Genomic DNA, 55,997 nt, shown 5'->3' with positions numbered 1-55,997 from the left:
ACATGGATGATTTCGGCACCGGCTATTCCTCGCTGGGCTACCTGCGGACCTACCCGTTCGACAGCATCAAGATCGACAAGCGTTTCATCGCCGGCCTGGCCAACAACACGGGAAGCGACCGCGCCGTGGTACAGGCGATCATCAACCTGGGTGAGGCGATGGGGCTGACAGTGACGGCCGAGGGCGTGGAGACCGAGCAACAATTGCTGGCACTGCAGAACGACCGCTGCCATGAAGTGCAGGGCTATTACCTGAGCCGGCCTCTGGACAAGGCCGGCTTCGAGCGATTGTTGCAACAGGAGCCTGGCTGGGCCGCAAACGCCTCTTGAACCGCGGCTCAGCGCAGCGAGCGCTCAGCCACGATTTCCGGAAGGTCACTGCGCCGAAGGTAGATGCGCAACGGCTCGCCAATGTTCAGCCGGTCGTCCACATGCTGCTCCAGCAACAGTGCCAGACGCTCCCGGCACAGCGCCATGCGCGCGTCCTGTTGCGGCCGCCAGACGAACTCGCTGCAGGGGGTGATGCTGTCATCCGCCACGTCCATGCCGAACGCGTCCTCGGAAAACCGCACGATATGGACGCCGCGCTTGCGATGAAAACCGACAAAGCCATTGAGCTGGTCGGCAGCGCTGCAGATGTCTTGGGAAGTGATGGCCATGACGTAACCTCGCAAATGAACGGAAGTGACGCACGCCAGGCAGGTAACGGTCGCCTCTGATGGGCGACGCGCAGTCGGCAGCCTAGCTCATGTGCTCATCGTTGTGCCAAGGTTTTCGTTGCCCGGCAGCGGGTCGACCTGCGACGCCAGCAACCCGCCCAGCCAGCTCATGAAAGCCTGGACACGGCGTGGTACATGGCGTTGCCGGGCATACAACAAGGACACCGGCATGGCCTGGGCCTGCCAGCCGTGCATGACTTCTACCAACTCGCCGCTTGCCAGGTGATGCGCGACACCCACTGCCGGCACCTGGATCAAACCAAGGCCCGCCAGGCATGCCGCCGAATAGGCCTCGGCGTTATTGACCGTGACCGCGCCGCCCATGGGCTGAAAGCACACCTGGCCACCCTGCACGTATTCAAAACCGGCACTGCGCGCCCCCAGGTTGCGCACATAGTGAACCAGGCAGTGCCCGGCCAGGTCTTCCAGGCGCTGCGGCACCCCGCAACGGGCAAGGTAGGCGGGGCTGGCGCAATTACGCATGCTCAACTGGCCGACAGGCCGCGCCACGACATCCAGGTCGCTCAGCGCACCGATGCGCATCACACAGTCGAACCCTTCGCGCAGCAGGTCAACGTGTCGATCGGTGCAACTGATCTCCACCTCCAGCCTGGGAAACCGTGACAGGAACTGCGGCAAGGCTGGAATGATCACCCGGCGGGCCATCATGGTCGGCATGTCGATCCGCAGGCAGCCGGCCAGTTCGGCATCATCGGCACGGAACAGGCTCTCGATCTCGTCCATGCCCGACAGCAGATCCTTGCTGCGCTCATACAGCAGAACACCGTCCTGGGTCGCCTGGACGCGCCGCGTGGTGCGGTTGAACAGGCGCGTGCCGAGTAATTGCTCAAGCGCCCTGACCTGCTCCGATACCGTCGAGCGTGGCAGGCCCAGGCTGTCTGCCGCCAGGGTGAAGCTGGTCAATTCGCTGACCCGAACAAACGTGCGCAGCAGTTCCAGCTTGTTCATCTTCACCCCGACTGTTCGAAACACACGAACAGTATTTCCGATTCTGCTGGATTTAACAGCCGTAACGCGATCAATAACCTGTCCCTCATCCACCACCCAAGAGGGATACGACATGACTCGCAAGATCGCGCTGATCACTGGCGCCAGCCGTGGCCTGGGCCGCAATGCCGCCGAGCATCTGGCTGCCCGCGATATCGACATCATCGGCACCTATCACAGCAAGGCTGACGAGGCCCAGCAGGTGGCCAAGGTCCTCGAAGCGGCTGGCGCCAAGGCTGTCATGCTGCAACTGGACGTCGGCGACTGCAGCAGCTTCGCCAGCTTTGCCGAACGCCTGGGCACGACCTTGCAGCAACGCTTCGGCCGTGAGCGCTTCGATTTCCTGGTCAACAACGCCGGTATCGGCCTGAATGTGCCGTTCAGCGAAACCACCGAGGCACAATTCGACCAGTTGCTGAACATTCAGCTCAAAGGGCCATTCTTCCTCACCCAACGGCTGCTGCCGTTGCTGGTCGATGGCGGGCGGATCGTCAACGTGTCGTCCGGGCTCGCGCGTTTTGCACTGCCCGGGTATGCCGCCTATGCGGCCATGAAGGGCGCGATGGAGGTATTGACCCGGTATCAGGCCAAGGAACTGGGGGCACGCGGCATTCGGGCCAATATCCTCGCGCCGGGGGCGATCGAGACTGACTTTGGTGGCGGTGTTGTGCGCGACAACCAGCAGGTCAATGATTTCATTGCCGGGAATACTGCGCTGGGGCGGGTCGGGTTACCGGACGATATCGGCGCTGCCATTGCGCTGCTGCTGGATGAAGGCAATGGCTGGATTACCGGGCAGCGGCTGGAAGTGTCGGGCGGGATGTTCCTTTAAGGCCGCAAAGACGGGGCCGCTTTGCGGCCCCCATGGCCTCATCGTTCCGCCTGATGCTCATGCACCTGCACGCTGGCGGTCATTCCCGCGCTCAGGTGCACGTCCTCAGGAATCTGGTCCAGCCTGATCCGTACCGGTATGCGCTGCGCCAGCCGCACCCAGTTGAAGGTCGGTTCCACCACCGGCAGCAGTTGGCTGTCCGGGTTGCTGTTGCTGTCGGTGATACCACGGCTGATGCTTTCCACATGGCCCTGCATGGCATTGCCTGCGCCCATCAGCCAGACCTTGACCTCGTCGCCAACCCGAATGCGCGGCAGCTTGGTCTCCTCGAAATAGGCCTGGATGTAGAACGTCGAATCATCCACCAGGGCCATCACCGATTGGCCGGTATTGACATAGTTGCCCTCGGCCAGGCGCAGGTTGGTGATATGCCCGCTACGCGGCGCCCGCACTTCGCTGCGCGCCAGGTTGATCTTCGCCACCTGCAACTGGGCTTCGGCCTCGTGCAGTTCACCACGGGCTATGGCGGCGTTGATCTGGGCGTTTTCGCGCAGCTCGGCACTGATCGCCTCCGGGCCCAAGGCCGTGCGCCGCGCCGCTTCACGTTCACGCAGGTGCAACTGCTGGGCGCGGGTTTCAGCCACCGCGCTGGCCTGGTCGAAGGCGGCCTGGAAGCGCTCGCGATCAATGCTCATCAACAGGTCGCCCGCCTTGACCTGCTGGTTGTCCTGCACCTTGAGCTCACGCACCCATCCAGACACATCCGGGGCGATCACCACCACATCGGCGCGCACCCTGGCATCACGCGTCCACGGCGTGAGCATGTAGTACTGCCAGAGCTTGAAACCGGCCAGAACGGCAATGGCGACCACGCACAGGGTCACCAGGACACGAACGACAGCACGCATCGAATCACTCCTTACAAAGGCCCCAGCAGGCGAACCACCAGGAACAGCACACAAACGAACAACGCCGTGTCGAACAGCGCTTCATGCCAGATCCAGCGCCCCAACGGTGTGGCCTGCACCAGCAGGCGCAGCACGCCGGTCAGCGCCAGCGCCATCAGCACGTAAATCAGGAACGGGCTGAGCAGCACACCGCCCAGCTCCCACTCACGCAAGCCCATGTTCATCCCCCTGCGAACGGCACCATTTTCCCCAGCTCTTCTGCAACTGCAGCACCGCACCTTGGGCAAGGCGCAACGGGTCACTGGCCGGCGCTCGTTGCAAAGCCGCGATGAACCGCTCGCTGGCCGCATCCAGGCGCTGCTCGCGGCCTACCGCCGGGCCTTTGGCCAGTACCGCTTCGACCTGCTGCAGGTACTCGCGCTCCGCAGCCCCCAACGGCACCTGGGCCACCGCCAGGCACATGCGCAGATGCACCAGTTCGTCACCGATATCCAGCCCATGCAATCCGTCATCCCAACGCTTGCGCTCGGTGGCCGGCAATTCGCTGGCATGCCGGGCCAATTGCATCAGGCGGTCGGCCATGCGCCCGCCAAACCAACTGTCGGCACCGCGCAGATCGCGCCGTGTCAGGCGCACCAGGTCACTCTGGGTCGCGGCGCGCAGGCGCCGGCCAAGCCAGGCCGGGTGGCGGAACACCAGCAGGCGGAACGCCAACACGGCGGCGCCCACGCCCACCAACATGGCCAGGGCGCTGTTGAGCATGGTCGCCACCCCGAAGGTCATGGCATTGAGCGGTGACACCAGGACGATGAAGTGCAGGCAGTAAGAGGTCGCGGTGGCACCGGTACGCGGATGGGCCATGCCCAGCGCACCAAAGAACAGCGGCACGCCCATGCCCAGGCAGAGCATGGCGAAGCTACTCCACTGCGGCAGGATGATCTGCCCGACCAGAAAGGCCGTCGGGATCGCCAGGAAGATGCCGCGCAAGAAGCTCAGACCGATCTGTGCGCCATTCTCGCGGCTGGCGAACAGGCTACAGACCACGCAGGTCAGCACCAGGCCGCCCGGCGCCGACGGCCAGGCAGTGGCCAGCCAGAAGCTGCTCATGACCAGGAAGGCCAGGGCGCTGCGTGAACCGAACAACAAAGCCAGCGACCAGTCGCGGTGCGCCGCCAGGCCCTGGGCGACATCCTTCGGTGCCCTGCCCGCCTCGACATCGTCCAAGGCCTGGGTAGCAGCCATGGCGAAGTCCAGCAACAAGGCCATGCGTGCCAGGCAGAAGTGCTCGGCAGAGCTGATCTGCTCGTCATGCGCGGCGTCCCAGATGCGCTGGCGCAACACCAGCAGGCTCGGCTGATCAGGTTTGACCAGCAGGGCTCGCAGCTCTTCGAGCCAAGGACCGAGGTGCGCGGCTTCGCGCTCGTCCAGCTGCCGCCACTGCCGACGGACCGAGCGTGAAATGCGCAGCAACACCATGAGCTTCTGGCTCAACCCGCGAATGGCCTTGGCCCGCAGCCGGCCGCGTCGTCCCTCGAACCAGGCGTGCTCACGCTGGGTATCGATGGCGACTATACGGCCGAGGCTGTCCAGCAACCCTTTGCGTGCTTCATCTTCGCCGCCGAGCATGGCGCTTGCCGCCTGCAGGCCATTCTGCCAGGCCTGACGAGCCTGCCCGGCGAGCTGCTGCTCGACCCGCATGGGCCAGATCAGCGCACTGCTGGCCGTGGCGCAGAAGATACCCAGGCAGATTTCGGTGCAACGTGCCACCGCCTGGTCGAACACCTGCAAGGGATGACTGATGGCAGGCAAGGCGATGATGGCGGCGGTATAGCCGGCCAGCACGAACGAATAGGCCCAGGCACTGCGCAGCTGTGTGGAGGCCGCCGTGCACAGGGCCAGCCACAATGCCAGGGTGATCAGGAACAACCAGGGGGCCTGGGCGAACAGGCCGATGAACACCACCGACATCAGCGTGCCGACCAAGGTACCCGCCAGCCGCGCCAGGCCCTTCTGCACCACCATCCCGGACAACGGTTGGGCGACGATGAATGCGGTCATCAATGCCCAGGACGGTTGCTCCAGCCCCCAGCGCATGGCCAGCCACAGTGCCAGGCCCGCACCTAGCAGGGTCTTGATGGCGAACTTGATGGCAAGGCTGCTGGGTGCGAAAAGGGCCTGGAAGGTGATGGGCACGTAACGGACCTTGTGGGGGTGTATTGATAAACGATAGACAACCTAGCGAAGGATACTCACGCGACGATTAATTAGCTAGCTAATCATCTTTGACGACAAAAACGCAGGCAAAAAAAAAGGCGACCGAAGTCGCCCTAAATGCCTTGCGTGCTCGTGGATCCGGAAGGTCAGCGTGGCTTGCGCTTCTGTGCGTCCTTCCAGATGAAAATGCCCAGACCGGCAAAGAATGCAAACATCAACCCGACCGTTACCACGCCCGCGATAACCACATTGTCGAAGAACATGCTGGCCTCCCGATTCGTTTGCCGTTGTCCGATGGATGCAAGGTAACGAATACGGCGGCGGGGAAAATTGATCAGAGTCAATGCTGCCCGGGACCGGGCACGCGAGGCGGGTGCAGGTTTGACCTGCGTCAAGTTTCAGCGCTTCTTGGGCTTGCCCTTGGGCTTCTTTTTCTTCGCGGTGGCAAGCGGCATGGCCTGCTCGAACGCCTGGCGCACTTCGTTCAGGCGTTTTTCCTTGAGGTCATGGATGCGCTTGGCGCGCTCGGCATCGAAGTCGATGAGGTTGTCTTGGCTCATGGGTGGGCTCGACGATCTACAGAGACTTGCATGATGAAGCCAGGCGCTGGCCGTGACCAGCCCCGCGTCAGACTTCGATATCGACCAGCAGGCCCTGGCGCGGATGATCACCGATCAATGGCGCCACCGGCACGGTGTTGTCGGCGTTGACTTCATCGCCAGGCACGGCGCTGTAACGCTCCTCATCACCCTTGTTGTTGCGCCGCTGCTGGCGGCGCTGCTCTTCACGCAGCAGCAAGGCTTGCTCCTGGGGATCGCGCTGCTGCTTGAGGTCGATGGCGCTTTCGTTGGACGAAGGCTGCACAGGCACCACCGGCTTGATGTCGGGGGTCTGTTTGACCGGGTCATGTTGCGAGGTCACGGGGGCAGCACTGAGCGGGATGATCGGCGGCAGCATGGAAATTCTCCTGTGCCCACTGTATCGGCCATCCGTTAGCCAGCTTGAGCGTCAAAGGTGAGGACGTGCGGCCACCACAGCCGCACCTTGCAAGTATCGACCGCCGTTACTCGGCTTCATCCTCGGGGTCATCGTCTGCTGGCGGGCTGGCTTCGCTCCAGGGCCGCTTGTAGACCTGTTGCCAGACCGCATCCATGTGCTCACGCAGCACCTGGGGCGCGTTCTTCAACGAAGCGCTGTCTTCACGTTCGCCACCAACCGGCTCTTCACCTGCCGGGGTGATCAGCGACTGGCCAGTGATGGTGTAGGCATTCTGCCCTTCGCGCATCTCGATGGCGATGTCATGCGGGTCGATGCCACCACCACAGAAGGCGTGGCTGGCCACGGTCACTTCGGCGACGCCGTCCTTGTTCAAGTCACTGACATCACTGACATCGGTATAGAAGTCGACATCCAGGTCCAGCCCTGGGCAGGTGGTTTCCTGCTCGATCTGCCAACGCGGCTTGAACGCATCACCCTCGGCGGTGCGACCATACAGGGTGGCCTTCAGCACCACCTTGTCGACCTCCTGCTCGGACTCGGCATCAACTGCCTGGCCATCGCTGCGGCTAAGCACCAGCAGCCCTTCGCCGTCGCGGTCACGGAAATGGACGCTCTTGATCGGCGTCTGCACGCCCAGCACTTCGAGCTGCTCGACGGGGATCGCAGGCAAGGTTTCGAAATTTTTCTGCTCACAGGCGGCCAGCAGCAAGCTACCTATGGCCAGGGAAGTGTGCAACCAGCGGTGCTTGAGCGGCATATCGGTGCGTAGCCCTCGTCAGCAAGACGGTATTCTGCAATGAAACAGCTAGACTCATGGACTTCTGGTCTATGGTCCGCCCGGCCTATCCGTTAACATAGCCGGCTTTTTCATCGCGGGAGTTCAGGCAGTATGGCGCAGCAGTATCAACCGGGGCAACGCTGGATCAGCGACAGTGAAGCGGAGCTTGGCCTGGGGACTATCCTGGCGCAGGATGGCCGCCTGTTGACCGTGCTCTACCCGGCCACTGGCGATACCCGCCAGTATTCCCTGCGCAATGCGCCGCTGACCCGCGTGCGTTTCTCTCCGGGTGACCAGATCACGCACTTCGAAGGCTGGAAGCTGACCGTCCGCGAGGTCGAGGACATCGACGGGCTGATGGTCTACCACGGCCTGGATGGCCAGAACCAGGCGCGCACCCTGCCGGAAACCCAGCTGTCGAACTTCATCCAGTTCCGCCTGGCCAGCGACCGCCTGTTCGCCGGGCAGATCGACCCGCTGTCGTGGTTCAGCCTGCGCTACAACACCCTGCACCACACCAGCAAGCAGATGCAGTCGTCGCTTTGGGGCCTGGGCGGTTGCCGTGCGCAACCGATCGCCCACCAGCTGCACATCGCCCGCGAAGTCGCCGACCGCAGCGCTCCGCGTGTATTGCTGGCCGACGAAGTGGGCCTGGGCAAGACCATCGAAGCCGGCCTGGTGATTCACCGCCAGCTGCTGTCGGGCCGCGCCAGTCGCGTGCTGATCCTGGTCCCGGAAAACCTCCAGCACCAATGGCTGGTGGAAATGCGCCGGCGCTTCAACCTGCAGGTCGCCCTGTTCGACGCCGAGCGCTTCATCGAAAGCGACGCCAGCAACCCGTTCGAGGATGCCCAGTTGGCGCTGGTCGCCCTGGAATGGCTGGTCGATGACGAAAAGGCCCAGGACGCGCTGTTCGCCGCGGGCTGGGACCTGATGGTGGTCGATGAGGCGCATCACCTGGTGTGGCACGAAGATCAGGTCAGCGCTGAGTACGGCCTGGTCGAGCAACTGGCGCAGGTCATCCCAGGCGTGCTGCTGCTGACTGCCACCCCCGAACAGCTCGGCCAGGACAGCCACTTCGCCCGTCTGCGCCTGCTCGACCCTAACCGTTTCCACGACCTCGCGGCGTTCCGCGCCGAGAGTGAAAACTACCGCCCGGTGGCCGAAGCCGTGCAAGAGCTGCTTGAAGAAGGCCGCCTGTCGCCCAAGGCCCATGCCACCATCCAAGGCTTCCTCGGCGCAGAAGGCGAAGCCTTGCTGGCTGCAGTCAACGATGGCGATACCCAGGCCAGTGCCCGCCTGATCCGCGAGCTGCTCGACCGCCACGGCACCGGTCGCGTGCTGTTCCGCAACACCCGTGCGGCGGTCCAGGGCTTCCCCGAGCGCCAGCTGCACCCCTATCCCCTGGCCAACCCCGCGCAATACCAGGACCTGCCCGCCGGCGAACACGCCGAGCTGTACCCGGAGGTGGCCTTCCAGGCCCAGGGTGACGTCAGCGATGACGAACGCTGGTGGCGCTTCGACCCACGGGTCGACTGGCTGATCGACACGCTGAAGATGCTCAAGCGCACCAAGGTCCTGGTGATCTGCGCCCACGCCGAAACCGCCATGGACCTGGAAGACGCCCTGCGCGTGCGCTCCGGTATTCCGGCCACGGTGTTCCACGAAGGCATGAGCATCCTCGAACGCGACCGCGCCGCGGCCTACTTCGCTGACGAAGAGTTCGGCGCCCAGGTGCTGATCTGCTCCGAGATCGGCAGTGAAGGCCGTAACTTCCAGTTCGCCCATCACCTGGTGATGTTCGACCTGCCAGCCCACCCGGACCTGCTCGAACAGCGTATCGGCCGCCTCGACCGGATCGGCCAGAAGCACACCATCGAACTGCACATCCCGTACCTGCAGGACAGCCCGCAGGAGCGCCTGTTCCAGTGGTACCACGAGGGCCTGAACGCCTTCCTCAATACCTGCCCGACCGGCAACGCCCTGCAGCACCAGTTCGGCCCGCGTCTGCTGCCGATGCTCGAAGGCGGCGATGCCAAGGCCTGGACTGCGCTGGTCAGCGAGGCCCGCGCCGAGCGCGAGCGCCTCGAGGCAGAGCTGCACAGCGGCCGTGACCGCCTGCTGGAGCTCAACTCCGGAGGTGCCGGCGAAGGCCAGGCACTGGTCGAGGCGATCCTTGAACAAGACGATCAATTCGCCCTGCCGATCTACATGGAAACCCTGTTCGACGCCTTTGGCATCGACAGCGAAGACCATTCGGAAAACGCCCTCATCCTCAAGCCAAGCGAAAAGATGCTCGACGCCAGCTTCCCGCTGGGCGACGACGAAGGCGTGACCATTACCTACGACCGCGCCCAGGCGCTGTCGCGGGAAGACATGCAGTTCCTGACCTGGGAGCACCCGATGGTGCAGGGCGGCATGGACCTGGTGCTGTCCGGTTCGATGGGCAATACGGCGGTCGCGCTGATCAAGAACAAGGCACTCAAGCCGGGCACCGTGCTGCTCGAACTGCTGTTCGTCAGCGAGGTGGTGGCGCCCCGCAGCCTGCAACTGGGCCGCTACCTGCCGCCAGCAGCACTGCGCTGCCTGCTCGATGCCAACGGCAACGACCTGGCTTCGCGGGTGGCGTTCGAAACCCTCAACGACCAGCTCGAAAGTGTGCCACGGGCCAGCGCCAACAAGTTCGTCCAGGCCCAGCGTGACGTGCTGGCCAAGCGCATCAGCGGCGGTGAAGCCAAGGTCCTGCCAGTGCACGTCGAGCGTGTGGCCGAAGCCCAGCGCCGCCTGGTCGCCGAAGCCGATGAAGAGCTGGCACGCCTGATTGCCCTGCAAGCTGTCAACCCGAGCGTGCGTGACAGCGAGATCGAAGCGCTGCGCAAGCAGCGTGAACAAGGCCTGGCGATGCTCGACAAGGCTGCGCTGCGCCTTGAAGCGATCCGTGTGCTGGTCGCCGGCTGATCGACTTGCCATAGGACTTGGGGGGGCGATTGCGCCCCTCCCGTTCGTTATGCCAACTGGCTATCAACGGCAGAACCAAATCGTTGAAGTCAAAGTGCCACTAGCCAGGAAGGTTCTACGACCTGTTTCTATACTGCCCCAGAACAGTCTCCACAGCGCTTGAACGGAGACGAGTGAAAACTCGAGCAAAGGGCAAGCAATGGAATGGCTGGGGCTGCAACTGTTCACCGAACTGCCGGCAACCGGGCGCATCGTCATTGACTGCCGCCATGAACCGCTGCTGATTCTGATTGCCTTCGCCGTGGCCAGCGCAGCCTGCTTTGCCACCCTCGACATGGCCGAGCGCCAATCCCATAGCGAACAGCGCGCAGCACAGCGGCAGTGGCGCATGCTCGGTGCCTGCTGCCTGGCTGGCGGCATCTGGGCCATGCATTTCATCAGCATGCTGGCCTTCCAGGCCCCACTGGAAAAGCACTACGACGTTTCGCTGACCGGCCTGTCACTGCTGATCGCCCTGATAGCTGCCTGGTTGGCAATGACCAGCCTCGACCGTACCCATATGCGCCTGCACCACTACCTGCAAAGTGCCTTGCTCATCGGCCTGGGTATCATCCTCATGCATTTCGTTGGCATGGCCGCGCTGCAGACCGGTGCTCAGCAGTACTACCAGACCACGCTATTGCTGAGCAGCGCCGCCATCGCCCTGCTCACCAGCCTTGCCGCCTTGCTGCTGGCCCGTTACTTCCGCAATGGCAGCGGCAACCTGCACCAGACCCTGAAATATGGCGCCAGTTTGCTGATGGCCGGCGGCATCGTTGCTACCCACTTCACCGCCATGGCCGCCATGACCCTGGTCATCCCCGCCTCTACCGCCCTGAGCCTGCCAACGAGCGACAACAGCCTGCAGCTGGGGCTGACCGTAGCCTTCATCACCTTGCTGATCAGTGGCAGCAGCATCAGTGCCGCCCTGGCCGACAAGAAGCTGCAGAGCAAGGAAGACGACCTGCGCCGTTATGGTGTCCTGCTCAGCCAGTTGGACCAGGCCCGCGAATCCCTGCAACAGGCCGCCCATTACGACGCCCTGACCAACCTGGTCAACCGCCGTGGTTTCAACCAGATTTTTGCCGAACGCCTGGCAGCACAGAACCCCGGCGAACACCGTCTGGCAGTGATGTTTCTCGACATCGACCACTTCAAGCGCATCAACGACAGTCTCGGCCACGATGCCGGCGACGAATTGCTCAAAGTGATCGCCAACCACATCAAGGCAGCCACCCGCAGCCACGACCTGGTCGCCCGCTTCGGCGGTGACGAATTCTGCGTGGTCACGTCGCTCAACAACCGTGACGAGGCACGCCACCTCGCACAGCGCATCATGCAACGGATGAAAGACCCGATTGACCTGGGCGGCCGGCGCATGGTCATGACCACCAGCATAGGCATCAGCATCTATCCCGATGACGGGCTGAACGCCGAAGAACTGCTCAAGCATGCCGACCTGGCCCTGTATCAATCCAAGGGCAGCGGCCGCAACAGCCTGCATTTTTTCAACAGCAGCTTGAAAAACCGCGCCAGCCTGGCCTTGCAACTGGAAGAGGAACTGCGCATCGCCCTGCTCGAAGAACGAGGGTTGTGCGTGCACTACCAACCCATTTTCGACGTGCGCACCGGCCAGGTGGCCAAGCTTGAAGCGCTGGTACGCTGGCAGCACCCGCTGCACGGGCTGATGGGGCCTGACCGGTTCATCAGCATTGCCGAAGCCAACGGCCTGATGGTCGACCTCGACCTGTGGGTGCTACGTCACGCCTGCCAGGACCTGGCCCGGCTTCAGCAGCACGGTTTTCCCAGCCTCAAGCTCACGGTCAATTGCTCGGCGGTGACCCTGGGCCATGAAACCCTGCCTAATGAAGTGGAAGTGGCGCTGTACCAGGCGGGCCTGGCACCTCGCCATCTTGAGCTGGAGGTCACCGAGCATGCATTGATGGGCGACATCGAGCACACCGTCAGCCTGCTCAAGCGCATTCGCGACCAAGGTGTCGGCCTGTCGATCGATGATTTCGGTACCGGCTATTCGTCGCTGGCCTACCTCAAGCGCCTGCCGCTGGACGTGCTGAAGATCGACCGCTCGTTTCTGCAGGACGTGCCCGACAGCCAGAAGGATCGCGAGATCATCCAGGCGATCATCGCCATGGCCCACACCCTGCACCTGGAGGTGGTCAGTGAAGGCGTGGAAACCGTCGAGCAGCACGAATTCCTGGCCTGCAATGGCTGCGACTATCTGCAGGGTTTTCTGCTCAGCCGCCCGCTACCGCTGAGCGAATTGCGCTCGCTGCTCGATCAGCTCGACCGCCAGGACGCTGTGTTCAGGCCTTGTTGCGATACAGCTCTACCAGGGTCGCCGGATCTTTTTGCAGATATCCCTGGCTACCGTGCAGGCGCATCAACTGCGCGGCAAGGCCACTGAGCGGCGTTGCCGTGCCCTGCTCGCGGGAGAGCTTGACGGCCCCGTCCAGGTCCTTGAGCAAGGTACGCACATGCCACTTGACCGGCTCGAAGCGGCTATCGGCCATCTGCGGTGCCAGGATCTGCAACGGCTTCGAATCGGCAAAGCCACCAGCGAGCGCTTCGGCGATTAGCGTGGCGTCAACGCCTGACTGTTCGGCCAACGCCACCACCTCGGCAATTACCAGCGCGTTGCAGGCCACGATCATCTGATTGCAGGCCTTGGTCACCTGCCCTGCTCCCACCCCCCCCATGTGCGTCACCCGCTGGCCGAGCACCTGCAGAACCGGGCGGGCCCGCTGCAGATCCGTGGCCTCGCCCCCCACCATGATCGCCAACGTACCCGCCTCGGCGCCTGGCGTGCCACCCGACACGGGCGCATCCAGCCAGGCCATGCCACACAACGCAGCCAGTTCGGCAGCCATCTCCCGCGTGGCAGTCGGCTCCAGGCTGGAGAAGTCCACCAGCAACTGCCCGCTGCGCCCGCCCTCGGCGATGCCTTGCTCGCCAAACACCACCTCCCGTACCACCGCCGTGTCGGCCAGGCACAGCAACACCATGTCACTGACACGGCTCAGCTCGGCCGGGCTGGTCGCCAGCCGCGCACCGGCGGCCACCAAGCTGGCGCATTTGTCCGGGCTGCGGTTCCAGACCATCAGCGGATAACCCGCCGCCAACAGGCGCTGGCACATCGGCAGGCCCATCAGGCCAATCCCGGCGAATCCCAACGAAGGCAGTGCAGTACTCATGAACGACTCCAGGCAGAAGATTAAAGAAGCGCGACAAACGGGCGATGCAATGCCAGCTCGACTGAAAGTTTCTTAAAACAAGTAAGGGAAACCCCTATCGCATCCGCAAATGGCGCACTGATAGAGTCGCGGCGTTTTGCGTGATGGCCATATGGCATAACCCTCTGATAATCACTTACACCAGGCAAATGGCGCACTATGACCTCTACGAACACTTCTGCCAATGCGGTCCCCGAGTCTTCGAGTCTCTCCCCCTTACCGACCGCCAATGGTGTTCGTGACACGCTGCCGGCACGCAGCTCACCGGCACAGCAGTACCTGTACTTCACCGAGCAGGACATGCAGCGGATCCTCGACAACCTCGACGGCCTGCGTGACCTGGTGTTTCCCGGTAACCAGCACATCGAAGAAGACGGCCCCCTGCGCCTGGAGCAGCAGTTTCCGTCGGTCTGCCTGATCGGCCTGGGCCGTTGCGGCTCGAACATCGCCCTGGACGTGGCGGAACTGGTCTACAACGCCCGTACCTTCTTCCTCAACGAGTTCAACAATGAAGACCGCATCAAGGGCGAGTCGGGCTACAGCCCGGCACGCTGGATCCGCCAGAACCTGCGCCTGGTGCAGAACAAGGGGGTCAAGCCGGTGTTCCTGGTCGAACCGCTGGTGATGCTGGGCGACCTGGACAAAGACATCGCCGGGCGTATCCGCTTCTCGCGCAAGGGCGAGCGTGGCGAGTTCCTGCGTGACTACAGCAAGATGAAGATCATGGACCTGTCCGAGGTGCATGCCGGGGGGGCCGGCAACGCCCCGATCCTCGGCCAGTACCTGGCCAAAATCATCCTCAACAAGGACACCCAGCGTTTCTCCAGCGCCGACTGGAAGCTGATCCATTCGTACCTGATCGACTCCTGCGGCATCAAGGCCAACCAATCGCGGCTGTACTTCTACATCTTCAGTGCCGGTGGCGGTACCGGTTCAGGCATGGCCTCGGAGTTCGGCCTGGCCCAGCAGTACTCGTACATGAACAAGACCTTCGACACCAAGCCTGCCGACGAGAACGACGGCAAGAGCGGCCACTCGTTCGTCTTCGAACCGATCTTCACCAGCGGCATTTGCGTGCTGCCCAATGCTACGGACCATCGCAGCGAGATGTCCGAGGCCCTGCACATCAACGCCGGCCGGCTGTTGTGCAAATACCTCTCGGAAGAATGGGACTTCTCGTACAACTTCGATAACGAAGACAGCAGCGAGGCCAGCGTGATGGGCCGTATCCGCCCGTGGAACGCGATGATGCTGATCTCCAACGACATCATGCGCTACGCCGAAGAAAGCGATGACGGCACCATTCACAACATCGACGTCAACGCGATGGAGAAGCACGCCAACCAGTACATCTCCCAGCAGATCTTCAACATCCTCACCGCCCAGGCGGTGACCACCGACTACGACCAGAACTACTTCCGCCGCGCCGGCATCGACATTGGCGAAACCATCCGCCTGGATGCCAACGACCTGTTCATGAGCCTGGCCGGCCCGGTGGCGATTGCCTATGCCGAATCGGTGGTGCCGGAAGTGCCCGCGCAAGGCACGGACAAGTTCAAGGTGTTCGAGCGCGAAAGCCCGCGCCTGGATATCGACGACCTGTTCTTGCGCTCCATCGACCTGCCGCACTTCAACAAGCAGACCCAGGCCATCGAAGGCATCAGCCTGCTACCGATCGAGTCGCGCCGTTACCGTGCGGCCCTGGAGCAATACCAGGCCTCCGGTTACGACGCCGCCGCGCTGCATGACCTGCACTTCTTCAAGAACTGCTCGTCGGTGGTGTCGATCGTCTCGCTGCCCAAGGACTACAAGCTGTCGTACATGGACCTGAACCGGCTCAAGACCCACCTCAACAGCCTGTTCCCCAACACCACGCTCAAGCGTTACGCCCTGGTGATCGGCGCCTCGGCCAACCTGTCACTGACCACCCTGATCGCCAAGAGCCCGTGCCTGTCGGATGATTTCCTGACCTTGATCGTGGCCTTCATCAAGCGCTGCTTCGCCCGCCCCCCATACCGCTTCGATGACACGCTGGACAACGCCATCCTCGAGTTCATTACCAGCGAGCACTTCGAGGAGGCGCGGATCGACGACCTGCTCAACGAGTTCGAAAACCCGGCGAAGATCCTCGATACCAACTGGTACGCGATCAAGCCGATGTACGAGAAGAAGTACCGCGAACTGATCAACGACAAGAGCCGCTTCGTGTCGATCAACGATATTCGCCTGTCGCGCGAATGCGTAAAGAAGGCGGTGAAGTACCTGCGTGAGATCTTCCGCCACCGCATCGGCAAGACCCGGGTGATTTCGCTCAACAACCATACCGGCCGGGTCGACTACTGACCCTCATGGGGCCGCCCGGCGGCCCCGATTACGCATGCCGTAAATTGTTACCGCAGCGCCGAAACAACCCACCACTGTTACCAACTTCCACCTTACGTGAGCGTCAACACGCACCGGCATTGGGCGGCTGTGTGATTTTACGCACTAAAAAAGCGCGTCGTTATTCCGCTTGCCTGGCCTGGATCACGATGAACGGCGAAACCACCACCGCCCATATCTCTGGATCGCGGCTTTGCAGGTCGAGTGCCTGCTCGGCGCTGACCGGCCCGACAGTGCCATCACTACGCCACTTGGCGAAGATCTCGCTGCGATTCTCGGCCATTGCCGCAGCAACCTCGATCAGGTCGAGACTGGGGTCGACCCAAATCAGGTCACCCTTGGCCCAGAAACGCTCCAAAGCCTTCCACTCGATTGTCGCCGTCTCGCCGAGCAATTTGGCATAGAGGGTGCTTGTTTGATCAGTCATGGGTTTGTACCCGCAAATTCGGCCAATGAAAAAAGGCCGGCATTTTTGCAGAAAAACCCGGTTTCAAATATGTAATTTGGTCGATTGGCCCCGAAGTTGTGGGGTGGGGCCGTAGATGCAGGCAAAGTGATGGCGCTTTTCTGTATCTTTGTGTCGATCATGCGACAACCCGCGAACCAGGCACTTTTTGCCCGCTTTTCAAGCGCGCGAACAGCGCTCTACACTGTACCGGTACAGTTCCGGGACATGTTCCGGGGGAAGGTGGGCATGCAGTATGGCGTGGCCATGCCGCATATCCCGCCCGGTCTGTAGCCCTGGCCGCCAGGACTATAAGAATTACAACAGAATGAGTGGAGCACTATGATCAAGATTTCCAAGCTGTTCGCCGCAATGGTACTGGCCGGGGTAGCCAGCCATTCGTTTGCCGCCGATACCATCAAGATCGGGATCGCGGGCCCCAAGACCGGCCCTGTGACCCAGTACGGCGACATGCAGTTCATCGGCGCCAAGCAAGCCATCAAGGATATCAACGCCAAGGGCGGCGTCGATGGCAAGCTGCTCGAAGCCAAGGAATACGACGACGCCTGCGACCCTAAACAGGCCGTGGCCGTCGCCAACAAAGTGGTCAACGACGGCGTCAAGTTCGTCATCGGCCACCTGTGCTCCAGCTCCACCCAGCCAGCGTCCGACATCTACGAAGACGAAGGCGTGATCATGATCACCCCGGCCGCCACCTCGCCGGAAATCACCGCTCGTGGCTACAAGCTGATCTTCCGCACCATCGGCCTGGACAGCGCCCAGGGCCCTGCGGCCGGCAACTACATCGCCGACCACGTCAAGCCGAAAGTGGTTGCCGTGCTGCATGACAAGCAGCAGTACGGTGAAGGCATCGCCACTGCGGTCAAGCAGACCCTGGAGAAGAAAGGCACCAAAGTTGCCGTGTTCGAAGGCCTGAACGCCGGTGACAAGGACTTCTCCTCGATCATCCAGAAGCTCAAGCAGAACAACGTCGACTTCGTCTACTACGGCGGCTACCACCCGGAGCTGGGCCTGATCCTGCGCCAAGCCAAGGAAAAAGGCCTGAACGCCAAGTTCATGGGCCCGGAAGGCGTGGGTAACGACTCCATCTCGCAGATCGCCCAAGATGCTTCCGAAGGCCTGCTGGTGACCCTGCCGAAGTCGTTCGACGCCGACCCGGAGAACAAGGCCATCGTCGACGCCATCAAGGCCGACGGCAAGGACCCTAGCGGCCCGTTCGTGTTCCCGGCCTACTCGGCCGTCGAGCTGATCGCCAAAGGCATCGAAGCCGCCAAGTCCGAAGACACCGACAAGGTGGCAGCTGCCATCCACGCCGGCAAGTTCAAGACCCCGACCGGCGAACTGTCCTACGACGAAAAAGGCGACCTGAAAGACTTCAAGTTCGTGGTCTACGAATGGCACTTCGGCAAGCCGAAGACCGAAGTCTCCCCTCAGTAACTGCGTGACTAATAGCTGACCTACGAGCCCACTGTGCGAGCAGTGGGCTTTGTTTTATGAGGTTCATGGGCCTGATCCCCGCGATCCGGGGGCCGACCCACCTGAAAATCTTAAAACCGTCACCCGCGGTTTCCTGGCCTTACCCCCGCCAGCGAAATGCAAATCAGGTTTTTAGGAGCGCTGTAATGCCTGAGATCTACCATTTCTTCCAACAACTGGTTAATGGATTGACCATCGGCAGCACCTATGCCTTGATCGCCATCGGCTACACGATGGTGTACGGCATCATCGGCATGATCAACTTCGCCCACGGCGAGGTATACATGATCGGTTCCTACGTGGCCTTCATCGCCCTGGCGGGCCTGGCCATGATGGGTATCCATTCGCTGCCGATCCTGATGACCGTCGCCTTCGTCGCGACGATCTGCGTCACCAGTGCCTATGGCTACAGCATCGAACGGGTTGCCTACCGCCCCCTGCGCAACAGCAACCGCCTGATCCCGCTGATTTCTGCCATCGGCATGTCGATCTTCCTGCAGAACACGGTCTTGCTGTCGCAAGACTCGAAGGACAAATCCATTCCCAACCTGATCCCGGGGAGCATCTCCTTCGGGCCGGGCGGCGCGGAAGAGGTCCTGGTTTCCTACATGCAGATCCTGGTGTTCGTGGTCACCCTGGTGGCCATGACCTGCCTGACCCTGTTCATCTCCCGTTCCCGCCTGGGCCGCGCCTGCCGCGCCTGTGCCGAGGACATCAAGATGGCCAACCTGCTGGGCATCAACACCAACAACATCATCGCCCTGACCTTCGTCATCGGTGCCGCCCTGGCGGCCGTGGCGGCCGTGCTGCTGAGCATGCAGTACGGGGTGATCAACCCCAACGCCGGTTTCCTGGTGGGCCTCAAGGCCTTCACCGCGGCGGTACTGGGCGGCATCGGCAGCATTCCGGGCGCCATGCTCGGCGGGCTGGTGCTGGGCGTGGCTGAAGCCTTCGGCGCCGACATTTTCGGCGACCAGTACAAGGATGTGGTGGCATTCGGCTTGTTGGTTCTTGTCCTGCTGTTCCGGCCGACCGGCATCCTCGGCCGCCCGGAGGTTGAAAAAGTATGAACAGAAATCTCAAACAGGCGTTCTTCAGCGCCTTGCTGGTGTGGGCCGTGGCCTTCCCGGTGCTGGGCCTGAAACTGAGCATCGACGGCATCAGCCTGGCGGTGCACAGCCAAGGGTCGTTCACCATCAGCATCATCGCCGTGTGTTCGGTGCTGATGTTCCTGCGCGTGCTGTTCGACAAGCAGTGGAATTCGGTGATGGGACGTCGCTCGGACCGCAAACTGATCCCGCCAGCCGTCAGCAACTACCTGACCCTGCCGAAAACCCAGCGCTATGTGATCATGGGCCTGATCGTCGCGGCCCTGGTATGGCCGTTCTTCGGCTCGCGCGGGGCGGTCGACATCGCCACGCTGATCCTGATCTACGTGCTGCTGGGCCTGGGCCTGAACATCGTGGTCGGCCTGGCCGGCCTGCTGGACCTGGGCTACGTCGGCTTCTACGCCGTCGGCGCCTACAGCTACGCGATGCTCTCGCACTACCTGGGCTGGAGCTTCTGGGTCTGCCTGCCGATTGCCGGCCTGATGGCTGCCACCTTCGGCTTCCTGCTCGGCTTCCCGGTGCTGCGCCTGCGCGGCGACTACCTGGCGATCGTGACCCTCGGCTTCGGCGAGATCATCCGCCTGTTCCTGCGTAACCTCACCGACTGGACCGGCGGCCCCAACGGCATCAGCAACATCCCCAAGCCGGAGTTCTTCGGCCTGACCTTCGAGCGCAAGGCTGCCGAGGGGATGCAGACCTTCCACGAGTTCTTCGGCCTGGAATACAACTCGATCAATAAGGTCATCTTCCTCTACCTGGTCGCCCTGCTGCTGGCGCTGCTGGCACTGTTCGTGATCAACCGCCTGCTGCGCATGCCGATCGGCCGCGCCTGGGAAGCCCTGCGCGAAGACGAGATCGCCTGCCGTGCGCTGGGCCTGAACCCCACCGTGATCAAGCTCTCGGCGTTCACCCTGGGTGCCTGCTTCGCCGGTTTCGCCGGCAGCTTCTTCGCGGCGCGCCAGGGCCTGGTGACGCCGGAGTCGTTCACCTTCATCGAGTCGGCGATCATCCTCGCCATCGTCGTGCTCGGCGGCATGGGCTCTCAACTGGGCGTGATTCTCGCGGCCATCGTGATGATCCTGCTGCCGGAGCTGATGCGTGAGTTCAGCGAATACCGGATGCTGATGTTCGGTGCGCTGATGGTGTTGATGATGATCTGGCGTCCGCAAGGCCTGCTGCCTATGCAACGTCCCCACATGGAGCTGCGTCGATGAGCCGCGAAATTCTGCAAGTCAGCGGCCTGAGCATGCGCTTCGGCGGCTTGTTGGCGGTCAACGGCGTGGGCCTGACCGTCAAGGAAAAACAGGTGGTGGCGCTGATCGGCCCGAACGGTGCCGGCAAGACCACGGTGTTCAACTGCCTGACCGGCTTCTACAAGCCCAGCGGCGGCACCATCCTGCTCGACGGCCAGCCGATCCAGGGCCTGGCCGGCCACCAGATCGCCCGCAAGGGGGTGGTGCGGACCTTCCAGAACGTGCGCCTGTTCAAGGAAATGACCGCGCTGGAAAACCTGCTGATCGCCCAGCACCGTCACCTCAACACCAACTTCTTCGCCGGCCTGTTCAAGACCCCGAACTTCCGCCGCAGCGAGAAGGAGGCCATGGAGCGCGCCCAGTACTGGCTGGACAAGGTCAACCTGACCGAGTTCGCCAACCGTACTGCCGGCACCCTCGCCTACGGCCAGCAACGCCGCCTGGAAATCGCCCGCTGCATGATGACCCAGCCACGCATCATCATGCTCGACGAACCCGCCGCGGGCCTGAACCCGAAGGAAACCGAAGACCTCAAGGCACTGATCGCCTACCTGCGTGAGTCGCACAACGTCACCGTGCTGCTGATCGAGCACGACATGAAGCTGGTGATGAGCATTTCCGACCACATTGTCGTGATCAACCAGGGCACGCCCCTGGCCCACGGCACGCCGCAGGAGATCCGCGACAATCCTGATGTGATCAAAGCCTACCTGGGGGAAGCGTAAATGCTGAAGTTCGAGAACGTTTCCACCTTCTACGGCAAGATCCAGGCGCTGCACAGCGTCAACGTGGAGATCAACCAGGGCGAGATCGTCACCCTGATCGGCGCCAACGGTGCCGGCAAGTCGACCTTGCTGATGACCCTGTGCGGCTCGCCGCAGGCGCACAGCGGCAGCATCAAGTACCTGGGTGAAGAGCTGGTCGGCCAGCCGTCTTCGCACATCATGCGCAAGAGCATCGCGGTAGTGCCGGAAGGCCGCCGCGTGTTTGCCCGCCTGACCGTCGAGGAAAACCTGGCCATGGGCGGCTTCTTCACCGACAAGGGCGACTACCAGGAGCAGCTGGATAAGGTCCTGCAGCTGTTCCCGCGCCTGAAGGAGCGCTACATCCAGCGCGGTGGCACCATGTCCGGTGGCGAGCAGCAGATGCTGGCCATCGGCCGGGCGCTGATGAGCAAGCCCAAGCTGTTGCTACTCGACGAGCCATCGCTGGGCCTGGCGCCGATCATCATCCAGCAGATCTTCGACATCATCGAACAGCTGCGCCGCGATGGCGTGACGGTGTTCCTGGTGGAGCAGAACGCCAACCAGGCGCTGAAGATCGCAGACCGGGCGTATGTACTGGAAAACGGCCGGGTGGTGATGCAAGGCACCGGTGAAGCACTGCTGACCGACCCGAAAGTGCGCGACGCCTACTTGGGTGGTTGAATGAAAAAGGGCCTTCGGGCCCTTTTTTCTGCCTGCAGGACGTGTATCGTGGCCAGCTCTTTGGCAAAGATTCCCCGGAGCCCGCCCCATGCGCCTCACCCCTACCCTGTTGCTCACCGCCCTGCTGCCCCTGTTTGCCGGCTGCCAGTTGCTGGCCGAGCAGCCCCGTGACCCGAACATCGGTACCACGCGCATGCAGGGCGAGCTGAGCGCAGGCGGCGGCCGGCTGTTGTTCAAACCCTGCGGTGAAAGCCGCCACTTCGTGATCAACGATGTCGCCGGCACGGGCATCCTCCAGGAATCCGTCAACCTGGCCAAGGACGCCAACACCAAGCTGTTCGCCGACGTGCGCGGGCGCCTCACCGGCAACAAGCAGGCCGACAACGATGGCCAGCTGGAAGTCAGCCGCCTGTACCGCCTGGAACCTTCCACCCGCGCCTGCGACGACCCCAACTTCAAGCAGCTGACCCTGCGCGCCAATGGCCACGAGCCGGACTGGGACATCAAGGCCAGCGGCAAGGGCATGGTGCTCAACCGCGTCGGCAAGGACCCGCTGCCGCTGCCGTTTCTCGAAGAAGAAGTGCCCGGCGGCGGCCTGACCCTGACCAGCGAAGCCAACGGCCAGCACGTTGAACTGTGGGTCGCCCCGCAACGTTGCGTCGACAGCATGAGCGGCGCCGTGCGCCACCTGCGCGCCGAGCTGCGCATCGACGGCCAGACCCTGCGCGGCTGCGGTTACTACGGCGGTGCCCGCGACAACTGATCGCCGGGCGCTTTTATCCTGCCAGTCGGGGCGGCATACAGCTTATACTTGGCGGTTTGTGTAAAGCCGCCGGCCGCCCATGGCCGGGATACTGGACCCTGCCATGCTACGAATCACCGAACTCAAGCTGCCCCTGGACCATCCCGACGAAGCCCTGCGTGATGCCATTGTCCAGCGCCTGGGCATCCGCGACGAGCAACTGCTCAGCTTCAATCTGTTCAAGCGCAGCTACGATGCGCGCAAGAAGAACAGCGAGCTGCTGTTCATCTACACCATCGACCTGGAAGCCAGCAACGAAGCCGAGCTGCTCAGCAAGTTCGCCGACGATCACAATATCAGCGTGGCACCCGACGTCACCTACAAATTCGTCGGCCATGCCCCTGCCGACCTGCAGGAACGCCCGATCGTGGTCGGCTTCGGCCCCTGCGGTATCTTTGCCGGCCTGTTGCTGGCCCAGATGGGCTTCAAGCCGATCATCCTTGAGCGCGGCAAGGAAGTGCGCCAGCGCACCAAGGACACCTGGGGCCTGTGGCGCAAAAGCGTACTCAACCCCGAGTCCAACGTGCAGTTCGGCGAAGGCGGCGCCGGGACCTTCTCCGATGGCAAGCTCTACAGCCAGATCAAGGACCCGAACCACCACGGCCGCAAGGTCCTGGAAGAGTTCGTCAAGGCCGGTGCACCGGACGAGATCCTGTACATCAACAAACCGCACATCGGCACCTTCCGCCTGACCGGCATGGTCGAGCAGATGCGCCAGGACATGATCGCCCTGGGCGCCGAAGTACGCTTCCAGGAAAAGGTCACCGACCTGCTGATCGATGACGGTCAGCTGACCGGCGTGGTGCTGGAAAGCGGCGAGCAGCTGCACTCGCGCCATGTGGTCCTGGCCCTGGGCCACAGCGCCCGTGACACCTTCCGCATGCTGCACGCCAAGGGCGTGTACATGGAAGCCAAGCCGTTCTCGGTGGGCTTCCGTATCGAACACCCGCAAACGCTGATCGACAAGGCGCGCCTGGGCAAATACGCCGGTCACCCGAAACTCGGCGCCGCCGACTACAAGCTGGTGTACCACGCCAAGAATGGCCGTTCGGTGTACAGCTTCTGCATGTGCCCAGGCGGCACCGTGGTAGCCGCCACCAGCGAGCCGGGCCGCGTGGTGACCAACGGTATGAGCCAGTATTCGCGTAACGAGCGCAACGCCAACTCCGGCATCGTCGTCGGCATCGACCCCGAGCGCGACTACCCGGGCGGCCCGCTGGCCGGCATCGAGTTGCAGGAGCGCCTGGAAGCCCATGCCTACGTGATGGGTGGCAGCAACTACCAGGCCCCGGCGCAGCTGGTGGGCGACTTCGTCGCCGGCAGGCCGTCCACCGCGCTGGGCAGCGTCGAGCCTTCGTACAAGCCGGGGGTGACCCTGGGTGACCTGGCGCCGAGCCTGCCGGACTTCGCCATCGAGGCGATCCGCGAGGCGTTGCCGGCCTTCGACCGCCAGATCAAAGGCTACAACCTGCACGATGCGGTGTTGACCGGGATCGAGACACGCACCTCATCGCCACTGCGCATTACCCGCGGCGCGGACTTCCAGAGCCTGAACCTGAAGGGACTGTTCCCGGCAGGTGAAGGTGCGGGGTATGCCGGGGGGATTCTCTCGGCAGGCGTGGACGGTATCCGCATTGCCGAAGCCGTGGCTCGCGACATGCTCGGCCTGTAAAGCTGCAGGCCTCTTCGCGGCTGTTCGACGCCTCGAAGAGGCCGATGCAGGAAAACAAAAAAACCGAACAGGCCTGGCCCGTTCGGTTTTTTATTGACCGCTACGATCAGTGCGAAACGCGGCTGGTACCATCGACGGTCATGATGCGCACGCGGTCGCCAACGCGGAAGATCTCGTTCTGCTGCACGGCTTGCACATAGGCACGCATGCTGCCGTCGTCTTCACGTACGGTGATTTCCACGCCCTGGGTGCGGGTCAGGCCTTCTTCGGCAGCGGAACCTGCCAGGCCACCGGCCACGGCACCGATCACCGCGGTGACGATGCTGCCACGGCCACCGCCAATGGCGCTGCCGGCGACACCACCGACGATAGCGCCAGCACCACCACCGATCGGCGTCTTGGTGCCTTCGATCTTGACCGGGCGCAGGGATTCGATGGTTCCCATGCGCACGGTCTGCACGCGACGGGCCTCATCACGGGAGTAGCTGTCACCGGTCAGGCTCGAGGCACAGCCACCGAGCAGCAGCGACATGGTGGTGAAAGTCGCCACCAGCAAAGCGGATTTACGCATGGGTACAGTCTCCAGAAAACAGGTGTCCATTAGACGCTACGCGTTGACAGCTGTCACGGCGCCCGCACAAAAAATAAATTTTCATTCAGCCCCTGTACAGCCTTGTACGGGCAGTAATGGGGGCGTTACAGATCAGACAGAGGATAGCCACGAATTACTTCATCAACTGTGAAGAAGTGTCGGCTTGAGGGCAACGGGGCTGCCTGACAGCCCCGTGGATGTCAGGGCGCCAGGCGCTCTCGCGTCCACTGCCCGTCTACCAGGCGGTAGTTCAGGCGGTCATGCAGCCGGCTGGCCCGGCCCTGCCAGAACTCGATCCGCTCAGGCAGCAGACGGTAGCCCCCCCAATGTTCCGGGCAATGCGGCTGGGTATCGGAGAAGCGCGCTTCGGTGGCCTTGACCAACCCTTCGAGTTCCTCGCGATTGGCAATCACGCGGCTCTGCGGCGAGGCCCAGGCCCCAAGGCGGCTGCCCAGCGGGCGTACCTGGTAGTAGTCGTCCGACTCCTTGGCCGTGACCTTTTCCACCCGCCCTTCGATCCGTACCTGGCGCTCCAGCGCCGGCCAGAAAAAGGTCATGGCAGCGAACGGGTTGGCCTGCAGTTGCTGGCCCTTGGCGCTGTCATAGTTGGTGAAGAAGGTGAATCCACGGTCATCAAGGCCCTTGAGCAGCAGCACACGACAGTGCGGGCGGCCTTCGCCATCGACGGTGGCGAGTGTCAGGGCATTAGCCTCAACAGGAGGCTGCTCGGTCTTCACCGCATCGGCAAACCACTGGTGGAACAGGGCGAACGGCTCACCCGGGGCCTGGGCTTCGGCCAGGCCATCACGGGTGTAGTCGCGGCGCATATCGGCCAGGGATTGGGTCATGGCTGCGTTTCCTTGACGATCAGTTGGTCTTCGCAGGGCTATTGGCCGCTACCTTCTTGTCAGTGGTAGCGGCTTTCTTGGCGGCCGGCTTGGCTGGCGCGGCTTTTTTCTTGGCGGTGGTCTTCGCTGCAGGTTTGGCAGCGGCTTTCTTCGCTGCTGGCTTGGCAGCCGCTTTCTTGGTTTCAACTGGCTTGGCGGCAGGTGCCTTGGCATCCTGCACGGCAACCATCGAAGCCGGGGTCGCAGCCGGGGCTGGCTGCTGATACTTGGCCAGCAAGGCAACCATGGTGTTCTGCGGCGTCAGCAGCATTTCCACGCGACGGTTCAGGGCGCGGCCTTCGGCGCTGTCGTTGGCGGCACGCGGCATTTCCGCGCCCATGCCCTTGAGCGACAGGCGGTCACGCTGCAGGCCACTCAGGCGGAAGATCGCCGATACCGAGGCGGCACGCTCCAGGCTCAGCTTCTGATTGGCAGCGGCAACACCACTGCTGTCGGCATGGCCAAGCACCAGCACAGCCGTCTTCGAGTCGCCTTCGACAGCCTTGGCCACGCGGGTGATCGGAGCGAGGGTCATCGGCAACAGCATGTTCGGGCGGTCCGGGTTGTACGAGCTGTCGACCGGGATGGTCACCACCAGCACGTTGTCGCGGCGCTCAAGCTCGAGCTTGCTGTCCTTGATCGCGTCACGCAGCTTGGGCTCGTACTGGTCCAACCAGGCCTGGGTGGCCTTTTCGTCGATTTTCGGCACGACCGGCCCTTTGGCCTGCTTGTCGTCACCGCCAAATGGCCACCACCAGTGGCTGGCGCTCTCGGACTTGGCGTCCGCCTTGGCGACTTTATCGGTGACCGCCGCTTTCACTTCCTTGTCAGCGACCTTGTCCGAACCGAACGGCCACCAGTTGCTGCCGCCATCCTTGGCGGCGTCCTGGGAATGGCTGGCGCAACCGGTCATAGCGGCCAGGCACAGGGCGAGAGCTAAGGTTTTATGTGAAGACATCAGCGATACACCATGAAATTGAAAGATATTTTGCCAACGCACTTCAGGCGTTGGCATTGAGGATAGTCAAAGGGGCTGCGTAATACCCGCTTTACCCGATCAAAGGCAAGTGCCAAGCACGCGTACCAGTTGCTGGGCTCTTGGGTCCATGAGCACGTAAGGGCCAAGGGTATTGACCACGAAGCCGAACGCCACGTCGTGCTCCGGGTCGGCAAAACCGACCGAACCGCCAGCACCTGGATGGCCAAACGCACGGGCGCCGAGGCCAAAGGTGGCGTTGGCCACATCGGGCTGGTCGAGCATGCAACCCAGGCCGAAACGGGTCCGGGTCAACAAGGTACGGTCCTCGCCCAGGCTGTGTTCGCGGGTCAGTTCGTCGAGCAGTTCGGATTCGAGCAGGCTGCCATCGAGCAGGCCGGCATAGAAACCTGCCAGGCTGCATGCATTGCCATGGCCGTTGGCCGCCGGCTGCTGCATGCGCCGCCATTCAGGCTTGTTGGTGCTGGTCAGGATGGCCGGCGGGTTGGTGAAGGCGCGAGTCGACAGCGCCGCGGGCTCACGCATGGTCACCTGCAGCAGGCGCTGGGCGGCGGCATCACCCGCGTTGCCCTTGCCACGGGCAATGTGCGCCACGCGGTGGAACTCTTCGTCGGCCAGGCCGACGTGGAAGTCCAGGCCCAGCGGCCGGGCAGTACGAGCGACGATCGAATCACCCGGGCCGCGGCCATCGACGCGGCGGATCAGTTCGCCGATCAGCCAGCCATAGGTGATGGCGGCGTAGCCGTGTTCGGTGCCGGGCGTCCACCACGGCGTTTCGGCGGCCAGGGCATCGACCATGGCCTGCCAGTCGTACAGGGCTTCAGCCGGTAGCAGCTCGCGGATCGCTGGCAGGCCTGCACGGTGGCTGAGCAATTGACGCAGGGTGATGTTGTGCTTGCCGGCCTGGGCGAACTCCGGCCAGTAACGGGCCACCGGGGCATCCAGGGCCAGCTTGCCCTCACCCACCAGCTGCAACGCAGTCACGGCGGTGAATGTCTTGGTGCAGGAAAACAGGTTGGCAATGGTATCGCTGTGCCAGGCCTGCTGGCCGTCCTTGTCGGCGGTGCCTGCCCACAGGTCGACCACGGTCTCGCCACCGACCTGGATGCACAGCGCAGCGCCACGCTCCTGGGGATCCTCGAACAGTGCCGCGAACGCTTCACGCACCGCTTCGAACTTCAGCTCATAGTGACCCTGGATCTGCACCCGCTGTTCTCCGTACGACCATGCTGACAAAGGCGTGCATTGTTTCAGTAGTTGGCGGTTTTGCCTACTGGGCGAAGCCGGACGGACGCTGCCGAAGCGGCAGGATCCAATGGGCCAGGGGCGCTGAGCGCCCCCGGTAGACATTCAGGGGGCTTTTTTCTCCAGTTCGCTGCGCAACTGACCAACGGCCTGCAGGTTGCTCTTGCGTACCGCCTCGACGAAACCCGGGTACGCCACATCGGTGATCGCCACCAGGCCCAGGTGGCCGTTCTCGCCATCGAGCAAGCGCCCGCTGGCCGGTTGGTCAAGGTATTGGAACCAGTGCGCGCCCACGATCATCGGCTGTGCCAGCGCGGCCTTGAGGAAGTTGCCATAGGCCGGCCCGCGGTCTTCTTCCCTGGCCACTTCCACCGGCCCTGGCCAGAACGGCCCGCGGTCGCGGGAACCGAACTGGAACTCGGACACCAGCACCGGCTTGTCAAGTTCGGCCAAGCGGGCAAAGTCATAGCCATCCTCGGGCTTGAGGGTATAGAAGTTGAAACTCAGGACATCGCAGAACTCGGCGCAGGCCTTGACCGCCTCCGGGGTGCTTACGGCATAACGGCCACCCAGCAGCAGGTGGTCGGGTGCATGCCACTTCAGTGCGTCGGCGATGGTCTTGAAGTAGGTCTCGGCGAATACCTGCTGGAAATACTGGTAATCACGCTCGATTTCCGGGTGCTCGGGATTCGGCAGCGGGGCCTCGAAGCCTGGGTCTTCCATCAACTCCCAGGCCTGCAGGTCGATCCCCCAGGCCTTGGACAGCCCCTCCTGGTTGCGGTACTTGTCGCGCAGCTGCTTGAGGAAAGCGCGCTTGGCCGGCACGTCGGTGGTCAGACGCAGTGTCCCGTAGGCCAGGCCATAGCGCGCCTTGGGGTCGTTGCCGGGTGCCGCCCAGGCCAGTTCGTTGTCGGCGAAATAGCCGATCAGCCAGGGGTCGTCACGGTGATCCCGCGCGGCAATGGCCACGGCGCGCTCCGTGGCCATGGCAAAGCGTGGGTCGAACGGGTCAGGCATGCGGCCCCACCAGTCCATACCGGTGCTGATGCTGGCATAGTCACCGACGATCGACAGCGGCAAGGTGTAGGGCATGCGTTTGGCCTGGCCGATGGCAGGGTCGCTCCAGTTGCCCAAGGTATTGAAGCCCCAGGCCTGCAGCCGGTCCAGCGTGTGGGCCTGCCACCGCTCGGCATCCAGCGCTAGCGGTGGGCACTCGGGTGTGGCCTGGCCTTGCACGGCAGGCGGGCAAGGTTTGCCATAGGTGCGCTGGATATTCGCGGCATAGAAATCGAACCAGCGCCCTTGCTTGAAACTGCGCCCTTGCGACGAGGCGTTGCCATCGTCGTTATTGCCTTCACCATAAAAGGCCGTCAGCGCGTCGCCTTCACCTGGCAGGGTCTTGAACATCCCCTCGCGGCCGGCAACGTAGGTACGCCCGCCATCGGCGGCCACGGCATTGACCCCCAGCGAATAGAACGGGTGGCCTTGCGGGGTAACCAGGTACCAGCGGCCATCGCGCTTCTCGGTACGGAAAAAGCCCTTGGCGGCGAACGCCGGACCGGCCAGCAAGCCCCCGTAGCTGTCCAGCTGCTGCTTCTCGCGGTCAGCCAACCAGCTCTTGAGCTGCTGCTGTTCACGCGCGTCAGCCGCCTTGAGCTGCTCGTCACTGGTAATCTTCTCGGGCCAGTTGCCCCGGGTGGACTGGCCGTAGGCATCGATCAACGCGTGGTAGGCCGCCTCGTAGGCCTGGTCGTCGTCCTGGATGCCGACCTTCTCGATCAGCAGGTTCTGCGCCACTTTCGGGTTGGGTATGGTCAGGCTGACGGACACCACCTGCTTGAGATCCAGTTCACCGGCACTGCTGGTCAGCAGCAACCGCTGCCCGTCATAGACCCATGGCATCGGCGGGCCGGCCCGCATGCCCTGGCTCAACGGCGAACTGGCCGTGAGCGGAACCATGACGGTTTGCGCAGGCCCGGCAGGCAGGTCGATACGACTGGTCAGCGTGCGCCCATCACTGCCGAGCAGCGTCACGTCGACGGTCAACGCCCAATCCTGGGCGCTTTGCATGCGCAAGGTGAGGTAACGCCCCGCCGACCAGTCCCACACGCCGCTCTGCGGGCTCAGGCGCAAGGTCGGCCGTTCGACCGGATTGAACACCACCCGCCTGAGCACCTCGCCCTCAGCTGTCTGCTCCGCATTGTACTGCGGCATGCCGGTGCCTTCGGTCGCCACATTGACCACCGAGGCCGGGCGGACGAAGCTGAACAGCGTCTGTTGCCCGGCCAGCAAAGGCGTGCTGAACAACAGCGTGAATACCACGGGCAAGGTGTGGCGGATCATAAGGCTGGGGCTCTCCTTCCAGGCCCTCATGGGCCCGCGACTGAGTCATGGACAACGGGCCGGCGCATCGTGCGCCTGCCCTCAGGAAATATCCCGCCGGAAAGGCGGTAGCGCATTGAGAATAGCCTTGCCATAGCGCTGCGTGACCAGGCGCCGATCAAGCAAGGTGATGACGCCGCGATCCTGCTCGGTCCGCAACAGGCGACCGCAGGCCTGGATCAGACGCAGCGAGGCGTCGGGCACGGCAATCTCCATGAACGGGTTACCGCCACGGGCTTCGATCCATTCGGCCAGTGCTGCTTCGACCGGGTCGTCGGGCACGGCGAAGGGGATCTTGGCGATGACCACATGCTCACAGTAGGCACCTGGCAGGTCGACACCCTCGGCGAAGCTGGCCAGGCCGAACAACACGCTGTGCTGGCCATCGTCGACCCTTGCCTTGTGCTTGTTCAAGGTTTCCTGCTTGGACAGGTTGCCCTGGATCAGCACCAGCTTGCGCCAGTCGCGGTCCAGGCCGTCGAACACTTCCTGCATCTGCTTGCGCGAAGAGAACAGCACCAGCGCGCCGCGGGCATCTTCGACGATGCCTGGCAGTTCGCGAATGATCGCCGCAGTGTGTGCCGCCGCGTCACGCGGATCGGCCTTGAGGTCGGGGACCCGCAGCAGGCCGGCATCGCCATGCACGAACGGGCTGGGCACCACGCAAGTGACGGCATCGCGGGGCAGCCCCGAGCGCATGCGGAAACGGTCGAACTTGCCCAGTGCGGTCAGCGTGGCCGAGGTCACCAGAGCGCCATGGGCAACGCTCCAGAGGCTGCGGCGCAGCATGTCGGCAGCAAGGATCGGGCTGGCATTGACCTCGATGTCGAACAGCGCGCCGCTTTCGGCCAGAGTCAGCCAACGCGCCATGGGCGGGCTGTCCTCCGGGTCCTCGGTGGTGAACGCGGTCCACAGCTCCCAGTTGCCCTGGGCGCGAGTGACCAGGCTGCCGAACAGTGGGTACCACTCCTCGGCCTGGTGGCTGGCGATGCCGATGTTGACCTCGCCATCCATGCCTTCCTTGAGCAGGTCGGCCAGGCGGGTGAACAGGTCATTGAGGCGGGCGAAGCCTTTTTTCAGCTCGATACCGACTTCGCGGATCTGCTCCGGCACCACGCCGCCCTCGAAGCGATAACGCGGGCGCTCTCGGCCTTCGGTATCCTCGCTCGGGCGGAAATCGGCGACCTGCTCGCACAGGGTGAACATGAACTGCTGCTGGGTGCGCACTTCCCGCGCCAGCTCTGGCACCTGTTCGATGTACTTGCCCAGGTCGCCCGGCAAGGGGTGCTGGGCCAGCAACTTGGTGAGGTTCTTGGCAGTCTGCTCCAGCCAGTCGGCGGTGGAGCGCAGGCGCGAATAATGGGCGAAGTGGCCGATGGCCTTGTCGGGCAGGTGGTGGCCTTCATCGAACACGTACACCGTGTCGCGCGGGTCAGGCAGCACTGCGCCTCCGCCCAGGGCCAGGTCGGCCAGGACCATGTCGTGGTTGGTGACGATCACATCGACCTTGCCCATGCCTTCACGGGCCTTGTAGAACACGCACTGCTGGAAGTTCGGGCAGTGGCGGCCGGTGCACTGGCTGTGATCGGTGGTCAGCCGCGCCCAGTCCTGGTCCTCGATGGCCTCCGACCAGCTGTCGCGGTCGCCGTCCCAACGGTTGCCGGCGAGCTTCTCGATCATGCTGTTGAACAGCTTCTGGCTGCGCTCGTCAACCTCGATGTGGAAGCCTTCTTCCTCGAACAGCTGGGCAGTGGCCGACTGCGCGTGGCCCTCCTGCAGCAGGATGTCGAGCTTGGACAGGCACAGGTAACGGCCACGGCCCTTGGCCAGGGCGAAGCTGAAGTTCAGGCCGCTGTTGCGCATCAGGTCCGGCAGGTCCTTGATGACGATCTGCTCCTGCAATGCCACGGTCGCGGTGGCGATCACCAGGCGCTTGCCGGCGGCCTTGGCGGCCGGGATCGCGGCCAGCGCGTAGGCGACCGTCTTGCCGGTACCGGTGCCCGCTTCCACCGCAACCACGGCGGGCTCGCCGGCGCGACGGCCTTCGTCGTCACAGGCGATGTCGCCGAGCACCTTGGCCACTTCGGCGATCATCAGGCGCTGGCCATACCGCGGCTTGAGGCCCTTGGCTTCGAGAAAACGCGTGTAGGCGCCCTGGATGGTGGCTTTGAGTTCGTTGCTGATCATGGTCTGCAGGCGCCCGGAGGGCTGGATATATTTTCAGTGTTTTGCATGGGGCGGCTATCATACCCCGCTATTGCCCTTTGTGCCGCATGGAGATCCCGGATGCTTGCCTTTGCCCTGCCCTACACCTTGCATGTCCTTGCCGCCCTGATATGGGTCGGCGGCATGTTCTTCGCCTGGCTGGTGCTGCGCCCGGCAACGGTTGCAGCCCTTGAAGGGCCTGCCCGCCTGCGCCTGTGGGTGGAAGTTTTCCGACGCTTCTTCGTCTGGGTCTGGCTGGCCGTGGCGATTCTGGCGATCAGTGGTATCGGCATGTTGCACATGCGTTTCAGCGGCTTCGAGACTGCGCCCAAATATGTACACGTGATGATTGGCGGCGGGATTGCCATGTTCGCGCTGTTCATGCGCATCCAGGCATTGCTGCTGCCGGAGCTCAAGGCGGCGGTGCAGGCTGAGGACTGGCCGGCGGGCGCTGCGGTGCTCGGGCGGATTCGACGGATGGTGGGGATCAACCTGCTGCTGGGCCTGGCGGTCGTTGCGGTGGCCAGTTCCCGGTTGTTGATGTGAGGGGTTCTACGCGGCATTTTTAAGGCCTGTGAGATCAAGCGCCGCCCGCGCGGCGCTCGATCTCACAGGCCCTAGAACTCTATAGTCAGGCCCTCAGCCTCAGAGACGCTGCAAAATCAGTTCACCCTCGGCGCCAGCCAACCCAGGTTGCCCTTCCTGCCCTGGGCGGCCATTGGCTCCGGCGTCGGTGCGATACACCAGGCACCCCTTGCTCGCCCCGCCTTTACCGGCCTTGCCCGCCGCCCCGGCCTTGCCCGGCGCACCACCCTCCAGGCGTACCACGATGCGTTCCTGCGGGAACCCTTGCGGCAGGTTCAGGCGAATCCGCCCGCCGGGTGCACCGTCATGCCCGTTGCCACCATCATCACCATTCGCCCCTTTGCTTGCCTGGCCCCAGGCACAACCTCCCGCCTGGCCATTGGCGCCATCAAGGCCCATGTAACCCGGCGCTCCGGCGCCACCACGGGCATCGATGGCCAGGCGTTCGGCGTCGACCTTGGCGAGGGTCAATTCCAGGCTGCGCCCGGAGCGGGCAGCCCGTTCGTAGGTACCGGGCGCACCTGGCGCGCTGATCTCACTGCCCTCGCCCAGCACAGCATCGCGTACCTCGATAAGCAGCGGTGCTTCGGCAGGCGCAATGGCAATCCGCGCATCGCGGCCCAGCTGCAGATGATCGACCTTCAGTTCGGTCAATGTGGACGGCAACAGCAAGGTCGCCGAATCCGCGACATTCAACTGCTCCAGGTGCACGCTGGCCGACTTGTTCGGCAGCCGCAACATCGAATGCGAGGCAACCTCAAGGCTCTGCGCCTGTGCCACGGGCGCGGCCAATACCGCCAGCAACATCAATTTACGCATGGCGAGGCGCCTCCTGCGGACGGGGAATGGACATGACATGAAAAATACCGGTCAGCAGGATCTGCAACCGGTCGAACCAGCGATGGCTGCGGCCACGCAAGCTGCCATTGAAAAACAGCATTTCGAGAACATGCAGGCCCAGCACAAAAATGCCCAAGGCATTGATCAACAGATTCAATGGCAACGGTTGCGGCATCATCAGGTTGAACAGCACCACGCCCCAGAACGCCACGGTGAGGACCTTGCCCAGGCCCAGGATGAACTTCATACCCCGCCCCTACGTGTCTATTTATTGTTATGTCAACGCGGCCCGAGCATGCGCGCCGCGCAGCCAACACTACCTGCATGCCCAGGCACGCGCCAGCAGAGTCAGTTAAGGTGCAGGTCCACCCGTCGGTTGTGCGCACGCCCTTCATCGGTGGCGTTGTCGGCGATCGGCTCATGGGCACCACGGCCCTCGCTGGTCACCTTCTGCGGCGCCAGGCCCTGACTGATCAGGTATTCGGCGACACTGGCGGCGCGGCGTTCGGAAAGCGCCTGGTTGTAGCTGTCTGAGCCGACGTTGTCGGTATGCCCGACCACCTTGACACGCGTGACACCCAACTCGCTGAGGCGCGGCAGCAGGCTTTTCAGGCGTTCTTCGCTACCCGGGGTGAGATCGGCGGAATTGAACGCGAACATCACCTGGCCCTGGTCATCGAGGCTGATCACCTCAGGCTTGGGCTGTGGTGCGGGTTGCGCCGGCGGATACTGCGGCAGCGGGCAGCCCATGTGGTTCACCGCTGTATTGGCCGGGGTGTCGGGGCAGCGGTCGCGACGGTCGAACACACCGTCACCATCCTCGTCACCATCCTGGGCATAACAGATCAGCCCACCGGTGATCGCGCCGAGGGCGCCGAGGCCAGCCGCCCAGCTCGAGTTTTCGATGGCGCCAAGGCCGCCCCCCACCGCGCCACCGAGCAGGCTGCAGACGGGCCACGTCCTTTGATTGAGGGGCGCACTGCCGTCACTGTGGGTGGCGCAGCCTGCAAGCAGGCTGGTAACCAACAGCAACGGCATCGCCGCCTTCGACATAACACTCATGATGAATGCTCCTGTGTCATCGGCCACCGCTGGCGGGATTGAAGATGCGCCCGCGCCACTTCACAAGGCGCGGGCGCCGTGACGTCAACGCTGGATCTTGATTTCGGTACGACGGTTCATGGCACGCCCCTCGGCCGTGGCATTGTCCGCCACTGGCTGGGTTTCGCCTGCGCCTGCCACCGAAACGAAGCTGGCGCGAGGCACACCGCTGTCGATCAGGTAATCGGTTACCGCATGGGCACGGTGCTCGGACAACTTCTGGTTGTACTTGTCGGAGCCCACGCTGTCGGTGTGGCCAGTCACGCTCAGACGGGCGCTCGGGGCCTCTTGCTTGAGGCGCGTGGCGACCGTGTTCAGGCGCTCCTTGTCGGCCGCAGTCAGGCGCGAAGAGTTGAATTCGAAGTGCACATCACGAATGACGATCACTTCTTCCTTCTGCACCACCACTTCCTCGACCACTGGTGGAGGCGGTGGGCAGCCATTGGCATCGACCTTCACGCCGTGCGGCGTACCCGGGCACTTGTCACGGCTGTCCGGCACGCCATCACCGTCTTCGTCGCCATCGCCGTGAGCCCAGCAATAGCCTGCCGCCAGGCCACCGCCGAGCAGCGCGCCCCAGCCAGCCCAGCTGGAACTCTCGATGGCACCCAGGCCGGCACCGGCAACGCCCCCGACGGCAGCGCATTTCGGCCAGTCGGTTTTTTGCAAACCTGCACAACCAGTCAACACACTGGTGAGCAGTACCAGGGGTAACGCTGTGCGTACTATGCTCATTTTCGTAGCTTCTCCTAGGGGAATCGGCATAAGGCCGATCTCTGGGAGTAAAGACCGCGCAATCCATCCCTGCCAGCAACAAGCCACGACGCGGCCTCTTGCCTCTATGCCGGCGGGCAGCAGCCCGCTAGTCTTGGATGACTTGAACGAGGATTGGCAATGACCGACGGTTTTTCCCAGCGCACGCCGCAACAAGCCCTGGCCGCGCTGCTAGAGCGCTTCACCCCGCAGCGCCTGCTGCTGGTGGGCAGCCGCTTCCCGGCCCTGGATGCCTTCGCCCAGGCGCACCCCCAGGTGGCCATCGAAACCTGCGCGCCGGGGCCATTGCCGGCAGCGCTGGCTGCGCAGCGCTTCGACCTGGCAGTGCTGGTGGACTGCCTGGAACACCTGCCCAAACGCACCGGCCTGCAATTGTTGGGCGGCATCCGCAACCTCAACGCAAGCCGGGTTGCAGTGCTGGCCGACCTGCCCGCCTGCGGTTGGCAAGACACCGATTTCTTTTCGCTGGCGCTGTCGGCCAGCGAGAAATTCCGCCGCGACGAGCAGGTGTTGAGCTTGTTCACCTATGATCTACATGACTACAAGCAGGTCCCGGACTGGCTCAACGCCAAGTTCTGGGCCAACCCTGAAAACTTCGGCAAGTATTGGTGGTGATGATGAGTGTCTCGGTTTGCCCTTGTGGCAGCGGCAACCTGCTCGACGCCTGCTGTGGGCATTACCATGCCGGCACTGCGGCTCCAGACGCCCAGACGTTGATGCGTTCGCGCTACAGCGCCTATGTATTGGGGCTGGTCGACTACCTGGTGGCCACTACCCTGCCGGCCCAGCAGGAGGGGCTGGACCGTGCCGCCATGGCAGCTTGGAGCGCCCAGAGCACCTGGCTGGGCCTGGAGGTGGAAAGCGCCGAAGTACTCGGCGGCCAGCCCGAACACGCCTTCGTGACGTTCACCGCACGCTGGCATGACCAGGCGGGCGACCATCAGCACCGCGAGCGCTCTGCTTTCGTGCAGCACGAGCGGCGCTGGTATTTCATCGACCCCACCGTTGCGCTCAAGGCCGGCCGCAACGACCCCTGCCCCTGCGGCAGCGGGCAGAAATTCAAGAAATGCTGTGCCAGCTACGTTGGCAATTGAACATGATTGCCGCCACCCGCCTGCTCGTGCTCGGCGCCCTGCTGGGGCTGCTGGCGGGCTGTGCGAGCTGGGGCGACGATGATACGCGCGAGCCGGAATTGCACCTGGACAAGGTGGAAACGGTAAAGGCGCGGCTGCTGCAGCAGGAATTCGTCCTGCACCTGCGCGTCGACAACCCCAACGACAGCCGCCTGTTCATTCGCAACCTGAGCTATTCGGTGTGGCTCGACGACCTGCTGCTGGCGCAGGACGAAGTGAGCCTCTGGCGCAGCGTCGGCGGGCATGCCCGGCGCACGTTCAAGATCACCGCGCGAACCAACCTGTGGCAGCACCTGAAGCCGTTGGCCAAGCTGCTCAAAAGCGGGCAGCCACTGCATTACCGCCTGCGGGGCGAGCTGGAGACCGGGCTGATCATCCATCAGGACCTGCACTTGTCGCGCAGTGGTGAGATAATCCCCGGCGATCTCATACCGGAGTAACCCTGCAATGACCCAGCAACCCCATGTTCATGGCCCGGACTGCAACCACGGTCACGATCATCAGCATGATCACGACCACGGCCATGTACACGGCCCGCACTGCAACCATGGCCACCAGGAGCCTGTGCGCAACGCCCTGAAGGACGTCGGCCGCAACGACCCGTGCCCGTGCGGCAGCCAGAAAAAGTTCAAGAAGTGCCACGGCGCTTGATGGCTATAAGGCTGTAAGGCTTGAGAAAGCATCTGGGCTGACAAGTGCATGCCTGAAGCCCTCTGGCGCCTGTGAGACCGAGCGCCGCCCGCGCGGCGCTTCGCGGGGCAAGCCCGCTCCCACATCTGTTTCGGGCCAGTTACTTCTGCCTCCTCCGCACTCGTCCCCTTGGCGCATGGCTTGAAATAGATGAAGTAACGGCACTGTTCTCCTCAATATCGAAGGGAACAAACAAGGCGGGCAGCGGTGGCATCACAAGTGTAACTGGCCCGAAACAGACTGTGGGAGCGGGCTTGCCCCGCGAAGCGCCGCGCGGGCGGCGCTCGATCTCACAGGCGCTGAACATCTCAAGGCAGGCACATCTGCGTCCCCTTATCCCGCCTTGCAAGCACACTGAAAACCCTTTCGGCATGCTACCTTTAGCGCCTCTCACAACCCCGCCACGCCCTGCAGGAGCCCTTGTCATGGCCGCCCCCGTCCTTCCTCCCTTCCGCCTGCGGTTCAGTACCACCGCCACGCTGCTCGGCATGCTCGGGCTCGCCGGCTGCCAGATGGGTGGTTACCAGGACAGCGTGCCACCCTCCACTGGCGTTCAGCAACTCAAAGGCCTGGCGCAGAACGTCTCGGTCCGGCGCAACGCCATGGGCGCACCGCTGATCGAAAGCAGCAGTTTCCATGACGCGCTGTTCACCCTGGGCTATGTGCATGCCGGCGATCGCATCGAGCAAATGCTTGCCATGCGCCTGCTCGCCCAAGGCCGCCTGGCGGAGCTGGCCGGCAGCGAAGCGCTGGATATCGACCGGCTGATGCGTGCCGCTAACCTGAAGCAGAACGCCGCCCAGCAGTACGCCGATGCCTCGCCGCGTCTGAAGCGCTTCTTTGAAGTGTATGCCCGTGGGGTCAACGCCTACCTGTTCCGCTACCGCGACAAGCTGCCGGCCAACCTGGCCAGCAGTGGCTATCGCCCGGAGTACTGGAAGCCTGAAGACTCGGCATTGATCTTCAACCTGTACGCCTTCAGCCAATCGGTAAACCTGCAGGAAGAACTCAGCGCCCTGACCCTGGCGCAGAAAGTCGGCAACGACAAACTGCCCTGGTTGTTGCCCGGCGCACCGGACGAGCCGCTGGCAGAAGCCGAGGTGGAAAAACTCAAGGGCCTGAACCTGAGCAGCCAACTGCCAGGTTTGCCCGCGCTGGCAGCAGCCAGCCAGAAACTTGCCGATCTCGACCTGCTCGGCAGCCCCGGTTCGGCCAACCTGGCGCTGGGCCCGCAACGCAGCCGCAGCGGCAAGAGCCTGCTGGCCAGCGACAGCCGTGCAGCCTGGGCGCTGAGCCCGGTGCAGATCCACACCGGCAAGTACCAGGTCGCGGGCCTGTCATTGCCCGGCCTGCCCATCGTGCTGGCCGGCTACAACGGCAAGCTGGCCTGGAGCAGCAGCGCGGTGATGGCCGACAACCAGGACCTGTATCTGGAGCAGCTGCGCCACGCCGGAAGCCAGGTGACCTATCTGGCCGACGGCAAGTGGCTGCCGGCCCGCGCCCGCAGCGAAACCTTCTTCATCCGTGGCCAACGCCCAGTGCGCGAGGTGATGTACGACACCCGGCACGGCACCCTGCTCCCCCAGGCAGGCAGCGCCAGCCTGGGCCTGGCCCTGAGCCTGCCGCAACTCAAGGGCGACCGTAGCCTCGACGCGCTGTTCGACCTGACCCGCGCGCAGAATGTCGAGCGCGCCTTCGACAGCACCCGCGAAGTTGCCACTGCCGCGCTCAACTTCGTCTTCGCCGAGCCCGAGCACATCGGCTGGCAGGTCAGCGGCCGCTACCCGAACCGCCGTGAAGGCCAGGGCCTGCTGCCATCGCCCGGCTGGGAGGGTCGCTATGACTGGGATGGCTATGCCGACCCGATGCTGCATCCCTATGACCAGGACCCTGCGGCCGGCTGGATCGCCCATGCCAACCAACGCAGCCTGCCGCGTGGCTACGGCATGCAGCTGTCGAGTACCTGGTACTACCCTGAACGCGCCGAGCGCCTCGGCCAGCTGGCCGGCAACGGTCGGCACGACAACCGCAGCCTGATGGCCCTGCAGAACGATCAGGTGACGCTGCTGAGCGACAAGCTCAAGCAAATGTTCGACGCCCCCGGCATGGCCCAGCCGCTCAAGCAGGCGATCGACGCCCTGCCTGCATCCCAGCGTGACAAGGCGCGCGACACCCTGGCCCGGCTGAAGGCCTTCGACGGCCGCCTGAGCCCGGTCTCGGCCGATGCAGCGCTGTACCAGCTGTTCCTTCAGGAAGTGGCCCGGCAGACCTTCCTCGACGACCTCGGTCCGGAATCGAGCCCAGCCTGGCAAGCCTTCGTCAGCAACGCCCGCCTGTCGTACTCGGCCCAGGCCGACCACCTGCTGGGCCGCGACGACAGCCCGTTCTGGGATGATCGCACCACGCCGCAGAAAGAGGACAAACCGGCCATCCTCGCCCGCAGCCTGGCGGCCGCCGTGGATACTGGCACCGCGCAACTGGGCAGCGACCGACGCGCCTGGCAGTGGGGCAAGCTGCACCAGTACCGCTGGCCGGCCCCTGCTTACCACGGCCTGGGCGACCCACTGAGCCGCTCACCGATGGCGGCCGGTGGCGATTTCACGACCCTGGCCCTGACCCCTTACGCCTGGGGCAGCGATTTCGACACCCGCCTGCCGGCCTCGGCACGCATGATCGTCGACTTCGGCCAGGCCGAGCCGCTGCAGGTCCTGACCAGCAACGGCCAGTCGGGCAACCCGGCCAGTGCGCACTACAGCGACGGGTTGGACGCCTGGTTCAAGGGGCGGTTCATGAGCCTGCCGCTGCAGCCGCAGAACTTCGGGCGGGCCTATGGCAGCCAGCGGTTGACCCTGGTACCGGGCCGCTAGTGAAAAAAGCCGCCTGGACTGGCGGCTTTTTCTTTCTTGGGGGCGTCAAGCCGTGACGACAGCGAGTTCGATTCGCTGACCGAGTACATGCAATGCATGCTCGACCTGCTCGATCTTCGAACGATGCAAGAGATCCACCAGGCGATCGACCTGAGGGCGATTGATGCCCAGACGCCGCGCCATCTCGGTCTTGCTCACTTTCTGCTCAACCATGGTATTCCACAGGGCTGCCTTCGCCGCCGTCAGGGCCGGCAAGCGTACGACAGGCTGGTCAGCCGATCGCTTGGCAGGTAGCGGTATCGCAATCTTCTGGTCGACATAAAATGAAAGTGCGGACTCCATGGCGTCTACCGCATCGAACAGCGCCTCTTCCTCGGTATCGCCTGCACTGGACATCTCAGGCACATCTGGGCAACTGATCCAGACACTGCCCGCCTCTCGATGAATGATTACTGGATAGTCAAAGGTCATGGTGTTCTCCCCTCATTTCAACATTCGCCCAGGCCCAGATCTTTGAGTATCTTTCTTCTCAGCCCCTCGCCAATCTCTTTGGCGCCGTGGTCGGGGAAAATCGTCTGGCGATTACCGAGGTAAACCTTGAAATGGCTGCCTTTGGCCGGAACGAACGTTACACCTCGGGCGCGTAGCCATCGGCGAAATTCACTGTATTTCATACGGGCCTTCGATTGCTCAATGTGCATTACACGCACACCAAGCGCAACATTTTTGTTGCGCACAATAAATGTGAGCCCGTAGTAAACCGCGAATGGCGGGTCTGCGTTTCTGAACAATGTGTAGTCTTTTTCGCTGCCTCACAACGTTGGAGGAAATGGCCGCCAGCGGTTGACACTGGTGCCGGGCCGCTAGCGGCCAGGGTTCCTCCTGACCGCCCTTGAGCCAGGTGGGAGCCGGCGCTCGTCTTCGTCCGAACTTCCCCCACCCTGTGACGTTCTCAACTGGTAAGCCCTCTACCCAGGCATTGCCATGGACCTCGTCATCGCCCGCCCCGAAGGCCTGTACTGCCCGCCTGGCGACTTCTATATCGACCCTTGGCGTCCGGTCGAGCGCGCCGTGATCACCCACGGTCATGGCGACCATGCCCGCACCGGCAATCAGCACTATCTGACCGCCGCCCCCGGAGCCGGCATCCTGCGCAGCCGCCTGGGCCAAGGCATCGACCTGCAGACCCTGCCCTACGGTGAACGCATCCAGCATCACGGCGTCACCCTCAGCCTGCACCCGGCCGGCCATGTGCTGGGTTCGGCACAGGTGCGTCTCGAGTACCAAGGCGAAGTGTGGGTCGCTTCGGGTGATTACAAAGTCGAACCGGACGGCACCTGCACAGCCTTCGAGCCGGTGCGCTGCCATACCTTCATCACCGAGTCCACGTTCGGCCTGCCGATCTACCGTTGGCCCAGCCAGGCGGATATCTTTGCCGGGATCAATGCCTGGTGGCGGAGCAACTGTGAACAAGGCAAGGCCAGCGTGCTGTTCTGCTATGCCTTCGGCAAGGCTCAGCGAATTCTCCATGGCCTGGACCCGGACATCGGGCCGATCCTCGTGCATGGCGCTGTCGAGCCGCTGAACCGGGTATACCGCGAAGCCGGTGTGCAGCTGCCGACCACCCGCTATGCCGGTGAGGTCCCGCGCAACGACCCGCTGCTGCGCCAGGCATTGATCCTGGCGCCGCCCTCCGCTGCCGGGAGTAGCTGGATGCGCCGTTTCGGCGAATACAGCGATGCCTTTGCCAGCGGCTGGATGCTGTTGCGCGGTACCCGCCGTCGGCGTGGTGTCGACCGTGGCTTCGTGTTGTCCGACCACGCCGACTGGCCGGGGTTGCTGTGGGCCATCGAGCAGACGGGTGCCGAGCGGGTCATGGTCACCCACGGGTCAGTGAATGTGCTGGTGCGCTACCTGAACGAACAAGGCCTGGATGCCCGTGCCTTCGTGACCGAATACGGCGAAGAGGATGACATCACAGCCACGGAGCCCGAGGAATGAAAGCCTTCGCCGAACTGTACCTGCGCCTGGATGCGACCACCTCCAGCAACGCCAAGCTCGAAGCCTTGCGTGACTACTTTGCTGCAGCGCCCGCCGAAGATGCTGCCTGGGCCGTCTACTTCCTGGCGGGCGGGCGTCCGCGCCAGTTGGTGCCGACCCGCGTCTTACGCGAATTGGCCACGGCCTTGGCGGGGTTGCCCGACTGGTTGTTCGAAGAGAGTTACCAGGCAGTCGGCGACCTGGCCGAAACCATCTCGCTGCTGTTGCCGCAAGCCTTCCATGCCAGCGAAGACGGCCTGGCACACTGGGTCGAAGCTCATCTGTTGCCCTTGCGCGGCCTGCCGCCAGAGGAAATCCAGCGACGCCTGCCGCCGCTGTGGGCACAGCTGGACCGCCCCAGCCTGATGCTGTGCCTGAAGCTCATCACCGGCAGCTTTCGCGTCGGTGTGTCCAAGCTGCTGGTCACGCGCGCCCTGGCGCAACTGGCGGGCCTCGATGCCAAGCGCGTGGCCCAGCGCTTGGTCGGCTATACCGATATTGGCCACCGCCCGACAGCCGCCAGCTACCATCGGCTGATCGCCGAAGAATCCAGTGATGAACATAGCCAGCGGGGTGGCCAACCTTATCCCTTCTTCCTCGCTCACGCCCTGCAGGCACCGCCCGAGCAGTTCGAAGCGCTGCTCGGGCCTCCGGCTGGCTGGCTGATCGAATGGAAGTGGGATGGCATACGCGCTCAAGTGGTCAAGCGTGATGGCCAGCTGTGGGTTTGGTCCCGAGGCGAAGAACTGGTCACCGAGCGCTTTCCCGAGCTGCACAGCCTGGCCGAAAGCCTGCCCGATGGTACGGTGCTCGACGGTGAGATATTGGTCTGGAAGCCCGGCGTCGATGCCGGCGTACCGGCAGTGCAGCCGTTCGCCGTGCTGCAACAGCGCATCGGCCGCAAGACCCTGGGCAAGAAATTGCTGGCGGACGCCCCGGTGGTACTGCAAGCCTATGACTTGCTGGAGTGGCAAGGTGAGGACTGGCGCAGCCGGCCTCAACATGAACGGCGCCAGCAACTGCAGCGCCTGTTGGCAGAACATCCCTTGGCCCCCCTGCTGCTTTCACCACTGCTCGAGGGCAACGACTGGCGCGAACTGGCGCGGCAACGCGAGCAATCGCGCAACCTGGGTGTGGAGGGCTTGATGCTCAAGCAGCGTGACGCGCTGTACGGCGTGGGCCGGACCAAGGACATGGGGTTGTGGTGGAAGTGGAAGATCGACCCGTTCAGCGTCGATGCGGTGCTCATTTACGCCCAACGCGGCCATGGCCGCCGTGCCAGCCTCTACAGCGACTACACCTTCGCCGTGTGGAATGCGCCGGCGGGCACGCCCGACCGCGCGCTGGTGCCCTTCGCCAAGGCTTACTCCGGGCTCAGCGACGAAGAGATGCGCAAGGTGGATGCGATCATTCGCAAGACCACGGTGGAAACCTTCGGGCCGGTGCGTAGCGTCACCCCGACATTGGTCTTTGAGCTGGGCTTCGAGGGCATCGCGCTGTCCAAGCGCCACAAGAGCGGTATCGCCGTGCGGTTTCCGCGGATGTTGCGCTGGCGCCTGGACAAACCGGTCGATGAAGCCGACGACCTGGCAAGCCTGCAGGCATTGTTGGTCTGAAAGAAGGCCTCACGGTGAGGCGCGGTTACGGAAATTATGCTTCTATCTTTGTGCCGACCCGTGTCGCAGAACGTTTTCGCCACGCAGCCAGGACCCACATGCACCATTCAACCCACGACTTGCTCTCGCCCGTACCGGGCATTTCCCGCCAATTGCACAGCTTCCACTTCGGCCCACGGGGTGGTGCCAAGGTGTATATCCAGGCCTCGCTGCATGCCGACGAGCTGCCCGGCATGCTGGTCGCCTGGCATCTCAAGCGTCGCCTCGCCGAGCTGGAACAGCAGGGTCGCCTGCTGCGCGAAATCATCCTGGTCCCGGTGGCCAACCCGGTCGGCCTGGAACAGGTGATGCTGGATGCGCCCCTGGGCCGTTTCGAACTGCAGAGCGGCGAGAACTTCAACCGCAACTTCGTCGACCTGTCCGACAGCATCGGCGACCAGATCGAAGGTCATCTGAGCCAGGACCCGGCGCACAACGTGGCGCTGATCCGCGAGTACCTGCGGCGTGGCCTGGATGCCCACCCGGCGCGCACGCCGTTGCAGTCGCAGCGCCTGACCTTGCAACGGCTGGCCTGCGATGCCGACCTGGTGCTGGACCTGCACTGTGATTTCGAAGCGGTCGAGCACCTCTATACCACCCCGGAAGCCTGGCCGCAGGTCGAGCCACTGGCCCGCTACCTGGGTGCCCAGGCCAGCCTGCTGGCCACCGACTCCGGCGGGCAATCGTTCGACGAATGCTTCAGCCTGGTCTGGTGGCAGCTGCAGCAGCGCTTTGGCAAGCACTTCCCGATCCCGCTGGGGAGCCTCTCGGTCACCGTAGAACTGCGGGGCCAGGCCGACGTCAGCCATGACCTGGCCAGCCGGGACTGCCAGGCGATTCTCGACTACCTGACCCACGCTGGCGTCATCGAAGGCACGGCCCACCCACTGCCCGAGCTGCCACGGCCGGCCACCCCACTGGCCGCTGTCGAACCCGTGGCAGCGCCCCTTGGCGGGCTGCTGGTGTATCACGCCCGCCCCGGTCAGCAGCTGGAGGCCGGGCAACTGATCGCTGAAGTCATCGACCCGCTCAGCGACAGGGTGACGGCCGTGCGCAACAGCCAGCCTGGCTTGCTCTACGCCCGCAGCGTGCGGCGCATGGCCACGGCCGGCATGGTCATCGCCCATGTCGCCGGCGAGCAGGTGCTGCGCAGCGGCTACCTGCTGGCCAACTGATCGGTTAAAACCAAAGCGTGCGGCGAGTGGTCTGTAGAAACACAGCCTGCGCAGGACTGCTCGCCCCCATGCCCGCCGCTTCCAACCTCGCCGATACCTGGTTCGCCGCCCGCGGCTGGCAACCCTTCGCCTTCCAGCGCCAGGTATGGGCAGCAGTCGGACGTGGCGAATCAGGTCTATTGCATGCCAGCACCGGGGCGGGCAAGACCTATGCGGTCTGGCTGGCTGCACTGCGCGCCTTCGCCACACCCGCCAGCGGGCGGCAGCCGGCCGCATTGCAGGTGCTGTGGATCACCCCCATGCGCGCACTGGCCGCTGATACCGCGCGCGCGCTGCAAGCGCCGGTGGATGAGCTCGGCCTGAACTGGACGGTCGGCGTGCGCAGCGGCGATACCGCCAGTGCCGAGCGCGCTCGCCAGGCCCGGCGCCTGCCAAGCGTGCTGATCACCACGCCGGAAAGCCTGACACTGCTGCTGACCCGGGCCCAGGCCGCCGAAGACTTCGCCAGCTTGCGCCTGGTGGTGGTAGATGAATGGCACGAGCTGCTTGGCAACAAGCGCGGCGTTCAGCTGCAACTGGCCCTGGCCCGCCTGCGCCGCTGGCATCCGGGCCTGATCACCTGGGGCTTGTCGGCCACGCTCGGCAATCTGCCGCACGCCCTCGACGTGCTGTTGCCGGGCGGTGGACTGCTGGTGAAAGGTCGCCAGGACAAACAGCTGCTGGTCGACACCTTGCTGCCCGATGCCATCGAGCGCTTCCCCTGGGCCGGGCACATGGGCCTGAAGATGCTCGACCAGGTAGCCCATGAACTCGACGCCAGCTCGAGCAGCCTGGTATTCACCAACACCCGTGCCCAGGCCGAACTGTGGTACCAGGCCCTGCTCGACGCCCGCCCCGATTGGGCCGGGCAGATTGCCTTGCATCATGCGTCGCTGGCCCGGGCGACCCGCGACTGGGTCGAGCAGAGCCTCAAGCAGGGCACGCTCAAGGCCGTCATATGCACTTCCAGCCTGGACCTGGGGGTGGACTTCCTGCCGGTCGAACGGGTGCTGCAGATCGGTTCGGCCAAAGGCATTGCCCGCCTCATGCAGCGCGCCGGGCGCTCTGGCCATGCCCCGGGGCGCCGCTCACGCGTCACCCTGGTGCCCACCCATAGCCTGGAGCTGGTGGAGGCTGCCGCCGCCCGGGCAGCCCTGGCCGCCGGCCATATCGAAGCGCGCCGCTCGCCGCGCCTGTGCCTGGACGTGCTGGTCCAGCACCTGGTCAGCATGGCCCTGGGCGCTGGCTTTCGGCCTGACGAACTGCTCGCGGAAGTCCGCAGTACCTGGGCGTTCCGTGAGCTGCGTGACAGCCAGTGGCAATGGGCGCTGGATTTCGTCAATCACGGCGGCCACGCATTGACGGCGTACCCCGACTATCAGCGTGTCGAGGCGCACCCCGACGGGGTCTGGCGGGTGGCCAGCGAGCGCCTGGCGAGGCGTCACCGCATGGGCATCGGCACCATCGTCAGCGACGCCAGCCTGCAACTCAAGTATTGGAGCAAGGGTGGGGGCGGCAAGCACCTGGGCAGTGTCGAGGAAGCCTTCATCGCCCGCCTGCGCCCCGGCGACACGTTGGTGTTTGCCGGGCGGGTCCTGGAGTTGGTACGGGTAGAAGGGATGACCGCCTACGTGCGCCGCAGCACCGCGCGCAAGGCCGCCGTGGCGCGCTGGAATGGCGGGCGCATGCCACTGTCCAGCGAGCTGGCCGACGCCGTGGTCGAACAACTCGATGCTGCGGCGCATGGGGCCTGTCACGGCCCGGAGATGCAGGCCGTGCGGCCGCTGCTGGCCTTGCAGTCGAAGTGGTCAGCCTTGCCCACCCGCGGCACACTGCTGGCCGAAACACTGGGATCACGCCAGGGCTCGCATCTGTTCCTCTACCCGTTTGCCGGGCGCATGGCCAACCTGGGCCTGGCCAACCTGATCGCCTGGCGGGTAAGCCGGGTGCAGCCACTGTCGGTATCCATCGCCGTGAACGACTATGGTTTCGAACTGCTCAGCCCCAGCACCGTGGATTGGGCCAGCTGCCTGCCAGACGCGCTGTCGGGCGACAACCTGCTGGAGGACGTGCTGGCCAGCCTGAACGCTGGCGAAATGGCGCTGCGACGCTTCCGCGAAATCGCCCAGATTGCCGGGCTGGTGTTCGGCGGCTACCCGGCCGCACAAAAGAGCACCCGACAGATTCAGGCTTCCAGCGGGTTGTTCTATGAAGTATTCCGCAAACACGACGCCAGCAACTTGCTGCTCGGCCAGGCGCGCGATGAAGTACTGAACGAAGAACTGGAGATCGAGCGCCTGCACCGGCAGTTGCTCAAGATGCAAAACCTGCAACTGGACCTGCGCATGCTGCAACGGCCTGGCCCCCTGGCATTCGCCCTGCTGGTCGAAGGCATGCGCGAGACCTTGAGCACGGAAAAGCTGGCGGACCGCATTGCACGGATGGTGACCGACCTGGAAAAAGCGGCAAACCGGCCATGACTACCCATCTGCCTGTCGAACACTGTGGCGAAACACTATGGCTGCTTCCGGACAAGGCCATCTATTGGCCGGCCCGCCGCACCTTGCTGGTGGCCGACGTTCATATCGGCAAGGCAGCCAGTTACCGGGCACTGCATCAACCCGTTCCGCGTGGTACCACCAGCGCCACCCTGGCACGCCTGGATAGATTACTGCACAGCTACGCCTGCGAGCAGCTGATCATCCTCGGCGACTTCCTGCATGCCCGCGCTGCCCTGGCGCCGGCGACGCAGGCCAGCCTGCAGGCATGGAGAGCCCGCCACAGCGCGATGCGGGTAGTCCTGGTGCGGGGTAACCATGATCGCCACGCCGGTGATCCGCCGGTGCAACTGGGGATCGAAGTCGTAGACGAACCCCTGTTGCTGGCGCCCTTTGCCCTGCAGCACGAACCGACGCCGCACCCCAGCCACCCGGTACTCGCCGGGCACGTGCATCCGGTGTTCGTGCTGCGAGGGCGGGCGCGGCAAAGGTTGAGGCTGCCGTGCTTCCTGATCGATGCTCAGGTCAGCCTGCTCCCGGCGTTCGGTGAGTTCACCGGTGGTTGGTTGGTCGAGCCAGGTTCCGATACGCGGGTTTTCCTGGCTGGAGGCGACCAGGTCTGGGCGCTGGCCACCTGAGTCAGGCGACAGGAGACGGTGGTGGCTCGTCGGGAAGGGTTGGCTCACCGGGCTCCATCGGGGGATGTTCACCGGGCTCTGGCGGCTGCGGCGTATCAGGATCAGGCTGGTGCGGCACGCCGCCAGCCTGCACGGGCAGCGGGTGCGCCAGCAGTGACCAGGCCAGCAACCCGATCTGGTTGGGCTGCAGTACAGCCAGCTTCGCACTGATTGCGGGGTTGAGTTTCATTGGCAGCTCCTGGACGAGGGCCGACACGCTGCATACGTATCGGCACTGTTCAACCTGTTGGAGTGCCATCAGGGAAACTAATTCCCTGCGCTCGTCGGATCAGGTGCGTGGCAGGGTGACGCCGCGCTGCCCCTGGTACTTGCCGCCCCGGTCCTTGTACGACACTTCACATTCTTCATCGGACTGCAGGAACAGCATCTGCGCCACGCCTTCGTTGGCGTAGATCTTGGCCGGCAGCGTGGTGGTGTTGGAGAACTCCAGGGTCACGTGGCCTTCCCACTCCGGCTCCAGCGGGGTGACGTTGACGATGATGCCGCAACGGGCGTAGGTGCTCTTGCCCAGGCAGATGGTCAGCACATCACGCGGAATGCGGAAGTACTCGACGGTGCGAGCCAGGGCGAACGAGTTCGGCGGGATGATGCACACGTCGCTCTTGATGTCGACGAAGCTGCCGGCGTCGAAGTTCTTCGGGTCGACGGTGGCCGAGTTGATGTTGGTGAACACCTTGAATTCGTCGGCGCAGCGCACGTCATAGCCGTAGCTGGAAACGCCAAAGGAGATGACACGGTTGTCCTGCTCGCCGCGCACCTGGCGCTCGACGAACGGTTCGATCATGCCGTGTTCCTGCGCCATGCGGCGAATCCACTTGTCCGATTTGATGCTCATGGCGGGGTGTCCTGAAGAGTTGCGAGGGGAAAATCCAGACGCGCATCTTACCGGTCCCGGCGCCCGGGTTAAAGTTCCAGTGCCCCATCCCGCGCCGGACGGGGGTTGCAGCCGCCGTCGATCCGAATTTGCGTAAAGCGTTCACAGACCATTGGCAGCTCGTGGAAAGTGGGGTAAGGTGGCGCCACTGTGCTGCACGTGACACCGAGAATCTCTAGTTTGATGCACGATCCTGATCGGCCCATCGCTGAATTTTCTGCTCTCTTTGCGCTCAGTCCCGGCCAGGGTTTTTCCTGACCGTTATCAAATTGTCCAAGGAGACAGAAAAATGTCCAACCGTCAATCCGGTGTTGTTAAGTGGTTCAACGATGAGAAAGGCTACGGCTTCATCACCCCTCAGTCGGGCGATGACCTGTTCGTGCACTTCAAAGCCATCCAAGCTGACGGCTTCAAAACCCTGAAAGAAGGCCAGGCTGTTACTTTCGTCGCTACCCGCGGCCAGAAAGGCATGCAGGCTGAAGAAGTTCAGATCGCCTAAGTCGATCTCAGCTTCCTAGCTTTCAAAAAAACCCGCCTTCTGGCGGGTTTTTTTATGCCTGACTGAAAAATATCCGCGGCCTTGTGGGAGCGGCCTTGCGTCGCGAAAGGGCCGCAAAGCGGCCCCAGCTATACTTGCCTGATGCACACATATTGGGGGCGCTTCGCACCCCTTTCGCGACGCAAGGCCGCTCCCACAGGTTTCAGTCCTCGCTGATGGTGATGCTCGGCATCGCCGGCGCCGCTGCTTCCTGCAGCACGATCCGTGCGCCCACCTGGCGGGCCAGTTCCTGGTAGACCATGGCAATCTGGCTTTCCGGCTCGGCGATCGCCGTTGGCTTGCCGCTGTCGGCCTGCTCGCGGATCAGCATCGACAGCGGCAGCGAGGCCAGCAGGTCGACGCCGTACTGCGCCGCCAGCTTCTCGCCACCGCCTTCGCCGAACAGGTGCTCGGCATGGCCGCAGTTCGAGCAGATGTGCACGGCCATGTTTTCCACCACGCCCAGCACCGGGATGTTGACCTTGCGGAACATCTCCACACCCTTCTTGGCATCCAGCAGGGCCAGGTCCTGTGGCGTGGTGACGATCACCGAACCGGCCACCGGCACCTTCTGCGCCAGGGTCAGCTGGATATCGCCGGTACCCGGCGGCATGTCGATGACCAGATAATCCAGGTCGTCCCAGGCGGTCTGGGTCACCAGCTGCAGCAGCGCTCCCGATACCATCGGCCCACGCCAGACCATCGGCGTGTTGTCATCGGTGAGGAACGCCATGGACATCACTTCCACGCCATGGGCCTTGATCGGCACGAACCACTTCTGCTCGCGGATCTGCGGGCGAGTACCCTCGGCGATACCGAACATCACGCCTTGGCTGGGGCCGTAGATATCCGCATCGAGAATGCCCACGCGGGCGCCTTCACGGGCCAGGGCCAAGGCCAGGTTGGCCGCGGTGGTCGATTTGCCGACACCGCCCTTGCCCGAGGCCACGGCAATGATGTTCTTGACGTTGGCCATGGCCGGTACCTGGGCCTGGGCCTTGTGGGCGGCGACGACACAGTCGATCGACACCTGGGCCGAGCTGACGCCGTCGAGATTCTCGATCGCGGTCTGCAGCACCTGGGCCCAACCGTTCTTGAACAGGCCGGCGGCGTAGCCCAGTTGCAACTGCACAGCGACTTGCCCGCCCTGGATGTCGATGGCGCGCACGCAACCGGCGCTGACCGGGTCCTGATTCAGATAGGGGTCGGTGTACTGGCGAAGCACGCCTTCGACGGCGGCACGGGTGACGGCACTCATGGACACTCCCATTGGCAAACTGAGTACGAAACAGACGCCTATCCTAACCCGTCAATCGTCAGCAGATGCGTGCTTGGGGTGAAATATCTTCGCCGGCCCTTTATAGTGGCCGATCACCCTCATTTTTACCCGAGCCAGATAAGTAGCCGAGCCACCATGTCCGAGCCACGTCAGATTCTCGTTACCAGCGCCCTGCCCTATGCCAATGGATCCATCCACCTTGGCCATATGCTGGAGTACATCCAGACGGACATGTGGGTGCGCTTCCAGAAACTGCGCGGCAACCAGTGCATCTACGTCTGCGCCGACGACGCCCACGGCTCGGCCATCATGTTGCGTGCCGAGAAGGAAGGCATCACCCCTGAGCAGCTGATCGCCAATGTCCAGGCCGAGCACAGTGGTGACTTCGCCGACTTCCTGGTGGACTTCGACAACTTCCACTCCACCCACAGTGACGAAAACCGCGAGCTGTCAGGCCTGATCTACGGCCGCCTGCGCGACGCAGGGCACATCGCCACCCGTTCGGTGACCCAGTATTTCGACCCCGAAAAGGGCATGTTCCTGGCCGACCGTTTCATCAAGGGCACCTGCCCGAAATGCGCGGCTGAGGATCAGTACGGCGACAACTGCGAGAAATGCGGCGCCACCTATGCCCCGACTGAACTGAAGAACCCCAAGTCGGCCATCTCCGGGGCCACGCCGGTGCTGCGCGATTCCCAGCACTTCTTCTTCAAGCTGCCTGACTTCCAGGCCATGCTGCAGCAATGGACCCGCAGCGGAACCCTGCAGGACGCCGTGGCCAACAAGCTTGCCGAATGGCTGGATTCCGGCCTGCAGGAGTGGGACATCTCGCGTGATGCGCCGTACTTCGGCTTCGAGATTCCGGGCGAGCCGGGCAAGTACTTCTACGTCTGGCTGGACGCGCCAATCGGCTACATGGCCAGCTTCAAGAACCTGTGCGCACGCCGCCCGGAGCTGGACTTCGACGCGTTCTGGAACGAAGGCTCCAAGGCCGAGCTGTATCACTTCATCGGCAAGGACATCGTCAACTTCCACGCCCTGTTCTGGCCTGCCATGCTCGAAGGTGCCGGCTTCCGCAAGCCGACTGCAGTCAACGTGCACGGCTACCTGACCGTCAACGGCGCCAAGATGTCCAAGTCGCGCGGCACCTTCATCAAGGCCCGCACCTACCTGGACCACCTGCACCCGGAATACCTGCGCTACTACTACGCCGCCAAGCTCGGCCGTGGCGTCGACGACCTCGACCTGAACCTCGAAGACTTCGTGCAGAAGGTCAACTCCGACCTGGTTGGCAAGGTGGTCAACATTGCCAGCCGTTGCGCCGGCTTCATCCACAAGGGCAATGCCGGCGTGATGGTCGCTGGCGATGCTGCGCCGGAGCTGACCGAGGCCTTCCTCGCCGCCGCCCCGTCGATCGCCGAAGCCTATGAGGGCCGCGATTTCGGCCGTGCCATGCGTGAAATCATGGCCCTGGCTGACCGCGCCAACGCCTGGATCGCCGACAAGGCACCTTGGTCGCTGGCCAAGCAGGAAGGCAAGCAGGACGAGGTCCAGGCCATTTGCGCCCAGGGCATCAACCTGTTCCGCCAGCTGGTGATCTTCCTCAAGCCCGTGCTGCCGCTGCTCGCCGCCGATGCCGAGGCATTCCTCAACGTCGCGCCACTGACCTGGAACGACCATCAATCGCGCCTGGAAAACCACCAGCTGAACCCGTTCAAGGCACTGATGAGCCGTATCGAACCTGCCAAGGTCGAAGCCATGGTCGCTGCCAGCAAGGAAGACCTGCTGGCCGCCGAAGCCCAGGCACCCGCCGGCAACGGCGAGCTGACCAAGGACCCGCTGTCTGCCGAAATCGAGTTCGACACCTTTGCCGCGGTCGACCTGCGTGTCGCACTGATCGTCAAGGCTGAAGCCGTGCCCGGCGCCGACAAGCTCCTGCAGCTGACCCTGGATATCGGCGACGAGCGCCGCAACGTGTTCTCCGGCATCAAGTCGGCCTATCCGGATCCCTCCAAGCTGGAAGGCCGCCTGACCATGATGGTGGCCAACCTCAAGCCGCGCAAAATGCGCTTTGGCGTCTCCGAGGGCATGGTCATGGCAGCCGGCCCTGGCGGCGAAGAGATCTACCTGCTCAGCCCTGACAGTGGCGCCAAGCCAGGTCAGCGCATCAAGTAAGCCTTCTGCCCCGGCCTTACCGCCGGGGCAGTTCCATCTGCAGCACCAACGCCGGACGTTCCAGGCGATTCCCAGCTATCGTCATTCACATGAACGACTCCATGCTGATCCTCTTCAGCGCTGCGCTGGTCAGCCACCTGCTTGTGCAAGCACAGCCGTCAAGTCGCCTGCGCCTGCAGGTCTGTGGCCTGGCGGGGGCCCTGTCCATAGTGCTCGGAGCGAGCGGCGGGCAAGTGCTCGAACGGCTCATCGTGGCGCCCTGGCAGTTGCAGGACCTGCGCCTGTTCCTGCTGTTGCCCTGGCTGGCATTGCTGGCATGGGGCGTACCGAAGGTGCTGCGCAGGTTGCGACCGCAGTGGCCCACCAGCGGGCTTGCATTGCCATTGCTGGGCAACGCCTTGCTGCTCGGCCTGACGCTGCAAGTGACGGGAGAGGAAACCTCGTTGCTTGCTACGTTGCGCTGGGGGGCATCGGCCGGCATTGGCTTCTGGCTGGCGCTGGTGCTGTTCGACGACCTGCACCAGCGCAGCCAGCAGGCGGAAGTACCGGCGGCGCTGCGCGGTTTGCCGATTACCCTGATCGGTACAGGCGTCATGGCCTTGGCGTTCTGCGGATTCAACGGACTTTTCATTCAATGAACTTGATTCAACGCATCGATGCCCTGCTGCCACAAACCCAATGTGGCAAATGCGGCCACAACGGCTGTCGGCCCTACGCCGAAGAACTGGCTGCGGGCGGGGCCATCAACAAGTGCCCGCCAGGTGGCAGCGAAACCATCGCTGCGCTGGCAGCGCTGCTCAAGCAGCCATTGCTTGCGCCTGACCCGCTGCGCGGCAGCGCACCGCCCCAGGTCGCCTACATTCGCGAAGCCGAATGCATCGGTTGCACCAAGTGCATCCAGGCCTGCCCGGTCGATGCCATCGTCGGCGCCGCCAAGTTGATGCACACGGTCATTGCCAGCGAATGCACCGGCTGTGACCTGTGCCTGGCGCCCTGCCCGGTCGATTGCATCGAGATGCAGCCACTACCAGCAGGGGTGGTACCGATCGTCAGCGGCCTGGCTCATTCTCCCGAACAACTGCAGGCCCGCCGCCAGCGCCGCGATCAGGCGCGCCAGCGCCACCAACAGCGAAACGCCCGCCTGCAACGCGACATCGCGCGCCGTGAGGCGCAGCGCCTGGCGCGTACGGCCGAAGCCACACAAGGCACGGCAGACCCGATCAAGGCCGCCCTGGAGCGCATCAGGGCGCAGAAAAGCGCCGCTGCCGATGCGCTGCCCACAGGCGCCGGGCATGAACATGGCAAGCCCTGACCCACGGCTACGCGCAGCCATGGGCCTGGTGCTGCTGGCCTGCATACCCGGCTTGCTCGCCACCCTCTGGACACAGGGCTGGGGAGTCCTGTTCAGCCTGTTGCTGTGTGCCAGCAGTGCGCTGTGTTGCGAAGCGGCCTTGCTGGCTGTGCGTCGCCAGCCTGTTCTACCGGCATTGAACGATGGCAGTGCCCTGGTGACTGCCGTGTTGCTGGCCATCGCCCTACCCGGACAGGCGCCTTGGTGGGTGCCAGTGACAGCAGCAGGCATTGCCATAGGTGTCGGCAAGCAGGCCTTTGGCGGAGTGGGCCGCAATCTGTTCAACCCGGCCATGGTCGGTTACGCCTTCGTGCTGCTGAACTTTCCGCTGCACATGAACCACTGGCCCAACCACGCCATTGGCTTTGTCGACAGCCTGCAGCAGGTGGCTGGCGGGGGCGGCCAGATTGATGCCTGGGCGGGGCCGACCATTCTCGATGGCCTGCGCCACAACCGCAGCCTGACCCTCGACGAACTGTTCGCCAGTCACCCCGGCTTCGGCAATGTGGGCGGTCGCAGCAGCGAATGGATCAATCTGGCCTTGCTGTTCGGCGGGCTGTTTCTCTTGCAGCGCAAGGTGATCAGCTGGCATGCCCCGGCAGGGCTGCTGGGTGGCCTTCTCCTGTTCAGCCTGCTGGCCTGGAATGGCTCCGGTTCGGATTCGAACGGCTCGCCACTGCTGCATCTGTTCAGCGGTTCAACGATGCTGGCAGCGTTCTTCATCGCCACCGAGCCGGTGTCCGGCCCAAGGGCGAATCTGGCCAGGCTGCTGTTCGGTTTCGGCGCAGGCGCGCTGATCTACCTGATTCGCACCTGGGGCAGTTACCCGGATGGCACGGCCTTCGCCATCCTGTTGATGAACCTGGCGGTGCCCGCGCTGGATCGGTTCGCCTTGCAGCGCCAACAGGTTGCGCCATGATCGCGCCCGTGCGCAGCAGCCTTTTGCTCCTTGCCGTCGGCGGGTCGGCCATCGCATCAGCGCTGGCTTGGCAGCACTGGACTCGCCCGGCCATCATCGATGCCGAGCGCCAGCTTCAGGCAAGCCAGTTGCTGGCGGTGCTGCCCGCGCAAAGCTACGACAACCG

54 protein-coding genes and 1 pseudogene (2 of these 55 cut by a window edge) are annotated in these 55,997 nt (G+C 63.7%); 29 read left to right on the top strand and 26 right to left on the bottom strand.

Annotated features, from left to right (window positions below; all coding sequences use genetic code 11):
- On the top strand, positions 1–329 hold the end of the coding sequence (locus tag L6D64_RS07615; protein WP_176507426.1) for a bifunctional diguanylate cyclase/phosphodiesterase. Its footprint begins 2,242 nt before the window's first position; the window shows 329 of its 2,571 coding nt (coding positions 2,243–2,571); the start codon falls outside the window, past its left edge; the stop codon is at positions 327–329.
- An 8-nt stretch (positions 330–337) separates the two neighbouring features.
- On the opposite strand, the gene L6D64_RS07610 is transcribed toward L6D64_RS07615, so the two are convergent.
- Positions 338–658 carry a DUF2025 family protein gene (locus tag L6D64_RS07610; RefSeq protein WP_176507425.1) on the bottom strand — a complete coding sequence of 107 codons (321 nt, stop codon included), beginning with the start codon at positions 656–658 and terminating at the stop codon, positions 338–340.
- A gap of 87 nt (positions 659–745) precedes the next feature.
- The gene (locus tag L6D64_RS07605) at positions 746–1,687 is read right to left on the bottom strand and encodes a LysR family transcriptional regulator (protein ID WP_176507424.1); all 942 of its coding nucleotides are present in this window, start codon (positions 1,685–1,687) and stop codon (positions 746–748) included.
- Between the two features lie 112 nt (positions 1,688–1,799).
- Between L6D64_RS07605 and L6D64_RS07600 the strand changes: the two genes are divergently transcribed.
- Positions 1,800–2,558: an SDR family NAD(P)-dependent oxidoreductase gene (locus tag L6D64_RS07600; protein WP_176507423.1), complete on the top strand. Its 759-nt coding sequence runs from the start codon at positions 1,800–1,802 to the stop codon at positions 2,556–2,558.
- A 38-nt stretch (positions 2,559–2,596) separates the two neighbouring features.
- Here L6D64_RS07600 and L6D64_RS07595 read toward each other — a convergent pair whose 3' ends face one another.
- The 7 genes from L6D64_RS07595 to L6D64_RS07570 all read right to left on the bottom strand — a co-directional run bounded on the left by L6D64_RS07595 (position 2,597) and on the right by L6D64_RS07570 (position 7,436).
- Positions 2,597–3,466 carry an efflux RND transporter periplasmic adaptor subunit gene (locus L6D64_RS07595; RefSeq protein WP_176507422.1) on the bottom strand — a complete coding sequence of 290 codons (870 nt, stop codon included), beginning with the start codon at positions 3,464–3,466 and terminating at the stop codon, positions 2,597–2,599.
- Positions 3,467–3,477: 11 nt separating this feature from the next.
- On the bottom strand, positions 3,478–3,684 hold the full coding sequence (locus L6D64_RS07590) for a DUF1656 domain-containing protein (protein WP_054886934.1): 207 nt from the start codon (positions 3,682–3,684) through the stop codon (positions 3,478–3,480).
- Positions 3,671–5,659, bottom strand: a complete 1,989-nt coding sequence (locus L6D64_RS07585; RefSeq protein ID WP_176507421.1) for an FUSC family protein — start codon at positions 5,657–5,659, stop codon at positions 3,671–3,673. Before L6D64_RS07585 ends, L6D64_RS07590 begins: the two co-directional genes overlap by 14 nt.
- Before the next feature lie 167 nt (positions 5,660–5,826).
- A complete protein-coding gene (gene ccoM / locus L6D64_RS28295) occupies positions 5,827–5,943 on the bottom strand; it encodes a cytochrome c oxidase subunit CcoM (RefSeq protein WP_054886936.1) in 117 nt (38 codons plus the stop codon).
- 135 nt (positions 5,944–6,078) lie between these two features.
- The gene (locus L6D64_RS07580) at positions 6,079–6,240 is read right to left on the bottom strand and encodes a hypothetical protein (RefSeq protein ID WP_165837386.1); all 162 of its coding nucleotides are present in this window, start codon (positions 6,238–6,240) and stop codon (positions 6,079–6,081) included.
- 67 nt (positions 6,241–6,307) lie between these two features.
- On the bottom strand, positions 6,308–6,637 hold the full coding sequence (locus tag L6D64_RS07575; protein WP_176507420.1) for an aspartate-semialdehyde dehydrogenase: 330 nt from the start codon (positions 6,635–6,637) through the stop codon (positions 6,308–6,310).
- Positions 6,638–6,743: 106 nt separating this feature from the next.
- Positions 6,744–7,436, bottom strand: coding sequence for a M949_RS01915 family surface polysaccharide biosynthesis protein (locus L6D64_RS07570; RefSeq protein ID WP_176507419.1), 693 nt, complete (start codon positions 7,434–7,436; stop codon positions 6,744–6,746).
- Between the two features lie 132 nt (positions 7,437–7,568).
- Here L6D64_RS07570 and rapA point away from each other — a divergent pair, with 132 nt between their 5' ends.
- Both rapA and L6D64_RS07560 read left to right on the top strand, forming a co-directional pair.
- Positions 7,569–10,415 carry an RNA polymerase-associated protein RapA gene (rapA, locus tag L6D64_RS07565; RefSeq protein ID WP_176507418.1) on the top strand — a complete coding sequence of 949 codons (2,847 nt, stop codon included), beginning with the start codon at positions 7,569–7,571 and terminating at the stop codon, positions 10,413–10,415.
- A 199-nt stretch (positions 10,416–10,614) separates the two neighbouring features.
- Positions 10,615–12,879 carry a putative bifunctional diguanylate cyclase/phosphodiesterase gene (locus L6D64_RS07560; RefSeq protein ID WP_176507417.1) on the top strand — a complete coding sequence of 755 codons (2,265 nt, stop codon included), beginning with the start codon at positions 10,615–10,617 and terminating at the stop codon, positions 12,877–12,879.
- Here L6D64_RS07560 and L6D64_RS07555 read toward each other — a convergent pair.
- Positions 12,779–13,666 (bottom strand): NAD(P)-dependent oxidoreductase, encoded by an 888-nt coding sequence (locus L6D64_RS07555; protein ID WP_176507416.1) that lies wholly within the window; start codon positions 13,664–13,666, stop codon positions 12,779–12,781. The two genes, L6D64_RS07560 and L6D64_RS07555, sit on opposite strands and share 101 nt — an antisense overlap.
- Positions 13,667–13,864: 198 nt before the next feature.
- On the opposite strand from L6D64_RS07555, the gene L6D64_RS07550 reads away from it, so the two are divergent.
- The gene (locus tag L6D64_RS07550; RefSeq protein WP_176507415.1) at positions 13,865–16,048 is read left to right on the top strand and encodes a hypothetical protein; all 2,184 of its coding nucleotides are present in this window, start codon (positions 13,865–13,867) and stop codon (positions 16,046–16,048) included.
- 160 nt (positions 16,049–16,208) lie between these two features.
- Here the strand turns inward: L6D64_RS07550 and L6D64_RS07545 are convergent, their stop codons facing one another.
- Positions 16,209–16,514, bottom strand: coding sequence for a DUF2288 domain-containing protein (locus L6D64_RS07545; RefSeq protein WP_176507414.1), 306 nt, complete (start codon positions 16,512–16,514; stop codon positions 16,209–16,211).
- 360 nt (positions 16,515–16,874) lie between these two features.
- On the opposite strand from L6D64_RS07545, the gene L6D64_RS07540 reads away from it, so the two are divergent.
- From L6D64_RS07540 to L6D64_RS07510, 7 genes are all read left to right on the top strand, one after another.
- The gene (locus tag L6D64_RS07540) at positions 16,875–17,990 is read left to right on the top strand and encodes a branched-chain amino acid ABC transporter substrate-binding protein (RefSeq protein WP_176507413.1); all 1,116 of its coding nucleotides are present in this window, start codon (positions 16,875–16,877) and stop codon (positions 17,988–17,990) included.
- A 185-nt stretch (positions 17,991–18,175) separates the two neighbouring features.
- Positions 18,176–19,099, top strand: coding sequence for a high-affinity branched-chain amino acid ABC transporter permease LivH (livH, locus tag L6D64_RS07535; RefSeq protein ID WP_054886946.1), 924 nt, complete (start codon positions 18,176–18,178; stop codon positions 19,097–19,099).
- Positions 19,096–20,352, top strand: a complete 1,257-nt coding sequence (locus L6D64_RS07530; protein ID WP_176507412.1) for a high-affinity branched-chain amino acid ABC transporter permease LivM — start codon at positions 19,096–19,098, stop codon at positions 20,350–20,352. Before livH ends, L6D64_RS07530 begins: the two co-directional genes overlap by 4 nt.
- Positions 20,349–21,116 (top strand): high-affinity branched-chain amino acid ABC transporter ATP-binding protein LivG, encoded by a 768-nt coding sequence (livG, locus tag L6D64_RS07525; protein WP_054886948.1) that lies wholly within the window; start codon positions 20,349–20,351, stop codon positions 21,114–21,116. Before L6D64_RS07530 ends, livG begins: the two co-directional genes overlap by 4 nt.
- On the top strand, positions 21,117–21,818 hold the full coding sequence (locus L6D64_RS07520; protein ID WP_003254879.1) for an ABC transporter ATP-binding protein: 702 nt from the start codon (positions 21,117–21,119) through the stop codon (positions 21,816–21,818).
- Positions 21,819–21,906: 88 nt separating this feature from the next.
- A complete protein-coding gene (locus L6D64_RS07515; RefSeq protein WP_176507411.1) occupies positions 21,907–22,581 on the top strand; it encodes a COG3650 family protein in 675 nt (224 codons plus the stop codon).
- 103 nt (positions 22,582–22,684) lie between these two features.
- Positions 22,685–24,292: an NAD(P)/FAD-dependent oxidoreductase gene (locus L6D64_RS07510; protein ID WP_176507410.1), complete on the top strand. Its 1,608-nt coding sequence runs from the start codon at positions 22,685–22,687 to the stop codon at positions 24,290–24,292.
- A 106-nt stretch (positions 24,293–24,398) separates the two neighbouring features.
- Here the strand turns inward: L6D64_RS07510 and L6D64_RS07505 are convergent, their stop codons facing one another.
- From L6D64_RS07505 to dinG, 6 genes are all read right to left on the bottom strand, one after another.
- Entirely contained in the window at positions 24,399–24,863 is a 465-nt protein-coding gene (locus L6D64_RS07505) for an outer membrane lipoprotein (protein WP_054885828.1), read from the bottom strand.
- A 221-nt stretch (positions 24,864–25,084) separates the two neighbouring features.
- Positions 25,085–25,732, bottom strand: a complete 648-nt coding sequence (pdxH, locus tag L6D64_RS07500) for a pyridoxamine 5'-phosphate oxidase (protein ID WP_176507409.1) — start codon at positions 25,730–25,732, stop codon at positions 25,085–25,087.
- Between the two features lie 19 nt (positions 25,733–25,751).
- Entirely contained in the window at positions 25,752–26,729 is a 978-nt protein-coding gene (locus tag L6D64_RS07495) for an OmpA family protein (RefSeq protein WP_176507408.1), read from the bottom strand.
- A gap of 99 nt (positions 26,730–26,828) precedes the next feature.
- Complete coding sequence (locus L6D64_RS07490) at positions 26,829–27,974, bottom strand: serine hydrolase domain-containing protein (RefSeq protein WP_176507407.1); 1,146 nt, start codon at positions 27,972–27,974, stop codon at positions 26,829–26,831.
- A gap of 144 nt (positions 27,975–28,118) precedes the next feature.
- Positions 28,119–30,356 (bottom strand): beta-galactosidase, encoded by a 2,238-nt coding sequence (locus L6D64_RS07485; RefSeq protein WP_176507406.1) that lies wholly within the window; start codon positions 30,354–30,356, stop codon positions 28,119–28,121.
- An 81-nt stretch (positions 30,357–30,437) separates the two neighbouring features.
- The gene (dinG, locus tag L6D64_RS07480; RefSeq protein ID WP_176507405.1) at positions 30,438–32,582 is read right to left on the bottom strand and encodes an ATP-dependent DNA helicase DinG; all 2,145 of its coding nucleotides are present in this window, start codon (positions 32,580–32,582) and stop codon (positions 30,438–30,440) included.
- Between the two features lie 99 nt (positions 32,583–32,681).
- Here dinG and L6D64_RS07475 point away from each other — a divergent pair, with 99 nt between their 5' ends.
- Entirely contained in the window at positions 32,682–33,146 is a 465-nt protein-coding gene (locus L6D64_RS07475; protein ID WP_176507404.1) for a CopD family protein, read from the top strand.
- A gap of 99 nt (positions 33,147–33,245) precedes the next feature.
- On the opposite strand, the gene L6D64_RS07470 is transcribed toward L6D64_RS07475, so the two are convergent.
- The 4 genes from L6D64_RS07470 to L6D64_RS07455 all read right to left on the bottom strand — a co-directional run bounded on the left by L6D64_RS07470 (position 33,246) and on the right by L6D64_RS07455 (position 35,861).
- Positions 33,246–34,004 carry a collagen-like protein gene (locus L6D64_RS07470; RefSeq protein ID WP_176507403.1) on the bottom strand — a complete coding sequence of 253 codons (759 nt, stop codon included), beginning with the start codon at positions 34,002–34,004 and terminating at the stop codon, positions 33,246–33,248.
- Positions 33,997–34,272, bottom strand: a complete 276-nt coding sequence (locus L6D64_RS07465; RefSeq protein ID WP_176507402.1) for a DUF1145 domain-containing protein — start codon at positions 34,270–34,272, stop codon at positions 33,997–33,999. Before L6D64_RS07465 ends, L6D64_RS07470 begins: the two co-directional genes overlap by 8 nt.
- A 101-nt stretch (positions 34,273–34,373) precedes the next feature.
- Positions 34,374–35,087: a PA1041 family peptidoglycan-binding anchor lipoprotein gene (locus tag L6D64_RS07460; RefSeq protein WP_176507401.1), complete on the bottom strand. Its 714-nt coding sequence runs from the start codon at positions 35,085–35,087 to the stop codon at positions 34,374–34,376.
- 84 nt (positions 35,088–35,171) lie between these two features.
- On the bottom strand, positions 35,172–35,861 hold the full coding sequence (locus L6D64_RS07455) for a PA1041 family peptidoglycan-binding anchor lipoprotein (protein ID WP_176507400.1): 690 nt from the start codon (positions 35,859–35,861) through the stop codon (positions 35,172–35,174).
- 159 nt (positions 35,862–36,020) lie between these two features.
- Here L6D64_RS07455 and L6D64_RS07450 point away from each other — a divergent pair, with 159 nt between their 5' ends.
- From L6D64_RS07450 to L6D64_RS07430, 5 genes are all read left to right on the top strand, one after another.
- Positions 36,021–36,515 carry a DUF6231 family protein gene (locus L6D64_RS07450; RefSeq protein WP_176507399.1) on the top strand — a complete coding sequence of 165 codons (495 nt, stop codon included), beginning with the start codon at positions 36,021–36,023 and terminating at the stop codon, positions 36,513–36,515.
- A 2-nt stretch (positions 36,516–36,517) separates the two neighbouring features.
- The gene (locus tag L6D64_RS07445) at positions 36,518–36,994 is read left to right on the top strand and encodes a YchJ family protein (protein WP_054885840.1); all 477 of its coding nucleotides are present in this window, start codon (positions 36,518–36,520) and stop codon (positions 36,992–36,994) included.
- A gap of 2 nt (positions 36,995–36,996) precedes the next feature.
- Positions 36,997–37,473, top strand: coding sequence for an LEA/WHy family protein (locus L6D64_RS07440; RefSeq protein ID WP_176507398.1), 477 nt, complete (start codon positions 36,997–36,999; stop codon positions 37,471–37,473).
- A gap of 7 nt (positions 37,474–37,480) precedes the next feature.
- The gene (locus L6D64_RS07435) at positions 37,481–37,684 is read left to right on the top strand and encodes an SEC-C metal-binding domain-containing protein (protein WP_060486211.1); all 204 of its coding nucleotides are present in this window, start codon (positions 37,481–37,483) and stop codon (positions 37,682–37,684) included.
- Positions 37,685–38,148: 464 nt separating this feature from the next.
- On the top strand, positions 38,149–40,590 hold the full coding sequence (locus L6D64_RS07430) for a penicillin acylase family protein (protein ID WP_176506042.1): 2,442 nt from the start codon (positions 38,149–38,151) through the stop codon (positions 40,588–40,590).
- 45 nt (positions 40,591–40,635) lie between these two features.
- Here L6D64_RS07430 and L6D64_RS07425 read toward each other — a convergent pair whose 3' ends face one another.
- Both L6D64_RS07425 and L6D64_RS07420 read right to left on the bottom strand, forming a co-directional pair.
- Positions 40,636–41,061, bottom strand: coding sequence for a type II toxin-antitoxin system HicB family antitoxin (locus L6D64_RS07425; protein WP_176506041.1), 426 nt, complete (start codon positions 41,059–41,061; stop codon positions 40,636–40,638).
- Positions 41,062–41,078: 17 nt separating this feature from the next.
- Positions 41,079–41,264: a type II toxin-antitoxin system HicA family toxin gene (locus L6D64_RS07420; RefSeq protein ID WP_176506048.1), complete on the bottom strand. Its 186-nt coding sequence runs from the start codon at positions 41,262–41,264 to the stop codon at positions 41,079–41,081.
- A 310-nt stretch (positions 41,265–41,574) separates the two neighbouring features.
- Here L6D64_RS07420 and L6D64_RS07415 point away from each other — a divergent pair, with 310 nt between their 5' ends.
- The 5 genes from L6D64_RS07415 (at position 41,575) to pdeM (ending at position 48,635) form a co-directional block, all read left to right on the top strand.
- A complete protein-coding gene (locus L6D64_RS07415; RefSeq protein WP_176506040.1) occupies positions 41,575–42,591 on the top strand; it encodes a ligase-associated DNA damage response exonuclease in 1,017 nt (338 codons plus the stop codon).
- Positions 42,588–44,246: an ATP-dependent DNA ligase gene (locus tag L6D64_RS07410; protein WP_176506039.1), complete on the top strand. Its 1,659-nt coding sequence runs from the start codon at positions 42,588–42,590 to the stop codon at positions 44,244–44,246. The genes L6D64_RS07415 and L6D64_RS07410 overlap by 4 nt, the downstream gene beginning before the upstream one ends.
- A 98-nt stretch (positions 44,247–44,344) precedes the next feature.
- On the top strand, positions 44,345–45,460 hold the full coding sequence (locus L6D64_RS07405; protein ID WP_176506038.1) for a succinylglutamate desuccinylase/aspartoacylase family protein: 1,116 nt from the start codon (positions 44,345–44,347) through the stop codon (positions 45,458–45,460).
- A 68-nt stretch (positions 45,461–45,528) separates the two neighbouring features.
- The gene (locus L6D64_RS07400) at positions 45,529–47,979 is read left to right on the top strand and encodes a ligase-associated DNA damage response DEXH box helicase (protein ID WP_176506037.1); all 2,451 of its coding nucleotides are present in this window, start codon (positions 45,529–45,531) and stop codon (positions 47,977–47,979) included.
- Positions 47,976–48,635: a ligase-associated DNA damage response endonuclease PdeM gene (pdeM, locus tag L6D64_RS07395; RefSeq protein ID WP_176506036.1), complete on the top strand. Its 660-nt coding sequence runs from the start codon at positions 47,976–47,978 to the stop codon at positions 48,633–48,635. The genes L6D64_RS07400 and pdeM overlap by 4 nt, the downstream gene beginning before the upstream one ends.
- A 1-nt stretch (position 48,636) precedes the next feature.
- On the opposite strand, the gene L6D64_RS07390 is transcribed toward pdeM, so the two are convergent.
- Positions 48,637–48,864: a hypothetical protein gene (locus L6D64_RS07390; RefSeq protein ID WP_099815169.1), complete on the bottom strand. Its 228-nt coding sequence runs from the start codon at positions 48,862–48,864 to the stop codon at positions 48,637–48,639.
- A gap of 99 nt (positions 48,865–48,963) precedes the next feature.
- Positions 48,964–49,530 carry a dCTP deaminase gene (gene dcd, locus L6D64_RS07385; protein ID WP_003254920.1) on the bottom strand — a complete coding sequence of 189 codons (567 nt, stop codon included), beginning with the start codon at positions 49,528–49,530 and terminating at the stop codon, positions 48,964–48,966.
- Between the two features lie 328 nt (positions 49,531–49,858).
- Here dcd and L6D64_RS07380 point away from each other — a divergent pair, with 328 nt between their 5' ends.
- Positions 49,859–50,068, top strand: coding sequence for a cold-shock protein (locus L6D64_RS07380; protein WP_003254922.1), 210 nt, complete (start codon positions 49,859–49,861; stop codon positions 50,066–50,068).
- 202 nt (positions 50,069–50,270) lie between these two features.
- Here the strand turns inward: L6D64_RS07380 and apbC are convergent, their stop codons facing one another.
- Positions 50,271–51,365 carry an iron-sulfur cluster carrier protein ApbC gene (gene apbC, locus L6D64_RS07375; RefSeq protein ID WP_054885851.1) on the bottom strand — a complete coding sequence of 365 codons (1,095 nt, stop codon included), beginning with the start codon at positions 51,363–51,365 and terminating at the stop codon, positions 50,271–50,273.
- Positions 51,366–51,521: 156 nt separating this feature from the next.
- Between apbC and metG the strand changes: the two genes are divergently transcribed.
- The 5 genes and pseudogenes from metG to L6D64_RS07350 form a co-directional block, all read left to right on the top strand.
- Complete coding sequence (metG, locus tag L6D64_RS07370) at positions 51,522–53,561, top strand: methionine--tRNA ligase (protein WP_054885852.1); 2,040 nt, start codon at positions 51,522–51,524, stop codon at positions 53,559–53,561.
- Positions 53,562–53,650: 89 nt separating this feature from the next.
- On the top strand, positions 53,651–54,199 hold the full coding sequence (locus L6D64_RS07365; protein WP_236192362.1) for an Rnf-Nqr domain containing protein: 549 nt from the start codon (positions 53,651–53,653) through the stop codon (positions 54,197–54,199).
- A pseudogene (locus L6D64_RS07360) lies at positions 54,196–54,834 on the top strand (RnfABCDGE type electron transport complex subunit B); the annotation flags it as partial. The gene L6D64_RS07365 and the pseudogene L6D64_RS07360, both read left to right, overlap by 4 nt.
- Before the next feature lie 25 nt (positions 54,835–54,859).
- Complete coding sequence (locus L6D64_RS07355) at positions 54,860–55,831, top strand: RnfABCDGE type electron transport complex subunit D (RefSeq protein WP_176506047.1); 972 nt, start codon at positions 54,860–54,862, stop codon at positions 55,829–55,831.
- Positions 55,828–55,997: the start of an RnfABCDGE type electron transport complex subunit G gene (locus L6D64_RS07350; RefSeq protein ID WP_176506034.1), read on the top strand. Its footprint extends 433 nt past the window's final position; only the first 170 of its 603 coding nucleotides appear in the window; the start codon lies at positions 55,828–55,830; the stop codon falls past the right edge of the window. The genes L6D64_RS07355 and L6D64_RS07350 overlap by 4 nt, the downstream gene beginning before the upstream one ends.

The sequence above is a fragment of the Pseudomonas urethralis genome (assembly GCF_021602465.1).
Classification (GTDB): domain Bacteria; phylum Pseudomonadota; class Gammaproteobacteria; order Pseudomonadales; family Pseudomonadaceae; genus Aquipseudomonas; species Aquipseudomonas vlassakiae.
Note: the sequence above shows the minus strand (reverse complement) of the source record. Positions and strands in the feature narration are given on the sequence as shown.

Bases quoted from the DNA above. Each gene is read 5' to 3' on its own strand.
- L6D64_RS07365 (WP_236192362.1), top strand. From the start codon at position 53,651: ATGAACGACTCCATGCTGATCCTCTTCAGCGCTGCGCTGGTCAGCCAC.
- L6D64_RS07540 (WP_176507413.1), top strand. From the start codon at position 16,875: ATGATCAAGATTTCCAAGCTGTTCGCCGCAATGGTACTGGCCGGGGTA.
- L6D64_RS07510 (WP_176507410.1), top strand. From the start codon at position 22,685: ATGCTACGAATCACCGAACTCAAGCTGCCCCTGGACCATCCCGACGAA.
- L6D64_RS07495 (WP_176507408.1), bottom strand. From the start codon at position 26,729: ATGTCTTCACATAAAACCTTAGCTCTCGCCCTGTGCCTGGCCGCTATG.
- L6D64_RS07355 (WP_176506047.1), top strand. From the start codon at position 54,860: ATGGCAAGCCCTGACCCACGGCTACGCGCAGCCATGGGCCTGGTGCTG.
- dinG (WP_176507405.1), bottom strand. From the start codon at position 32,582: ATGATCAGCAACGAACTCAAAGCCACCATCCAGGGCGCCTACACGCGT.
- L6D64_RS07485 (WP_176507406.1), bottom strand. From the start codon at position 30,356: ATGATCCGCCACACCTTGCCCGTGGTATTCACGCTGTTGTTCAGCACG.
- L6D64_RS07400 (WP_176506037.1), top strand. From the start codon at position 45,529: ATGCCCGCCGCTTCCAACCTCGCCGATACCTGGTTCGCCGCCCGCGGC.
- apbC (WP_054885851.1), bottom strand. From the start codon at position 51,365: ATGAGTGCCGTCACCCGTGCCGCCGTCGAAGGCGTGCTTCGCCAGTAC.
- L6D64_RS07555 (WP_176507416.1), bottom strand. From the start codon at position 13,666: ATGAGTACTGCACTGCCTTCGTTGGGATTCGCCGGGATTGGCCTGATG.
- L6D64_RS07610 (WP_176507425.1), bottom strand. From the start codon at position 658: ATGGCCATCACTTCCCAAGACATCTGCAGCGCTGCCGACCAGCTCAAT.
- L6D64_RS07450 (WP_176507399.1), top strand. From the start codon at position 36,021: ATGACCGACGGTTTTTCCCAGCGCACGCCGCAACAAGCCCTGGCCGCG.
- L6D64_RS07455 (WP_176507400.1), bottom strand. From the start codon at position 35,861: ATGAGCATAGTACGCACAGCGTTACCCCTGGTACTGCTCACCAGTGTG.
- ccoM (WP_054886936.1), bottom strand. From the start codon at position 5,943: ATGTTCTTCGACAATGTGGTTATCGCGGGCGTGGTAACGGTCGGGTTG.
- L6D64_RS07470 (WP_176507403.1), bottom strand. From the start codon at position 34,004: ATGCGTAAATTGATGTTGCTGGCGGTATTGGCCGCGCCCGTGGCACAG.
- L6D64_RS07515 (WP_176507411.1), top strand. From the start codon at position 21,907: ATGCGCCTCACCCCTACCCTGTTGCTCACCGCCCTGCTGCCCCTGTTT.
- L6D64_RS07465 (WP_176507402.1), bottom strand. From the start codon at position 34,272: ATGAAGTTCATCCTGGGCCTGGGCAAGGTCCTCACCGTGGCGTTCTGG.
- L6D64_RS07605 (WP_176507424.1), bottom strand. From the start codon at position 1,687: ATGAACAAGCTGGAACTGCTGCGCACGTTTGTTCGGGTCAGCGAATTG.
- L6D64_RS07410 (WP_176506039.1), top strand. From the start codon at position 42,588: ATGAAAGCCTTCGCCGAACTGTACCTGCGCCTGGATGCGACCACCTCC.
- L6D64_RS07405 (WP_176506038.1), top strand. From the start codon at position 44,345: ATGCACCATTCAACCCACGACTTGCTCTCGCCCGTACCGGGCATTTCC.
- livG (WP_054886948.1), top strand. From the start codon at position 20,349: ATGAGCCGCGAAATTCTGCAAGTCAGCGGCCTGAGCATGCGCTTCGGC.
- L6D64_RS07520 (WP_003254879.1), top strand. From the start codon at position 21,117: ATGCTGAAGTTCGAGAACGTTTCCACCTTCTACGGCAAGATCCAGGCG.
- L6D64_RS07545 (WP_176507414.1), bottom strand. From the start codon at position 16,514: ATGACTGATCAAACAAGCACCCTCTATGCCAAATTGCTCGGCGAGACG.
- L6D64_RS07445 (WP_054885840.1), top strand. From the start codon at position 36,518: ATGAGTGTCTCGGTTTGCCCTTGTGGCAGCGGCAACCTGCTCGACGCC.
- L6D64_RS07580 (WP_165837386.1), bottom strand. From the start codon at position 6,240: ATGAGCCAAGACAACCTCATCGACTTCGATGCCGAGCGCGCCAAGCGC.
- L6D64_RS07415 (WP_176506040.1), top strand. From the start codon at position 41,575: ATGGACCTCGTCATCGCCCGCCCCGAAGGCCTGTACTGCCCGCCTGGC.
- metG (WP_054885852.1), top strand. From the start codon at position 51,522: ATGTCCGAGCCACGTCAGATTCTCGTTACCAGCGCCCTGCCCTATGCC.
- pdeM (WP_176506036.1), top strand. From the start codon at position 47,976: ATGACTACCCATCTGCCTGTCGAACACTGTGGCGAAACACTATGGCTG.
- L6D64_RS07390 (WP_099815169.1), bottom strand. From the start codon at position 48,864: ATGAAACTCAACCCCGCAATCAGTGCGAAGCTGGCTGTACTGCAGCCC.
- L6D64_RS07440 (WP_176507398.1), top strand. From the start codon at position 36,997: ATGATTGCCGCCACCCGCCTGCTCGTGCTCGGCGCCCTGCTGGGGCTG.
- L6D64_RS07600 (WP_176507423.1), top strand. From the start codon at position 1,800: ATGACTCGCAAGATCGCGCTGATCACTGGCGCCAGCCGTGGCCTGGGC.
- L6D64_RS07460 (WP_176507401.1), bottom strand. From the start codon at position 35,087: ATGAGTGTTATGTCGAAGGCGGCGATGCCGTTGCTGTTGGTTACCAGC.
- dcd (WP_003254920.1), bottom strand. From the start codon at position 49,530: ATGAGCATCAAATCGGACAAGTGGATTCGCCGCATGGCGCAGGAACAC.
- livH (WP_054886946.1), top strand. From the start codon at position 18,176: ATGCCTGAGATCTACCATTTCTTCCAACAACTGGTTAATGGATTGACC.
- L6D64_RS07420 (WP_176506048.1), bottom strand. From the start codon at position 41,264: ATGAAATACAGTGAATTTCGCCGATGGCTACGCGCCCGAGGTGTAACG.
- L6D64_RS07595 (WP_176507422.1), bottom strand. From the start codon at position 3,466: ATGCGTGCTGTCGTTCGTGTCCTGGTGACCCTGTGCGTGGTCGCCATT.
- L6D64_RS07590 (WP_054886934.1), bottom strand. From the start codon at position 3,684: ATGGGCTTGCGTGAGTGGGAGCTGGGCGGTGTGCTGCTCAGCCCGTTC.
- L6D64_RS07550 (WP_176507415.1), top strand. From the start codon at position 13,865: ATGACCTCTACGAACACTTCTGCCAATGCGGTCCCCGAGTCTTCGAGT.
- L6D64_RS07575 (WP_176507420.1), bottom strand. From the start codon at position 6,637: ATGCTGCCGCCGATCATCCCGCTCAGTGCTGCCCCCGTGACCTCGCAA.
- L6D64_RS07505 (WP_054885828.1), bottom strand. From the start codon at position 24,863: ATGCGTAAATCCGCTTTGCTGGTGGCGACTTTCACCACCATGTCGCTG.
- L6D64_RS07380 (WP_003254922.1), top strand. From the start codon at position 49,859: ATGTCCAACCGTCAATCCGGTGTTGTTAAGTGGTTCAACGATGAGAAA.
- L6D64_RS07435 (WP_060486211.1), top strand. From the start codon at position 37,481: ATGACCCAGCAACCCCATGTTCATGGCCCGGACTGCAACCACGGTCAC.
- pdxH (WP_176507409.1), bottom strand. From the start codon at position 25,732: ATGACCCAATCCCTGGCCGATATGCGCCGCGACTACACCCGTGATGGC.
- L6D64_RS07425 (WP_176506041.1), bottom strand. From the start codon at position 41,061: ATGACCTTTGACTATCCAGTAATCATTCATCGAGAGGCGGGCAGTGTC.
- L6D64_RS07560 (WP_176507417.1), top strand. From the start codon at position 10,615: ATGGAATGGCTGGGGCTGCAACTGTTCACCGAACTGCCGGCAACCGGG.
- L6D64_RS07570 (WP_176507419.1), bottom strand. From the start codon at position 7,436: ATGCCGCTCAAGCACCGCTGGTTGCACACTTCCCTGGCCATAGGTAGC.
- L6D64_RS07475 (WP_176507404.1), top strand. From the start codon at position 32,682: ATGCTTGCCTTTGCCCTGCCCTACACCTTGCATGTCCTTGCCGCCCTG.
- L6D64_RS07430 (WP_176506042.1), top strand. From the start codon at position 38,149: ATGGCCGCCCCCGTCCTTCCTCCCTTCCGCCTGCGGTTCAGTACCACC.
- L6D64_RS07530 (WP_176507412.1), top strand. From the start codon at position 19,096: ATGAACAGAAATCTCAAACAGGCGTTCTTCAGCGCCTTGCTGGTGTGG.
- rapA (WP_176507418.1), top strand. From the start codon at position 7,569: ATGGCGCAGCAGTATCAACCGGGGCAACGCTGGATCAGCGACAGTGAA.